Raw genomic sequence first — 57671 nt, forward strand, 5'->3', positions numbered from 1 at the left:
ACACCCTGCTTATTTGCCCAAGAGATCAGGAGCAAAGCGTTAAACAGGTTGTAGCCGATGTGAAGAGTAAGTTTGGAGCAAAATACATCTAATTGGTGAGTGGTTGATTAGGTGAGTAGTTATTTTCGGAAAGAAACTACTCACCTAATCAAACCCAATCAACCATTCACCGCATTACGTTGTCTTATCGCCTCATACAAAATCACACCTGTTGATACAGATACGTTAAGTGATTCAATCTCGCCAAACATCGGGATTTTAGCAAGGTGATCTGAAATTCGGATAATCTCGTTACGGATTCCATCCTCTTCAGAGCCCATAATGATAGCTGTGGGAGCGGTATAGTCCGGTACATAAATATCGTCCTTTGTTTTTTCGGTACAGCAAACCAGCTGCAACCCCGATTCCTGTAGAAATTTAACAGTTTGCATGAAATTATCATGGCGGCAAACGGGTATCTTATACAATGCACCTGCTGATGTCTTTATGGCGTCTGGATTTATTTGTGCAGATCCTTTTGCCGGTATCACAATAGCGTGTACACCGGCACATTCCGCTGTACGGGCTATGGCTCCCATATTACGCACATCGGTTATAGAATCCAAAACTAATATCAATGGTACCTCACCCTTTTCAAATACCTCAGGGATAATATTCTCTATCTTTTGATAAATAATAGGCGAAATAAAAGCAACTGCGCCCTGGTGATTTTTAGCGGTTAAGCGATTAAGTTTTTCAACGGGTACTTGTTGGGCAGTTATATTATATTCGGTTAACAAAGCCTTTAGTTCAAACGATAAACCACCTGCCACACCACGTTGTATATATAAAGCCTCAATTTCTTTTCCGGAAGTAATGGCTTCCATAATGGCCCTGATACCAAAAACCATTTGGTTACTCTCTCTTTGAGGTCTTGAATTAAATGTCATTTTTACTGTTGAATTATTTTGCAAAAGTAGCTATATTAATTGATTTTGCCGTTATTGAACTCAATTCCCATTTTGGTTCAATTGTAATAGTTAACAAATTGAAACGTTATCAACATGGCTTTAACGCATTGATAACCAAATGATGTTAGTTCTTATCAACACTTTACTAACAATTCGGTGTCAATTTCCCGCCTTAAATTATCAAGCTGAGAATGATTGATTTAAAACTTCGATACACTATGTTAGTTGAATAGTTTCCCGTCTGAATTTTTTTTGTATATTTTTGTTGCCTTATGAGTTTTGAGAACGAGAATCAGTATAACAAGCCTAATACAAACGAACGACGTAGCCGGATAACTAACCCAACTCCATATAGTGGAATGGGTAAACTTCCACCGCAGGCAACGGATCTTGAGGAGGCAGTATTAGGGGCATTGATGCTGGAAAAAGATGCCCTTTCATCAGTGATTGACGTTTTAAAGCCCGAAGTTTTTTACCGCGACAACCATCAAAAAATATTTACGGCCATAAAAGTACTTTTTGAAAAGTCTCAACCGGTCGATATCCTTACCGTAACCGCAGAGTTACGGAAACTTGGCGAACTGGAGATGATTGGCGGGGCTTATTATATAACTGAGCTTACAAGCCGTGTTGCATCGGCAGCCAATATTGAGTTTCACTCCCGTATCATCATCCAAAAATATATTCAGCGCGAACTGATCAGGATCTCGACCGAAACAATCAATAGCGCTTATGAAGATACCAGTGATGTACTGGACCTGTTAGACAAAGCAGAAAAAAACCTTTTTGAAATAGCTCAAAGCAACTTACGCCGTGACGCCCGCAAAATGGACGACCTGGTACAGGAAGCGTTGAAAGATATTGAATCTTTAAAAGATAAAAAAGACGGATTAACAGGTGTGCCATCAGGTTTTACCGGTTTAGATCGTATGACCTCTGGTTGGCAAAAATCCGATTTGGTGATTATAGCTGCCCGTCCCGCGATGGGTAAAACGGCTTTCGTATTAAGTTGTGCACGTAACGCCGCGGTTGATTTTGATAAGCCTACCGTAGTATTTTCGCTGGAGATGTCGTCGGTACAGTTGGTGAATCGTCTGATTGCCGGCGAGGCCGAAATTGAGCAGGAAAAGATCCGTAAGGGAACGCTGGAGGAATGGGAATGGCAACAGATCCACTCCAAAATTGGCCGGCTTGAAAAATCTGTCTTCATTATTGACGATACTCCGGCCCTTAACATATTTGAATTTAGGGCTAAATGCCGCCGTTTAAAAGCACAGCACGATATACAGCTAATCATCATCGATTACTTGCAGTTGATGCATGGTAAGGCTGCAGATGGTAAAGGCGGCGGTAACCGTGAACAGGAAATTGGTAGTATTTCACGTGCCTTAAAATCGGTTGCAAAAGAATTGAATGTGCCAGTGATTGCGCTGTCGCAGTTAAGTCGTGCGGTGGAGCAAAGGCCGGGTAACTCCAAAAGGCCGATGCTGTCGGATTTGCGTGAATCTGGATCGATCGAGCAAGATGCGGATATGGTATTATTCCTTTACCGCCCTGAATATTACGGTTTAACCGAAGATGAAGACGGTAACCCTACCCAAGGCGTTGGTGAGGTGATTATAGCCAAGCATCGTAACGGTGAAACTGGTACAGTGAGGCTTAAATTCGTTGGTAAATATGTGAAGTTCGCCAACCTTGAAGAAGGCATGGATGGCTTCCCTCCTGCTGCCGGAAGTGCTTTCGCCGGCCTGGCGCCGTCACAGGATTTTGAAAAACAAAGCAACTTCATTATCCGTCCTTCAAGAATGGACGATATTGATGACGAGCCGCCATTTTAATATGTAAATCATAGATTTCTGATGTGCCGATGTTGGCACACCATTGCGATATAACAACAAACCCCGATTTCGAAAAGAAACCGGGGTTTGTTGTTATATATAATTGTTGTAACTCCGCATTCGGGCTATTAGATTGTGGTTAACACTCCTGCTACACTCTTAACATTGTACTTCCTTGCAGGTACACCAAACTTAACTCCCGGAAGGTATTTATAACCTGAAATAAAATAAATCAAATAATAAATCCCAACACTACACCAATTAAGATTATCACTGGTGTTTTTATCCTGGTAAAATGAAGCAACAAAAATGTAACAAGCATTAAGACATAGGCCAGCCAGTTACCGCCAAACGGGCGTACTAATAATATTAACGCTGTAGCCATAAAACCTACTGCAACAGCATTGATACCATTTAAAGAGTTTTTGATACGGGTTATCTTCTTTAAGTCTTCCCAAAATGGCACAATAAACAAAATAAGGATCAGGCCTGGAGTATTAACACCTATAACGGCTACAATACTACCAATGATTTGACCACCAATACCATAGCCTTTGTTACCTAAAGTGATACCACCCAAAAAGGAAGTGAATGAAAATGTGGGCCCAGGCAAAGCCTGCTGCAAAGCATAACCTGAAAGAAACTCCGAACTGCTGAGGTAATGCTTCACCTCCACAAATTCAGTATACATCAGTGGCACCATTACCTGCCCACCACCAAATATTAATATCCCGTTACGGTAAAAATTCTCAAACAAACGAATAGGCAAACTGAAAGGAGATGTTTGATTAATTATGGCGCCCAAAGCAGCAAAAAAAAGTAGGATCCCTATAAAGTATGCCACTTTGTTTGGGTTTACATTTGAATATAATTTTACCCTCAGTTCATTTTCCTGTGGCTGAGTCTCCATAGCCGATGATATAATTCCTCCCAGTAAAATCAATAAAGGGAATGCATATGCGTTTTGCAAAATAAGTGTCGCAATGAGTGACCCTATAGCCAACATCATGCTAACCCTTGTTTTTAAAAACTTGTGAGCAAAACTATAAGTAGCGTAAGCAACAATACCCACAGCCATGGGTTGTACCAAGCTTATCACATGATTAAACTTACCCTGATTGGCAAACATTTTATAACTTATGGCTGCCATTGCCATAATAGCGGCCGATGGCAAAATCCATATCAGGAAAGTAATTAACGCCAACTGCAGCCCTCCTACCTTCCAGGCAATGCCAACCAGTGTTTGCGTTGATGAAGGCCCCGGCAATACCTGCGAGAGGGCATTCAGCTCCATTAATTCTTCTTCGGTAATATAGCGCCGCTTATGAACAAACTCACGCAGCAATACCGCAATATGAGCCTGCGGCCCTCCAAAAGCGGTAAAAGTGTATATTAAAACATCCCTGAGGAATAGCAAATGACGTTTTTTCAAAATCAAAAAGCTTAATAGTCGTCGTCATCTTCTTCAATGCCCATAGCTGATCTGTAAACAGCCTGCAATTCCGAAAAAGCATGATTATCACGCTTCGCTTTGGTTACTTTCATGCCGTTTTCATAGGTTGTAATGGCATCCTGTTTACGATTAAGTGCTTCGTAAAGCTTCCCTAAATGGTAGTAAGTACCCACATACCCGGGGTGATTATTAATAAGGTCTTCGTAATAACTCAATGCCTTATCTACCTGATTAAGACGCAGATATTCGGTAGCAAGTGCGTATTTTAAAAACTCGTCGTTGGGTTCATTCTTTATAAATTCCAGTAGCTTATCCAATCTGCTCAACTCCATTTTAAACTCTATCTTTTTTAACTAAATTTGCAAAAACCTATTGATATGAAAATCCTGGTATGTGTAAGTAATGTTCCTGATACCACCACAAAAATAACCTTTACTGATAACAACACCCAATTTAATACAAATGGTGTTCAATTTATATTAAATCCTTACGATGAGATAGCACTTTCGCGCGCTATTGAGTTAACCGATGGCGGTAAAGTTACAGTAACTGTTATTAATGTTGGTGAAGTGAGCACAGAGGCCACTATCCGCAAGGCTTTGGCAATTGGGGCTACCGATGCTGTACGTATAAATGCCAAACCTCACGATGCCTGGTATGTAGCTTATCAAATAGCTCAATATGTAAAAGCTAATCCTTTTGATTTAATCCTGACCGGTCGTGAATCAATAGACTATAACGGATCAAAGGTTGCAGGTATGTTGGGCGAGTTATTAGATCTGCCATCAGTATCTATTATTAAAAAGCTGGATGTAAGCGAAAGCAGCGCTACTGTTGAACGTGAGATTGAGGGCGGTAAAGAGATCCTTACTATTCCTTTCCCCTTTGTAGCGGGCGCGGCTGAAGGTGTGGCAGAACCTAAGATCCCTAATATGCGTGGTATTATGTCGGCGCGTACCAAACCATTAATCGTTGTTGAGCCTTTAGAGGTAAAAACATTTTCAGAGATCGTTAGTTATGAAACACTGTCTATTCGTGGGCAGGTAAAACTGGTTGCTGCCGATGACACAGCCAAACTTGTTGAACTATTACATACCGAAGCGCGCGTTATTTAATTTTACCCAAATCGACCTTTACAAAACACATGATCATATGTCAGTTTTAATATATGCGGAAAACGCCGGCGGAAAGTTCAAAAAATCAATTTTTGAAGCAGTGAGTTACGCCCGTGCAATTGCCGATCAAAATAATACCAGCCTTGTGGCAATTTCCATTGGAGATGTAAGCACAGGTGAATTAGCTTTATTAGGTAAATACGGTGCCGAAAAAGTATTAAATGTTACTGGTGAAAAACTTAAGAATTTTGTAAACCAGGCCTACGCCTCTGTGATAGCCGATGCTGCCAAACAGCAGAATGCTGATATAGTGGTGTTATCTAACACCTTCTCCGGCCGTGGTTTGGCTCCTCGTTTAGGTGTAAAGCTGGAGGCAGGACTTGCCGATGGCGCCGTAGCCTTACCCGAGCAAAAAAACGGTAAATTTACCGTAAAAAAGACTGCTTTTTCGGGCAAAGCATTTGCCATAGTTGAATTAACCTCTGCAAATAAGGTTATTGCGTTGGTACCTAATTCCTATAAAGTTGTTGAAACAGGTGGATCTGCGCAGGTGGAAGACTTTAGTGTTGAAACAAAAGAATCTGATTTTAAAGCGTTGATCAAAGAGATCGTACGTTCAATTGATAAGGTTTCACTGCCTGATGCTGAGATAGTTGTTTCGGCAGGCCGTGGGCTTAAAGGGCCCGAAAACTGGGGCATGATTGAAGAGCTGGCCAACCTGTTAGGAGCCGCTACAGCATGCTCAAAACCGGTATCAGACGCTGGCTGGAGACCCCATAGTGAACATGTTGGACAAACAGGCATAGCTGTCAGTCCAAATTTGTATATTGCGATAGGAATTTCAGGGGCTATTCAGCACCTGGCAGGCATCAGTTCTTCAAAGGTTATAGTGGTTATCAATAAGGATCCCGAAGCTCCCTTTTTTAAGGTGGCAGATTACGGTATAGTTGGTGATGCATTTGAAGTAGTGCCCCAATTAATAGCGGCGGTTAAAGAATATAAGGCTTCAGCATAAAATAACAGGTGCGATGGGTAACAACATGAAAAAAATTAAGCTGGATATAGTAGGATTATCATACAGCCAAACTCAATCCGGCGCTTATGCTTTAGTTTTAGGTGAGGTGAGTGGCAGGCGCAGACTACCTATTATTATTGGCAGTTTTGAGGCTCAGGCTATTGCTATAGAAATAGAAAAAATGACCCCGAGCCGCCCACTAACGCACGACCTTTTTAAAAGTTTTGCGCAAGCCTACCAGATAGAGGTGCAGGAAATTATTATTTATAACCTGGTTGACGGTATCTTTTATTCCAAGCTCATCTGTAGTGATGGTAAACGTTCGGTTGAGATTGATGCCCGTACATCAGATGCCATAGCAGTAGCTGTAAGGTTTGATTGCCCAATTTTTACTTATGAATTTATACTATCAACAGCAGGTATTGTGATTGAGGGCAACGATTTCGTTTACCTTGAAAATATCAATGAGAGCCAGGACGATAAATCAGCGGGTACATCTGTAGGCAGCGGCTTTGCATCCCTAAGCATTGATGAACTAAAAACAAAACTACAGGAGGCTCTTGCAGAAGAGTCGTACGAAAAAGCAGCTAAAATCCGCGACGAGCTAAATAAGCGTAAAGCATCCTGATTTCGGCTTTGAGAATTTTGGCGGGGGATTATCAAATACATGTTCCGAAGTCGAAATTCTCAAATCGTATATATTGAAAATCTAATAATAAAACACCTCAATTGTAAACTCATCAGCAAGGCGTAACATTTAGGCTCAATTCGCTAAATACTGTCCCCCTTAGCTTTCTGATTTACATTTATTTCACTACTTTTCGCTTTTAATTTAACACAGAAAAAATTATTTAAACCCTGTACTGTATGAATATTAAGTTCCGCTTAATACTGATGAATTTTATGCAATTTTTTGTGTGGGGGGCATGGTTGCTTACTGTAGGCGCTTATTGGTTTCAAAACAAAGGATGGTCTGGTGCGCAGTTCGGGGCAATTTTTTCAACCATGGGCATTTCATCCATATTTATGCCTGCACTTGCGGGTATCATATCAGATAAATGGATCAATGCCGAAAAGCTGTATGGTACGTTACATATTTTAGGGGCTATAGTTCTGTTTTGTGTGCCAATGGTAACAAGCCCCACGGTATTTTTTTGGGTTATATTGCTCAATATGATATTCTATATGCCAACCTTATCTTTATCTATAACGGTTGCTTATTCGGCTTTAAAAGGCGAAGGTAAAGATGTGGTTAAAGTTTACCCTCCTATTCGCGTATGGGGAACAGTTGGATTTATTGCAGCGTTGTTGGTGGTAGATGTTACCAAAAGCGAGACCAGTGCCAATCAATTTTACATTGCATCCGGCGTGGCATTGGCATTAGGTATATTTTCGTTCTCGCTGCCTAAATGCCCTCCACTATTAGGTAAAGCAGGTAAGAAAACATTGAGGGATGCGCTTGGTTTAAATGCGTTCGAATTATTCAAAACACCAAAGTTTGCCATCTTTTTTGGGTTCTCGTTACTTTTAGGTGCGGCCTTGCAGCTGACCAACGCTTACGGCACTACATATATTTTAGACTTTGCAAAAACACCTGCCTATAAAGGTTTATTTGCCGTAGAACATTCCAGCGCGATCATTTCCATTTCGCAGGTATCCGAAACGCTTTTCATTTTAGCTATACCTTTCTTTTTACGCAAGTTTGGTATCAAAAATGTAATGCTGTTCAGTATGCTGGCCTGGGTTTTACGTTTTGGTTTATTTGCGTTTGGCAATCCGGCCAGCGGTTTATGGATGATCATCCTATCCTGCATTGTTTACGGTATGGCCTTTGATTTCTTTAATATTTCAGGATCGTTATTTGTAGAAACACAAACCACTCCCGAAATACGCGGCAGTGCGCAGGGCTTGTTTATGATGATGGTAAACGGTTTCGGTGCTTTTTTTGGAAGTATTGCCAGCGGCTTTATTATTGATAAGTTTTTTATTCATGCCGATGGAAGTAAAGACTGGCATGGCATCTGGCTAACTTTTGCTGCTTATGCCTTGGTGATCGCGATTATATTCCCTTTCGTTTTCAGGTATAAACATAATATAGCATTGGAGCGTGCGATACAACATGCTTAAATCAATTGGCCAATAAGTCAATCTTATTCACTAACGCATAGCATTACCCATTTACGAATGAAAAAACATTACCGCGAGGAAAATGATTGCCTAAACTGCGGAACAACCTTAGAGGGTAAGTTCTGCTATAATTGCGGACAGGAAAACCTACAGATAAAAGAGAGTTTTGGGCACATGATGACCCACGCTATAAGCGATTATTTTCACTTTGATCATCAGTTTTTTCATACGTTAAAACCACTGCTTTTTAACCCGGGTAAACTTACCACCGAGTATATGGCCGGGCATAGGGTACAATACCTGCACCCCGTAAAAATGTACATTTTTATAAGCCTGGTATATTTTGTACTGCTATTTAAAAGCAACACGCCGGAGATTGTTAAAATAACTGATAGTGAAGCTAATACAGAGCAGTCGACCGATAGCCTAAAAACTACCCTCAAAAATGGCATCAACAATAGCGTGATACTTAGCCCTGCCCAAAAGAAAGTTATCAATAACAAAGTTGACTTTAAAGCGGACAGTATTAAAAATGCTAATGCTGTCGGCCATAAAAAAGACACCATTAAAACTTATCAGCAGTATCTTGCGGTTCAGCAAAAGCTGCCGGCTAATAAGCGGGATAATTTTATAGAACAATATTTAGAGAAGAAACAATTTCAATGGGCGCACGATGGCAAATCGGCTAATGAAATAATAAACGAAGGAATGAAACATAATTTACCCAAGATGATGTTTTTATTTTTGCCTTTATTTGCACTGATATTAAAGATCGCCTTTATTAAAAATAAAAAATTTTACGTAGAATACCTGATATATTCATTTCACTTTCATTGCTTCCTGTTTCTTTTTATTACCATATTAATGGTGATTCAATTGCTTATTCCGCACCGCTTTATTAATGTTATCGTGATAATGGATATAGCTGCCCTATTAACGATACTATGGTACATGTATCGATCACTAAGGGTTGTTTATGGCCGGAGTCCTTTAAGAACAGTGACAAAAATGATAGGGATCTCGTTTAGTTATTTTGTGGTTTTTGCTATTTGCCTTACCTTATTGGCAGGGGTTACTGCGCTAACATCATTATAACATCAGCATGTTCAGAATTTAATAATTAACAAGTTATTAAATTCTGAACATGCAAAAATGTTGATTCAGGGACCTATTTCTTCCCTATCGCATATTGAATGCCGCCCAATAAATGTTTCAGGTATAACGGATCAGCGTATGATTCATCTGTATGGCCTAACTCTGTATAAAAAGCCCTGCCGCCATCAAAACTATGGTACCAGCTCATGGGGTGATTGTCGCCATTCTCACCACCTGTATAGCTTTTTTCATCAATTTTGATCAGTACATGCAGGTCATCACCTATCCATTTGTAGTTGTACCACTCATCCCAGCGTTTCCAATCCTGCGGTAAATGTTTGGTAGCAATAAAATTATGATCAACTACATGCAAAACGGCTTCCTGCTGTTTGGGGTGACTTTTAAAATAAGCGCCAACCAATTTTCCATACCAGGGCCAATCATATTCGGTATCAGTTGCAGCATGTACACCTACAAAACCTCCACCTGCTTTAATATATTGCTCAAACGCAACTTGTTGCGTATCATTTAATACATCGCCCGTAGTGCTTAAAAATATTACAGCTGCATACTGTTTTAAATTTTCGGTTGTGAACTTTTCTGCATTAGTAGTGCTATCCACGTCAAAACCATTCTCGGCCCCTAATTTCATAATGGCAGGTACCCCTACTGCTATTGAATTATGGTGAAAGCCGGCAGTTTTGCAGAAGATTAATACCTTGGTTTTAGCAGCTACATTAATAATAGAAGCGCCTATTAGGAGGCAAACAATAGTTAGTTTTTTCATATTTATAGTTAGGTTATTTTTAACATGTTGATCGCCCAAATAAGTTGTTATTACTTAGAGTTTTTTATTTTCCACTCATCTAATGAATCAACTACAAATTCCCCTTCTTTAATTCATCAGCTGCAAAGTTTGCTGCACGCGCGGTTAATGCCATATAGGTTAAAGATGGATTTTGACATGCAGAGGAAGTCATCGCTGCACCATCGGTAACAAAAACATTTTTAGCATCCCAAACCTGGTTATGTTCGTTTAAAACCGAAGTTTTAGGGTCGCGGCCCATGCGCGCTGTACCCATTTCATGAATGCCATCGCCTATGTTATGTCCCCTGTCATGTGTTTGAACGTTTTTAACCCCGGCACTTTCAAGCATTGCTTTGGCTTCTTTAACAATGTCGATGCGCATCTTCATCTCATTCTCCCTTATCACCGCATCCATAGCTAAAATAGGCAAGCCCCATTTGTCTTTACGGGTTTTATCCAACGTGATCTTGTTATCGTGGTAAGGCAGTAGTTCGCCAAAGCCACCGATGCCTATTTGCCAGTCACCCGGTTCTGTTATAGCATCTTTATATTGCGCGCCAATATTCATCTCAGCAATTTCACGGCTCCAGCCTGTTCTGCTCGCTGCACCCTGGTAACCAAAGCCACGAAGGTAATCGCGCTTATCGCCAAATAAGTTGGCAAAACGTACCACATAAATACCATTGGCCCGCCTGCCGTAGTAATATTTGTCTTCGAAACCCTCTACCGAGCCGGAAGCACCCAGGTTGTAGTGGTGATCCATAATATTATGCCCTAATTCGCCACTGCTGCTACCTAAACCATCCGGCCAAATATCGGTAGCAGAGTTCATGAGCACCCATGCGCTGTTTAACGCCGAAGCATTGACGAATACAATTTTAGCATGAAACTCATATGTTTGATTGGTCTCGGCATCAAGCACCTCTACACCCGTAGCCTTTTGGGTATCCTTATCATAAATAATTTTAGTAACTATTGAATAAGGCCTCACTGTTAAATTTCCCGTAGCCAAAGCAGCCGGTAAGGTTGATGATTGAGTACTGAAATAGCCCCCAAACGGGCATCCCTCCCAGCACCTGTTCCTAAATTCGCATTTGGTACGGCCTGGTATAGCTGCCGTAAGGTTGGCCACCCTGCCAATAATCATATGCCTTTTACCCCCATAGTTCTTTTTAATGCGCTCGGCAACATCTTTTTCTACCCAGTTCAGGTCCATGGGCGGTAAGTAGTGTCCATCGGGTAATTGTGGTATGCCCTCCAATGATCCGCTGATACCAGCAAATTTCTCCACATGATCATACCATGGTGCCAGATCTTTGTATCTGATAGGCCAGTCTATTGCCCAGCCATCCTTTGCATTTGCTTCAAAGTCAAAATCACTCCAGCGGTAGCTTTGCCTACCCCATAAAATAGAGCGACCGCCCATCTGGTATGATCGCCACCAGTTAAAAGGTTTAACCTCGTGATATGGTGCCTCCTGCTCATTTACCCAATAATCCATTATAGCTTCCTGCGCGCCCCAGTTACGTGAAATTACAGGCCTTGCTTTACGCTGCTCCTGTGTTACAGTTCCACGGTGTTCAAAATCCCAGGGATCTTTTGCAGCGGTTTTATAATCTTTAATGTGTTCAAAATTTCTTCCGCGCTCAAGCATTATGGTTTTTAGCCCTCTTCCGGTTAATTCCTTAGCCGCCCAGCCACCGCTGATTCCAGAGCCGATAACAATAGCATCATAGGTATTATCGGCTTTAGCTTTGCCGCTTACATTGTTTAATGGCATAATTTCACTAATTGGTTATAAGTAAATTAAGAAATGGTTTTGCAATTGGATAAAACAATATTATCAATTAAAATTAACTAAAGCAATCATTTGAAAATAAAACTACAATCGATTGTTGCGCAGAGTTTAAACAATTATGGGTTGATTATTACTTTTACAATGCCTGCAAGCAATCTGTTTCCATTTTTCTTACTTTTGCTTTGATCACCATTTTGCCACCATGCTCAAAGTAAGTCAACTATTCATCTACCCAATTAAATCCTTAGGCGGTATTCCGGTTAATAGCGCCGAGGTTACCTCGCGCGGCTTTAAGTATGACAGGCGCTGGATGCTGGTTGATGAACAAAACCGCTTTATTACGCAACGTGAGCATACACAGATGGCATTGATAAAGGTGCAGATAGAGGACGATGGTTTATTGGTTAGTCACCATTTAAATGGATCTGTTAAAATACCTTTTCAATACCAGGAGCAAACTAAACACAATGTTGTCATCTGGGATGATACCTGCACAGGGGTATATGTTGGGCTTGAGTTTGATGAATGGTTTACCAGGGTTTTAGGGTTAAAATGCAGGCTGGTTTTTATGCCCGATGATGCAGAACGCGAGGTTGACCAGCGCTATGCCCTGCCAGGCATGATTACTTCTTTTGCTGATGCCTACCCTTTTTTGCTCATAGGTCAGGCTTCGTTGGACGAACTGAATTCACGCCTTCATGAGGCTTTGCCTATGAACAGGTTTCGTCCAAACATCGTTTTTATTGGCGGAGAGGCTTTTGAAGAAGATCAAATGAACCAAATGGACATTGCCGGTATTAGTTTTTATGGCGCCAAATTGTGTGCCCGCTGCATCATGACCACCATAGACCAGCAAACCGGTATAAAAGCTAAAGAGCCGTTAAAAACATTGGCCAAATATAGGTTTAAGAATAATAAAATACTTTTCGGCCAAAATTTGATCCATAAAGGTACGGGCACGGTAACTGTAGGTGACGCCATCACTGTTGTAAGTACGCACAATGAGGAGCGGTTTATAGTTGAGAATAAATCATCACTAAAATGAAACCAACCATCATAATTGAATATTGCCCAAAATGTAACTGGATGATGCGAGCTGCCTATATGGCTCAGGAACTACTCACTACTTTTACTGATGATGTTTATGGTATTACGCTTGTACCCAGCGAAGTAAGCGGCAGATATACCATTAGTATAGACGATGTTGTTTTGTTTGACAGGAAAAGAGAAGGCCGTTTCCCGGAAATAAAGGAATTAAAACAATTGGTGAGAGATAAGGTTAATCCGGAAAAAAGCCTCGGCCATTCAGATAAAAAGTAGTGTTATGTTAACCTGCCGGCCATTTTCATTAGAAAAATTCATTTTACTATAATTTTAAAACAAACTAAACTTAAGCGCCTCCGTTTTTAATGCGAAAGAACAATGATGCTATTGGCTTTCAAAATTTGTTAATTTTAAATCATTAAAAAGGTAAATAATATAGTATAGTGGTACTCTATAGTATTACTCGATATTTTTATTTAATATTGTTTAACTTTGTAAGTTTTATTTTAGAAAATGCTTTCCAAAAAAACTAAGTACGCTATTAAAGCATTGGTAATCCTGGGCAAAAACATGGATCAGCCACCAATGCAAATTTCACGAATCGCCGAGGCTGAACGTATCCCTAAAAAGTTCCTTGAGCAAATACTACTCGATCTTCGCAACGCGGGTTTCCTGTATAGTAAAAAAGGTGCTGGTGGTGGCTACAGTCTTAATCGCGACCCTAAAGAAATATTTTTGGTAAGTATTATGCGTATAACCGACGGGCCCATTGCTATGGTGCCTTGCGCCAGCTTAAATTTTTACCATAAATGTGATGAATGCCACCAGGAAACAACCTGTGGTATCAGGGATGTTTTTGTTGATGTAAGAGACGCAACCCTGAAGATATTAAGCGAAACCAGCATAGCTGATATCATATCGCGCGAGCAAACGCTCATCAACGTTTAATCTCATAAAACTGTCAAATCGATTCTTTTTTCAATTAAATTCTACCATTTCCCTATACTATGTATATATTTGGTAAATGAATAACATGTGCCCAATTCATACAAGTTATAAAATGCCCATGCGTTGCTATTTGGCAGTTGGCAAGGCACGGCTATAATTTGTATTAACCACACATGCCTCTTTAGCCAAAGCCAAAGAGGCTTTTTTATATAATTGATTAAAATAATTAAGATATGCAGAGCTTCAGAACAGAACTGGAGAACCCGATAGTTGAACAGGACATTATAGATCTGGAAAAAAAGATAAGGGCTTTTCGGGAAGGTAAAATTCATGACGAAAAATTCAGGAGCCTCCGTTTAGCACGTGGCGTTTATGGCCAACGTCAGCCAGGTGTACAGATGGTACGTATAAAACTGCCATTTGGTAAAGTAACGTTTAAGCAGTTACTAAAGATTGCCGATATATCTGACGAATACGGAAGCCGTAACCTGCACCTTACCACCCGCCAGGATATTCAGATTCATTACGTAAGTCTTGATCGTACTCCGGAACTTTGGGCCAGGCTGGAGCAGGATGATATTACCCTGCGCGAAGCATGCGGAAATACGGTAAGAAACGTGACCGCCTCTCCTACTGCGGGTATTGATCCGCTGGAACCGTTTGATGTTTCGCCTTACGCTCACGCTACTTTTGATTATTTTTTGCGAAATCCAATTTGCCAGGAGATGGGTCGTAAGTTCAAGATCTCTTTTTCTTCAAGTGATGCGGATACTGCATTTTCATATGTTCACGATATTGGCGCAATACCTAAAGTAAACGCCAATGGCGAGCGCGGGTTCAAAATATTATTGGGTGGTGGCTTAGGAGCACAGCCCATATTGGCCAGTATAGTTGAGGAGTTTTTACCCGAGGATCAGCTGATCCCTTATATAGAAGCCATCATCCGTGTATTTGATCGCTATGGCGAACGTAATAACCGGAATAAAGCCCGCATGAAATATCTTATTCAAAAATTAGGATTGGATGAGGTTTTACGCCTGGCTAAAATTGAAAGAACTGCCATTAAAGTAAAAAGCTACCCTATTAACCGTGATGCTGTTGCTTTACCCCTCCTTCCTGCAGAAACAAACTATGAGCAGGTTGAGGTAAGCAATCCATTCCGTTACGAGCAATGGTTAGCTACAAACGTGTTTGAACAAAAGCAACAAGGTTTTTACGGTGTATATATTAAAGTTCCTGTTGGCGATATCTCTTCAGATACCGCCCGTGAGTTGGTTAAAGTTTTGGAACCATTGGTGGCCAACGAAATTCGCATCACCCAAAACCAGGGCTTGTTATTAAAATTTGTACGTAAAGAGGCACTGCCTGTTTTATATGAAGGTTTGGCCAAGCTGAATCTTGCCACACCTGGTTTTGATACCGTGGCCGATGTAACTACCTGCCCCGGTACAGATACATGTAACCTTGGTATCAGCAATAGTATGACCATGGCCCGCGTGCTGGAAGACCTGATCTATAATGAATATGAAGACTTTATTTATAACCGCGACATTAAGATAAAAATAAGCGGATGTATGAATTCATGCGGACAGCATGGTTTGGCACATATTGGTTTCCATGGTAGTTCACTTAAGGCCGGCACAAGGGTATTACCTTCTGTACAGGTGATGTTAGGTGGTGGTACTGTTGGCGATGGCGTTGGCCGGGCTGCCGAAAGGGTAATCAAGGTGCCATCAAAAAGAGCTACAGATGTTTTAAGAATGGTGCTGAATGATTATAAAGAGTTTTCTCCCGAAGGTGAAACTTTCCATGCCTATTATGACAGGCAGGGTAAAGATTATTTTTACCGGATGTTAAAACCTCTCGCCGATTTAACCACCCTTACCGATGATGAATTTGTGGATTGGGGACACCAGGAAACGTATGTTAGCGCAATTGGTGTTGGTGAGTGTGCCGGTGTGGTGATAGATTTAGTTGCTACCCTTTTGTTTGAATCTGAAGAAAAAATGGGTTGGGCTAATGGCTCATTTAAAGAAGGCGCATGGTCTGATGCTATTTATCATTCTTACAATGTATTCATCAGTTCGGCAAAAGCGTTGTTGCTTGATAAAGGCATAAACAGCAGCACACAGATTGGCATTATCAGAGAGTTTGATGCACAGTATGTTGCAACGGGCGAGTTTGCTATGCAGGGAAGTTTTAATGATGTGGTATTGCAGATTAACCAGAATGAACCATCGGCCGAATTCGCAGCTGCATATTTAGCACAGGCTACTGAATTTTTAGGAAAAAGTAAAGCTCAAAGAGAGGCATTGGTACAATAATGACTGGTAAAATAAAAGAACCCAAAATAACTTTAGTGGGTGCGGGTCCTGGTGATGCCGATCTGATTACAGTTAAAGCTATAAAGGCGTTAAAAACGGCCGATGTTGTTTTGTATGACGCATTAGTGAATGAAGAGTTACTTGACTACGCCCCAGAGACAGCTACACGGGTATATGTTGGTAAACGTTCCGGCGATCACACTTACTCACAGGAAGTTGTAAATAAACTGATGGTTGATTATGCCATTAATTACGGTCATGTTGTAAGGCTTAAAGGCGGCGATCCATTTGTATTTGGTCGTGGTTTTGAGGAACTGGATTTCGCTGCATCGTTTAATATTCCGGCATCTGTTATTCCGGGCATATCAAGCTCTATAGCGGTTGCTGAATTACAGAATATCCCTGTTACACACCGCGGTTTAAGCGAAAGTTTCTGGGTAGTTACTGGCACCATATCAAATGGTAAAATATCACCTGATATGTATGATGCGGCCCGCAACAAAGCAACTGTTGTTGTACTGATGGGAATTAACAAATTGGCCGAAATTGCCGAGATATTTAAGAATGAAGGTAAAAGCAAATTACCTGTGGCAGTTATACAAAGCGGCACCACAGTTGATGAAAAAGTTGCTATAGCTACAGTGGATACCATTGTTGATGCTGTTAAGGAAAATAAGATTGGTTCGCCGGCCATAATTGTGTTGGGCGAGGTAGTTTCGTTGCACCCAAAATTTCAGTTGATCAAAGAGATTTATGACGTTGTTGCCCAAGGATAAAAGTTTAACCAAGATTGAGCACGAAGATATCGGCGGCAACCAATTGTTCCCCGTATTTTTGAAGCTGAATAACCTGCATACAGTATTGGTAGGCGGAGGCAACGTGGGCCTTGAAAAGCTAACTGCTATTTTAAACAATAGTAATTACGCCAAGGTAACCATAATCTCCAGGGAGTTTTTGCCAGAGATACATAGCCTTGCATCAATTTATGAAGGCTTAAACATTATCCAGAAATCATTTACTGATGACGATCTGAATACCGCGGAGGTAGTTATCGCTGCTACTAATGATAGCGACCTGAATAATTACATCCGCCAATCGGCTCATGACCGCAAATTGCTCATCAATGTAGCCGACAAGCCCGAACTTTGTGATTTCTATTTAGGATCGATAGTGCAAAAGGGTGATCTTAAACTGGCCATATCTACCAACGGAAAATCGCCAACCGTAGCCAAGCGTTTAAAAGAAGTACTGAACGAGAGCCTGCCCGATGAGTTGGATGCCACCCTGCAACAAATGAGCGCTTTAAGAAATACGCTCAGCGGCGATTTTGCCGACAAAGTTAAAAAGCTTAACAGCGTAACGTCGGTACTGGTTGAACCCAAATCGGCGGTAATTAAGAATTTTATCTGGCTGATATGGTCAACTATTATTCTTTCCATAGCCATAGTTATAACCGCCCTGTATTTCAGAGAACCTGCATTTAAAACATTTGTAGAGGGTGTAAACCCGCAATTCTACTATTTTTTAGGGGCCGGCTTTTTATTTGCCATGATTGATGGGGCCATAGGCATGTCATATGGTGTTACTTCTACTACCTTCTCCCTGTCAATGGGCATCCCTCCCGCTTCGGCCAGTATGGGTGTTCACCTTTCAGAGATCATGAGCTGCGGTATTGCCGGTTGGATGCACTACCGCATGGGTAATATCAACTGGAAACTATTTAAGTTACTGGTGATACCAGGCATTATTGGAGCCGTTACAGGTGCTTATTTGTTATCGTCGCTGGAGCATTACAGCATGTACACCAAACCCGTGGTTTCCGTATATACTTTAATATTGGGTTGTGTAATATTATCAAAAGCGTTTAAAGTTAAGCGCAAAAAGTCGGTAGATAAAGTAAAGCGTATTTCGCTCTTAGGTTTAGGCGGCGGTTTTATTGATGCTGTTGGTGGCGGCGGCTGGGGATCTATCGTATTATCAACACTGATAGCGGGTGGTCGCAGTCCCATATTTTCATTAGGTACGGTAAAACTATCAAGGTTTTTTATAGCGATGATGGGTTCTATTACCTTCATCGCCATGGTAAGCAGCGATCATTGGCAGGCTGTTGCCGGTTTGATATTAGGCAGTGCCCTCGCATCGCCTATAGCAGCAAAAATTTCTAACAAGATATCCACCAAAACTATCATGGTATCAGTAGGTATCATTGTGATATTGGTGAGCATTAAATCAATTGTTTCCTTTATTTTAAAGGTGATATAATATGAACGAGGTAGTTAAACACATACAAGCATCTACAGCAGGTTTAGATCCTGTTGAGGCCCTTACCAGGCTGGCTGAACTTTTCCCTGGCGAAATTGTGTTTTCGACAAGCTTTGGCTGGGAAGATCAGGCGATTAGCCACATGATCTTCGCCAACAAATTGCCTATCAAGGTTTTTACTTTAGAAACCGGCAGGCTTTTCCGCGAAACTTATTCTGTTTGGAGCAGTACTATGGACAGGTATAAACAACCTATTCATGCCTACTACCCTAACCAGGAGCTGTTGGAGCAAATGGTTAGCACAAAGGGGCCAAACAGCTTTTACGAATCAGTAGAGAATCGTAAAGAATGCTGTGGTATCCGGAAGATAGAACCGCTGAAACGGGCATTAAAAGGCAATAAACTATGGATTACCGGTATTCGTGCCGATCAATCTGTAAATCGCCATGATATGGAAGATGTGGAATGGGATGAGCAAAACCAATTAGCCAAGTATCATCCTATTTTTCATTGGACTTTAGATGATGTGAAGGCATACATCAAAAAACACAACATTCCTTATAATTCTTTGCATGACAAAGGTTTCCCGAGTATTGGCTGTATGCCATGTACCCGCGCCATAGCCGAGGGCGAAGATTTCCGGGCCGGCCGCTGGTGGTGGGAAGATCAATCCAAAAAAGAATGTGGATTGCATGAAGTAACGGCGAAGTAAATAAAGACACTTTTTAATTATAAATTTATGCCAACCTGTCTGATGATCGGTTGGCTTTTTGTTATGACTCGATTTTAGGATTAGGCGGGACTTCTTATTTGTTTTTTTTGCTGAAGAAACTTTTTATTATCCTGAACGATTTGAAGCATCTTTTATTCGCTATACTTTTCGCCTTATACAGTTTGGGTTAGATCCTTCATTGCTACCTATGACGTTGTTGCAAAAATAACTTTTTGTCATCCTGAACGCAGTGAAGGATCTATTATTCGCCATGCTTATTCGCCCTGTACAGTCTGTGAATAGATCCTTCGTTCCTCAGGATGACAAACTTTTTAAAAGGTCATTTCCCCTTCATAGTTTTACGAAATTTCATTATTCAGGATTGACAAATTTTCTTAACGTCAATTTCCCTTCAAAGTCCCGGAGTTTTTATCTTCATATTGACGTGTCTTGTAAAATAAAAAGCGGATAAGGTTTCCCTCATCCGCTTCTAAAAAAACTATATAAAACGTATTAAAAGCTGCTATTTATTACCTGCAAGCAATCCATCCAGAGTAACTGATATATAATACAAGCCGCCAATAGTTGGGCCACCTGCATACTGGTAATAACGTTTGTTAAATATATCGCTTGCTCCTGCTTTAAATGTAGCATAGTATTGCGGCACGCGGTAGGTAACCTGGGCATCAAATGTACCTATTGAAGGAACACTACCGGTTACCAGCGGGCTTTCCCATAGGAATGAATTTTGCCATTTGTAAACAATGTTGAAGCCTACATTTTTCGCTACTTCTCGGTTTCCAAATGATACGTTACCAGACCATTCCGGTGTGTTAAAGCCAGTAACAAATATATCAGATTTGGATTGTGCTTTCAGTTTATTAAAGCTCACGTTACCAGATACAGTATATCTTTTATAGAAATTGTAGCTGATGCCAGCCGAAGAGCCATAGTTATTATAAATATTTTTAGCATTGGTATAAACGCGGTACCTGCTCTGGCCCTGACTTGCAGCGTTATTTGCTGTAGCAGTAGTTGGGTCGCGGTTGATATCAAGCATGGATAATACGCCTGCATCAGTGCCTACTTGTGTACCATTTGGCACAAATACCTGTACTTGTCCAAGAAAGCCATTGTAACGGTTTGTATAAGCATCAATATCAATAAATACTTTATTATCTAACACAATACCTTTGTAGCCTACTTCATATGAAGTGATCTGCTCTGGTCTTGATGGCGGCAGGTCGGCTACTTTCAACAGGTTCCTGTTGGCTAACGCAACCTGATCGCTGCCTCCAGCAGCATTCACAGCGGCATTAAAAGCAACTACAGATGATTGTGTATAGCTGTTACCCAAATAGCCTAATCCTTCATTAATAAAAGGTAAGCTACCCACACGTTTAACACGACCATTGTTTACATAAGACAATGCCTCGAACAATGATGGGAACCGGTAACCGTTCTGGAACGTAAACCTGAAATTATGGTTCTCATTCACACTATAAACTGCAGCTAAACGAGGTGTAAATTTAGGTTTAAAATAAGGATTGTAGTCCCACCTTACCGAGCCGAATAATTTCAATTTTTCATCGAAAAAAGTTTTAGTTACCTGGGTAAAGGCGCCATATTTTTTGTAGATCACATCTTTACCAAAGCTACCATCAGCCAGTGGCGTGTTTCTATCAGCTATTGCACGACTAAAGTCAACAAAGTTGTTACCATCAGGGGTAATTGAATATACACGCACATCGCCGCCAACCAACAGGTCAACAACTTTCACCTGACTTGTTAAATCCCATTGCGCCTCTGCGTTATACATATGGCTTTTTTGTACCAATGCGGCACCACCGGTAAGTGGAGCATTTGGCAATAGCTTTGCATTATATATGTCCCAATTATTAATACCAATAATTGTTTTTCTTAAAGCATCAAATTCAGGTGTACCGGGCTCTACCCTGCCTTTATCGGCAGCTGCACGTGCAGCTTGTTCTGCGGCAGCAAGGTTTGCTGATGTTAAAACGCCGCCATTGTAAGCTTTAAGGGCATTTCCATAAGTTGTACCCCAGGCGGAGTTACTTGCATGATTCAGGTCGAGGTTATCTGCTAAAGGTTTTACGTTAAATGAATTACCTGTATTCTCAATTGATTCATAAGCACGTACTAAAAATTCCTTTCCTTTTAACTCAACTTTATGGTTTTGCACGGTGGCTCCCTGTAACGAAATTTTGTTACCGCGCTGAAACACACCATCCATCTTGCCATAGCGATAAGTGTATGACAATATGGTGCTGGGTGTTAATTTATAAGCCAATGTACCATCCAATTTTAAGTTGGATACTTTAGGGTTAACCAGGTCAACTTCATTATATCCTGTACGGGCAACGGTAAGGCCTGGTCTTGCTACGCCATCTACGGTAATGCCTTTTACAACAACAGTATTACTGCCTGCAAGCGCATCATCACCATATTTGTTCCACCCATCGTAAGCTGCATTGTTTGTTCCGGTTAATTCAGGATAAGCCGGATTTGCCGATTTTAAATTGGTTGGATTCTGATCCTTGCGGGTATCTGACTGCCAATCCTGGCCTTGCAGATAACTGGCGTTCAGTTTAAAAGCAAACTTATCGTTAAAAGCTTTGGCAAAGCGTATAGCTGTTTCGTTAAGCGCACTTGCCCCTAAACGATCGTTGCCAACATGATTTAAACCCTCGCGGTGATAAACGCTTAATCCCTGGTATTTGAAAGGATCTTTGGTTAATAAATTGGATAAACCATTTATAGCGTTAGTGCCATAAAGGGCAGCGGCGGCACCCGGCGTAATTTCAATGCTGGCGATATCCAGCTCGGTTGGGCCAATGGCATTACCAAGCGGTACGCCTAAGGTTGCCGATTGCATATCAACACCATCAACCAGCTGCATGAATCTAAAGTTGTTCGGGCTATTAAAACCACGTGTATTAGGCACCTTCAGCGTGATACTGGTGGTGGTCATTTGTACTCCCTTCACGTTCTCCAATGCATCATAAAAACTTGGGCCGGGAGATTGTTTCAGGGCATTAATACTCAATTTTTCGATAGCCACCGGCGAGCGTAGTAATTTTTCTTCCTTACGGGAGGCTGTAACCACCACCTCGTTGATCAATAACGATTGGCTGACCAACTGGATATTTACGGAACTGTTAGCATTTTTAATATAGAACTCCTGCGGCTGAAAACCTATTGCGGTAAAAATTAAAGTATAGGGTAATTTAGCACTGGTAGTTAAAGAAAATTTACCGGTACTATCAGAAAAAGTTTTGTTAGTAGTTCCTTTTATGCTTACAGTTGTACCTACTAATGGCTCGCCATGATCATCTTTTACAATACCACTTATTATATAGGAGCCGTTAAGTTGTGCGTGGCCGACGGCCGGGACAAGAACCAGGAAAAGTACAATGAACTTTAATGAATTAATAAATATTTTCATGAAAAGGGAATAGCGAAAATTTAAAATATGTGTTGATTAATTTGATGTTAAATAGATGTAGGATGATACTATCAACAACAACACATAGTGGAGAGCTGCATTTTAAACAAATTGGAGGTATTAATCAAGTAAATATGATACATAGTCTATGGAATTAGTCGACAAAAATATAAATTATTTCTTTTGTACCAAGACTTTTATTCTTTTTTTCGTCATTTAACACCGAATTTGATTATCAATTCTATTAAATCTACCATTTTAGTGGATATATTTTAAAATAATCCGGCCCTGTTTCACCTCAATTTTGTAATATTGGCGGTTCAACCTGTAGTACTGCAATGTCTTTTAATTACCAACGCATCATTATAAAAATCGGCTCCAATGTTTTTACCCAGGAAAATGGCCTGCCAGACCTGAAACGCATAGAGCATTTGGTTGGTCAGATAGCCGCGATAAAAAAACAAGGTAAAGAAGTGATCCTGGTTTCATCTGGAGCCGTTGCATCAGGCAGAAGCCTGATCACCATCTCCGAAAAATATGATGCTATTGCCGCAAGGCAGCTTTTAGCTTCTATAGGCCAGGTAAAGCTCATCAATACTTATTCTCAGCTTTTTGAGCGTTTTGGAATCCTTTGTTCACAAGTATTGGTTACCAAGGAGGATTTTAGGGACAGGATGCATTACCTTAACATGAAAAACTGCCTCGATCTGTTGTTGCAACACCAGGTGATTCCCGTTGTTAACGAAAATGATGTGGTATCAGTAACTGAGCTGATGTTTACCGATAATGATGAACTGGCCGGACTAATTGCTTCCATGTTGAACGCACAGGCGCTAATTGTTTTAACCAATGTGGATGGCATTTATAATGGCGATCCAAAAGCGCCCGGATCTGCAGTGATTGAGGAGGTTGAAGGTTCTGTGGTTAACTTTGCCGAATTTGTTTCTTCCGGTAAATCGCAATTTGGTCGTGGGGGGATGATTACCAAGTCAACCATGTCGCAAAAAACGGCTCAGTTGGGTATAGCTGTGCACATAGCCAACGGTAAAAGGGACAATATTCTTACCGATGTGCTGGAGAACAAAGTGATTCATACGCGCTTTATTCCCAACAAAACGGCCTCCGGAAAAAAGAAATGGATTGCCCATTCAGAAAAATCGGCCACAGGTGTGGTACTGGTAAATGAAGGTGCTAAAAAGGCCCTTTTATCAAATAAGGCCACCAGCTTGTTGCCTATCGGAATTACTGATGTAATAACCGACTTTAAAAAAGGTGATATTATTAAACTGGTTGATGAAAACCATAAATTGATTGGTCTTGGCATTGCAGAGTACGGCGCGGACAAAACACGCGAGCAAATCGGCCAAAAAAATCAGAAGCCTTTGGTGCATTATGATTATCTTTATTTACAGGGTTAACACATGAATTATAATCAATATTTCGAAAACGCGCTAATAGCAGGCAGGAAAGCTACCCTTGCTCCTGCCCTCATCAACCAGGTTTTACATGATGTGGCTGCTGAAGCCATCGCTCAAACTCATCTGATATTAGCCGAAAATCAAAAAGACCTTGATCTGATGGATCCGGAAGATCCAAAATACGACAGGTTAAAACTTACAGCAGCCCGTATTGAGGCTATTGCCGGTGATATGATCAATGTGGCCAACCTGGATAGTCCTTTAGGAAAGCAGCTTTCTGAAACACACATGCCCAATGGTTTGTCCATTACTAAAATTCGGGTACCGCTGGGTGTGGTAGGCGTAATTTATGAAGCAAGGCCTAATGTTACATTCGATGTGTTCGCGCTGTGCTCTAAAACCGGCAACATCAGTATTTTAAAGGGCGGCAGTGATGCCGACCATTCAAACAGGGCAATAGTTACCGTTATTCATAAAGTACTTGCTAAACACCATATAGATCCTAACGTAGTTACCTTGCTGCCGGCAGAGCGTGAAGCAACCGCCGCATTATTAAACGCTATTGGTTTTGTGGATGTGTTGATACCCCGCGGCAGCCAGTCGCTGATAAATTTTGTGAGGGATAATAGTAAAGTACCAGTTATTGAAACAGGTGCGGGCATTGTGCACACCTATTTTGATGAGTCTGGCGACCTGGTTAAAGGTGCAGAGATCATTGCCAATGCTAAAACACGCCGGGTTAGCGTATGTAATGCATTAGATTGCTTAATTATTCATGCGGATAGATTAAATGATTTACCGCAGTTAAGCCACATCCTTAAAGAGAAGGAAGTTGAGCTTTTTGCCGATGAACGCGCTTACGAGGCGTTAAGAAAAGATTATCCGGAAACGCTGCTTCATAAAGCCAGGCCAGAACATTTTGGCACCGAATTTCTATCGATGAAGATGGCGGTTAAAACGGTTGATAATTTTAAGCAAGCATTAGAATACATTGCAATAAACAGCTCCAAACATAGCGAGGCTATAATATCTGAGGATGCTGAAAACATCGCAACCTTTTTAAATGATGTTGATGCCGCTGCAGTTTACGCCAATGTATCTACCGCGTTCACAGACGGAGCTCAGTTTGGCTTGGGTGCCGAAATCGGCATCAGCACGCAAAAGCTTCATGCACGCGGCCCTATGGGCCTGGAAGAGCTTACCAGCTATAAATGGATTGTTAAAGGCGATGGGCAAATAAGAAATTCTTAATACTAAAACAATGCGTTGCTTATATACATTTATAATGAGTTATTTAGGTGGTATCTATATTTCACAAGTAGAAGGGGGAGATACTAACCAGGCAATGGATCTGTGGATAGAGAATTTAGATACAAACCAAATAAAGGGCTTTTCAAAATCAGACAAAAAGAAGCTAATCGAAGTTGGATTTTCAGATGATGATAAAGACGTACCGATTACCGGAGTACGAAATGTATCATGTTTTTGTGTTAGAACAAAAAAAGGGTTTGCAATTATCAACATTATAAAAACAGCAGAAAACTAATATATTCTGTACCCGTCAAAGCCCCAACCGAAAGTTTATTGCATAAAAAAAGGTGCTTCCAAAAAAGCACCTTATTTGTTTCCTGATGAGCTTAGTTACTTAATTAAGTAATTCGCTACAGCAATAAAGCAAATAATCATCAAGATCACTCCTTGCAATTTCTGTTCTAATGTTAACTGGCTTATCATTCTATTAAATTAATTAGGGTAAAGCAAATTTATATTGTAATCTCAATGTTACAATAGGCAACATCATTTTTACGTTTATTTTAATAAATAGTAATAAAAGTTTTAGAATAGTCAGTCCTACATTTATTCATTAAAAAATTAGCAAAAAATATGTTTTAACATTGAAATAGTGTTACCGTAACACCACGTTAAAACAAGTATTTTAAGCTATAAAAAATCCATTAAACGCGTTTTTCTTATTCATTGATTAAAAAGCTTTTTTTAATTGAAATTTTACTTTCCCTGAATAAGAAAATATTATCGCCCTATGAATAAAAAATATACCAGGATTTGACTTTTATTCCAAACACGTCAGATATATATTTTCCAAAACATTTGGAATTATTGTATCACCGCTGTTACATTAGTGAATATTATAAACCAATTAAAAATGCCAAACCACATTCTGACCGTATACCTGTTAGTCGCCTTTATGGTGGCGGGCATACTTATCAACTCTCGCATTAAGCAATGGCTAAATAAAAAAAGTTAGTCATTTGCATTAAAGATTCTAATTCGTATAGATTTCTTAACGCATCCAGTTTATAAAAGTATAGCCCGTTGTACAACAGGCTATACTTTTATAAACAAAAAAGTCAATGTGCTAATATTATAATTTACTTCAATTAAAACTTCATATTGTCGTCATAAAGCATTGATATATAGTTATAATTAACCATAAATTAACTGCATTTATAACCGGTTTGCAAATTTGATAATGATGAAATAACCGTTCACGTCATCAAATCTTTAGGCTTACAAACCTCTTTAATAAATTCTTACCCTCTCCTGACCCAAGCCATTATCAATATAAATCACAATACCGTATCTTTGCACCCATTATGAGTAAGCATGGCAGAATCCTGGTGGCAATGAGTGGTGGTGTGGATAGTTCCGTAGCGGCAGTAATGCTGCATGAACAGGGCTATGAAGTAATTGGCCTTACTATGAAAACCTGGGACTATGCTTCATCGGGTGGCAGCTCTAAAGAAACCGGATGCTGCAGCTTGGATAGTATCAACGATGCACGTGCCCTGGCCGTAGGTTATGGCTTCCCGCATTATATACTGGATATTCGTAGTGAGTTTGGTGATTTTGTCATCGATAACTTTGTTGATGAATATTTGGCGGGCCGTACTCCTAACCCATGCGTATTATGTAATACCCATATAAAATGGGAGGCGTTGTTAAAACGTGCCGATAAGCTCGATTGTGAATTTATTGCCACAGGTCATTACGCCAACATTCGCCTGCAGGACAGCGGCCGTTATGTAATATCAAAAGGTAAAGACGAAAACAAAGATCAGTCATATGTGCTTTGGGGAGTATCTCAGAAAAACCTGGCGCGTACAAAATTTCCGTTGGGTAGTTTTTCTAAACCCGAGATCAGGCAAATGGCTATGGATATGGGACAAATAGAATTGGCGGGCAAAAGCGAAAGCTATGAGATATGTTTTGTACCCGATAACGACTATAGATCGTTCCTGAGGCACAAAGTTGAAGATCTGGAAGAACGTGTTGCCGGTGGTAACTTTGTACTCACTAATGGCACCGTAGTAGGCAAGCACCAGGGCTACCCCTTCTATACCATAGGGCAGCGCAAAGGTTTGGGCATTGCTTTAGGGCACCCCATGTTTGTTACCAGCATTGATCCTCAAACAAACACAGTTGTTTTAGGTACTGCAGATGAGCTTGAACGCAAACAAGCCTGGGTTAAAAACCTTAACCTGGTTAAATATGCCAGTATTACCGAGCCTATTGAAGCCATCACCAAAATCAGGTATAAAGATGCCGGTACCCAAAGCAGCATTGTGCAAATGGGCGAGCATATGAAGGTTGATTTTCACCATAACGTTTCTGGCATAGCTCCCGGTCAGTCTGCCGTTTTTTATGAAGGTAATGATTTATTGGGCGGTGGTTTTTTAATGTAATCCTTTATTTGTTGGAATGTTTTAAGGTTGGAGTGCTGCAACGTTATCGATTGCGGCATCCGGTGTTTAACCTTCCGATTTTATTACAGTATATGCTCGCCAAAGCAACATTTCAACCTTAAAACATTCCAACTTTCCAACATTTTTAGCAAAAACAAATTGGCGTTTCGCTTTCTTTATGTTTTATTTGCAAAAAATAACTGCTTAAATGGCCAAAAATTTACTAATAGTTGAGTCTCCGGCGAAAGCCAAAACCATCGAGGGATACCTTGGTAAAGACTTTGTAGTGAAGTCGAGCTACGGGCATATCCGCGATTTGGTAAAGTCTGAAGATGCGATAGATATAGGTAATAACTTCGCTCAAAAATACGAGGTACCTGCTGATAAAAAACAGGTAGTTAGCGAGTTGAAGAAATTGGCTAAAGAAGCAGAGATGGTTTGGCTTGCATCGGATGAGGACCGCGAGGGAGAAGCCATATCATGGCATTTATTTGAAACCTTAGGGTTAAAAGATGAATCAACCAAGCGTATTGTTTTTCATGAGATCACCAAACCTGCAATATTAAAAGCAATTGACACCCCGCGTAAAATTGACTACAACCTGGTGAATGCCCAACAGGCGCGCCGTGTTTTAGATAGGCTGGTGGGTTTCGAACTCTCTCCTGTTCTGTGGAAAAAGGTTAAGCCATCACTTTCTGCAGGCCGTGTGCAATCGGTAGCTGTAAGGTTAATTGTTGACCGCGAGCGTGAGGTAAATAAATTTACATCAGAAGCTGCTTTTAAAATAGTGGCCATATTTGGCAAGGGTAAAGAAGCTTTTAAAGCAGAACTTGCCGAGCGTTTTTCTAAACAGGAGGATGCTGAAAATTTTTTACAGGATTGTATAGCTGCTGATTTTGATGTGCGCTCGCTGGAAACCAAACCAGCAAAACGTTCACCGGCTGCGCCGTTTACTACATCAACCCTGCAACAGGAAGCAAGCAGGAAACTGGGCTATTCTGTAGCACGTACCATGCAGGTTGCACAAAGGTTATATGAATCTGGTTATATTACCTATATGCGTACAGATTCGGTAAACTTATCCGAAACCGCATTAGATGCAGCTCAACAGGAAATAGTATCAGCTTATGGCCAAAAATACCATCAGCTAAGAAAATATAAAACCAAGAACGCAAGCGCCCAGGAGGCTCACGAAGCTATAAGGCCCACCTATTTTAATAACCATACCATTGCCGGCGAATCTAATGAAAAACGCCTATATGAACTGATCTGGAAACGTGCCATCGCTTCTCAAATGAGTGAAGCGCAATTTGAGAAAACTGTTGCAAAAATCAGTATATCAACACGTAAAGATGAGTTGACGGCCAATGGTGAGGTAATGAAGTTTGATGGATTCCTGAAGGTTTACCTCGAATCTCAGGATGATGAGGATGAGTCACAGCAAGACGGAGAAAATGCAATGCTTCCGCCTTTAACCATAGGGCAGCGCTTAGCCTTACAGGAAATGTCGGCTACTGAACGTTTCTCCCGTCCGCCGGCACGATATACTGAGGCAAGTTTGGTTAAGAAACTGGAGGAGCTTGGTATCGGTCGCCCGTCTACCTACGCCCCTACTATCTCTACCATACAAAACCGTGGTTATGTTGTAAAGGAAGAGCGCGAAGGCAAATTACGCAACTTCAGAGTGATGACATTAAAAGGTGATCTGATCACGAAAGAGCAAAAATCTGAGAACACCGGAGCCGAGCGTGGCAAATTGTTCCCTACCGATATTGGCGCTGTTGTAAATGATTTCCTGGTACAATATTTTAAAGAAATAGTCGACTTTAATTTTACTGCAAGTGTTGAAAAGCAATTTGATGAAATTGCACAGGGACTAAAAGAGTGGACAGATATGATCCGCAAGTTTTATGATCCTTTTCACAAAGGCGTTCAAAGCACAATTGAAACCGCCGATAAAGCCACCGGCGAGCGCGAATTAGGTGTTCACCCCGAGAGCGGTAAAAAAATATCTGTACGTATTGGCCGTTACGGCCCGTTTGTACAGGTTGGTGAAAGTGCTACTGAAGAGAACAAAGAAGAAAAACCACTTTATGCCAGTTTAAGAGCAGGTCAAAGTATAGAAACCATTAGCATTGAGGAAGCTTTAGAACTGTTTAAACTACCTAAGGTTGTTGGTGAATATGAAGGCAAAATAATGAAGGTTGCTATCGGTCGCTTCGGACCGTACATTAGCCACAACAGTGCGTTTGTATCTTTACCAAAAGAAATTGATCCGCATGATGTAACAGAAGAGCAAGCGATAGAGCTGATTAATGCAAAGCGAAAAAAAGACGCCGAAAAATTAATAAAGGCTTTTGACGAAGATGAGGACGTAAAGATACTAAACGGTCGTTGGGGGCCGTATATAGAGTTTGGCAAACTTAATGTTAAGATTCCTAAGGATAAAGATCCATTGACCTTAACCTACGAAGAATGCAAAGCCCTGGCAGATGCCATGCCTAAGGATGCAAAAAAAGGAAGGTTTGGTAAAGCTGCGGCTGCAAAACCCGCTGCTAAAAAAGCTCCTGCCAAGAAAAAAGTAGCAGCTAAGAAAAAGTAATTATCTGAAATAAAAAATGATAAAAGACCTCCCCGATAACAGCGTTAAAGACATTGCCATTGCAGTAGCCCTGGAGCGTGAAAGCGTGGAGAGTAAAATCTGGTACGTATACCTCATCAACTTAAAAAATGAGCCTATCGAGAATGTACTTATCACTTCAAAAGGTTACGGGGAAAAAAATGGAGAGCAAATAAAAACCTCTACTTTAAGGCACATGATCCCAGTTGTTGATAGCAAAGGCTATAAGCTTATTGAACCTATTGATGAGCAAACCTTCGGACTGAATAATGAGTATTGGCTGAGTTATTATATCGGAACCAATATTTTCGATAAAAAATTCATTTTTCTGCCCGAGAGTATTGTCGAAATGAATTTCATCAAACTACCTGTGCTCAATAAACCTGGTGTGATGATATTGTAACAACAAATTAATAGATAAAACTACAAAAAGAGCCGGGAAATTTCATTTTCCGGCTCTTTTTGTGTGTAAAAACCGTCCGGGAATGACAGGCTATACCTTACTCCTGAATCGCACGTCCTCAATCTATCTTACGTCTGGATTTGTATTAAATATATTTTTCAATTAATTATTTGTTGCTATAAATTTTATACATTCATGCAATAAATAAACCTATTTCATGGATAACGGGTACACCAGGTTCCGCAAGCGTAAAAGCTTGATCACAATTGGTACTGCGCTCGCAGTACTATTAATTATAGCCTATCTTATTGCAAATGGCCGCAAAAAAACTATAGTCGACCCTGCCTTTAGCAGGTACATCGAATCTTATACAACCGGTGTTATCTCCAGGGAAAGCACTGTAAGAATCCGGCTTGCAAGCACAGTTCAGATAACCCATCAGCAAAATGAAGTGGCAGATAATGACCTCTTTGATTTTTCTCCATCAGTAAAAGGAAAGGCTTATTGGATTGATGCCCGCACTATTGAATTTCGTCCTGATAAAAAGCTCGATCCTGATAAAAGCTATAGTGCCGAATTTAAATTGGGTAAACTTATTGATGTACCCTCTAAATTTAACAGGTTTAAGTTTGGCTTCCAGGTGGTTAAGCCCGATTTTAATGTAGCATTTAGCGGATTGCAAACCGCTACCAGTACTTCTATTGATGAAATGAAGCTGGAAGGCAATATTCAGACTGCAGATACAGAGGATCCCGCATTGGTTGAAAAAATCATCACAGTGAATTATTTGTGGCCTGTTAAAATCAGCTGGACTCATAATGCTACTACAAGAAACCACGCATTTAAGATAACGGGGCTAAAACGCCAGTCGGGTGCGGTTACGCCTGTTACCATTAACTGGGATGGTAATGCCCTAAACGTTGATAAAAAAGGCAATCAGCATTTTGATGTACCCGCAATCGGCGATTTTAAGGTATTGAATATTCGGGCTGTACAGGATAACGACCAATATGTACTGGTACAATTTTCAGATGCTATCATGGTTGGGCAGGAATTAAATGGCCTTATTGGTATTACTAATGTAAACGACGCAGCTTATACTATTGACGGCAGTAAAGTTAAGGTATATGCACCCGAACGCTTGCAGGGCGATTATGGTGTATTTGTAAATGAAGGGGTAGAAAACATCTCACACAAAAAAATCACCAAAACTTACAGCGCCAATGTATTTTTCGAGAATCGTCTCCCCAACGTGACTATCCCGGGTAAAGGTGTTATTCTGCCCGATTCCGGTAAATTGATGATGCCATTTGAGGCGGTGAATTTAAAAGCTGTTGATGTAAGTATCATTAAAATATACGAAAGCAACGTACCCCAGTACTTTCAGAATAACGATTTTAACGGTGGCCAGGAGTTGCGGCAGGTGGGTAAACCTATTATTCAAAAAACCATTCGCCTGGATACAGATAAAGGACTAAACCTGAATAAAAAGAACCGTTTTATGTTGGATCTCGACCAAATGATCCGAACTGAACCGGGGGCTATTTACAGGGTGATCATCGGTTTCAGGCAGGATTATTCACTGTATAACTGCAGTTTAGGCGGTACAGTTAAAAAAGGCAGCGGTGACGAAGAATACGAAGGAGGAGAAGATTACAGTAATAATGCCAATAAGGTAAGTGACGAGGATGATGATTTTTGGTCGAGATATGACAATTTTTATCCCGACGGCTACAGCTGGCGGGATAGGGATAATGCGTGCACCCCATCCTACTACACTAAAACACGTTGGGCTACCCGCAATATAATTGCTTCAAATATTGGGCTAATTGCAAAGCGCGGTAATGATAACAACATGTTAATTGCTGTTACTGATATAATGAGCGCCAAACCGATGGATGGTGTAGAATTACAAATGCTCGACTATCAAAAGCAGGTGATCTTAAAAACAACTTCGGGCGCTGACGGATTGGCCAGCTTTGATCTGAAACGAAAACCTTATTTACTGGTTGCAAAAAAAGGCAGGCAGCGGGGTTATTTGAAGCTTGATGATGGCAACTCGCTGCCCCTCTCCCGTTTTAATGTGAGCGGAGAGCAGATTCAAAGCGGGTTGAAAGGTTTTATTTATGGCGAACGCGGTGTTTGGCGTCCCGGCGATAGCATATTCATGACTTTTATGCTGGAAGATAAGCTGAAAACCCTGCCAGCAGATCATCCTGTTGAGTTTGAACTGACAGATCCCAACGGAAAACTATACAGGCGCATTACGCAAACAAGATCACTGGATAATTTTTATAGTTTCCATACCGCAACCGAAACTTCATCGCCCACGGGCAACTGGACAGCTAAAGTAAAAGTCGGTGGTGCGTCGTTTGAGAAAAAGATCAAGGTAGAAACCATTATGCCAAACCGACTCAAGCTCAGCCTTACATTTGGCGGTGCAAATGAACTCACCAAAGGCAATAATGCAAATGGCAAATTAAGTGCGCAATGGCTGTTTGGCGGTGCCGCCCAAAACCTTAAAGCCAAAGTAGATGCTTTTTTAACACCGCAGACAACCAGCTTTAAAAACTATAAAGATTATGTTTTTGATGATCCCACCCTGGCTTTCAATACCCAAACTCAAACCGTTTTTGATGGTAAACTAAGTGCCGATGGTAACGCTAATATTGATGCCAATGTAAATGTTGAAAAGCAGGCGCCAGGACAATTAAGGGCTAATTTTTTAGTAAAGGTATTTGAGCCCGGCGGTAATTTCAGCATACAGCAGGTTACCATGCCTTATAATGTTTACAAAGGCTATGTGGGCATAAAAACACCATCAGGAAGCGAACTTTCGGGTATGTTGGTTACAGATAAAGATCATCAGATTGATATCGCCGATGTTGATGTAAATGGTAATAGTTTTAGCGGCAGCCGCGACGTAGAATTGGAATTGTACAAAGTACAATGGCGCTGGTGGTGGGATCAAACCGGGAATGAGATGAGTAATTTTACCCAGGATAAGTATAACAAGCTTATCAAAACCCAAAGCGTTCAACTGGTAAACGGGCGTGGCAAATGGACATTGCGTATTCCTAAAGCTGATTGGGGACGTTATCTTATCAAAGTAAAAGACCAGCAAACAGGCCACTCAACCGGCAAGATCATTTATGTAGATTGGCCAAACTGGTCAGAAAGGTTGCAGCAAAGTAACCCAACCGAGGCTGCAATGTTGTCATTTACTTCGGATAAAACAGCCTATAAGGTTGGTGAACAGGCTACTTTAACCATACCTACTGCTGCAGATGGGCGTGCTTTAATCAGTTTTGAAAATGGCAGCAAAGTTTTAAAAACAACCTGGATAGATACAAAAAAAGGGCAAACTCAATATAGCTTTACGGTCGCCCCGGAAATGGCACCTAATGTTTTTGTTAACGTAACCTTATTGCAAAGGCATTCACAAACAATAAATGACCTCCCTATCCGCATGTACGGCGCAATACCGCTTACGGTGAATAATCCCGAAACGATCCTGAAACCGGTAATCAGTATGCCGGATAAGATCAGGCCTGAAACACAATCAGACATAACGGTATCCGAAGCTTCGGGCAAAGAAATGACCTATACAATTGCCATTGTAGATGAAGGTTTGCTTGATATTACCAACTACAAACTCCCAGATCCGCATGATACCTTCTATGCCCGTGAAGCTTTGGGCGTAAAAACCTGGGATCTGTTTGATTATGTAATAGGAGCTTGGGGCAGTGGCCTGGAACGGATATTAAGCATCGGTGGCGACGGCAATCTCGGCACCAACAAGAATGTATCTGTAAACCGATTTAAGCCTGTTGTTAAATTCCTGGGACCGTTTCACCTTGGAGCAGGCGAAAAGCAAACCACGCCCTTTAAACTGCCGCAATACGTAGGCTCTGTAAAGGCTATGATTGTAGCAGGGCACAATGGCAGCTATGGGGTGGCCGAAAAAGTTGTGGCAGTTAAAAAGCCATTGATGATATTGGCCACATTGCCACGGGTACTTGGCCCATCAGAGAAAGTGCAATTACCTGTTACTGTCTTCGCTATGGAACAAAATATAAAAACGGTTACCGTATCTGTACAAAGTAAAGCGTTTAGCAACCTTGCCGGTAATAACGCCCAAACACTCACATTTACTAAAACCGGCGATCAGCTGGCTACTTTTGACCTCGTGGTTAAAGATTTTGTTGGTGTAGGCAAAGTAAAGATCATCGCCAAAAGTGGATCAGAAACAGCTGCTTACGATGTAGAACTGAATGTACGTAACCCTAACCCACCAATAACCCGCATTATAGAGAAAGAACTTAAACCGGGTGAGGCATGGAGCACAGCTTACCAGGCAATAGGCATAAGCGGCACCAACAAAAACACCATGGAGGTGGCCTCCATCCCACCGCTAAACTTAGATAAACGGTTGGACTACTTGATTGATTACCCACATGGTTGTGTAGAGCAAACTACTTCCGCGGCATTCCCGCAATTATATTTGGGGCAGTTACTTGATCTTTCTCCAGGGCAAAAAGCAGAATCAGAAAGAAATATCAAAGCAACGATTGCCCGGCTGAACGGCTTCCAGGTGGCAAGCGGCGGTTTAAGCTACTGGCCGGATGGTGGCGATGCCGATGAATGGGGAACAAATTATGCCGGCCACTTTATGCTGGCAGCACAGGCAAAGGGTTACAGCATGCCTTTAGGGTTTATAGAGCAATGGAAAAAATATCAAAAGCAAAAAGCTTTAACATGGGCACCAGATAGTAAGCGTTTTTATGGCGATGACCTGAACCAGGCTTACCGCCTGTATTTGTTGGCATTGGCCCGTTCACCGGAGTTAGGCGCAATGAACCGGCTACGCGAGTTTAGATACCTCAGCATAGAAGCCAAATGGCGGTTAGCTGCGGCCTATAAGCTGGCCGGGCAACCAGAGATGGGCATCGGGATGATAGCGGGTTTACCAACCACAATAAAACCTTATAATACCATGTTTGGCACCTATGGTTCCGACCTTAGGGACGAGGCTATGATTTTAGAGACCCTTACCCTGCTCGGCCAGCAGGCAAAGGCTGCCAGCCAGCTCAGAACTGTTGCGGCAAAGCTTTCACAGGATGATTGGTATAGTACCCAAACAACGGCTTATTCGCTGATAGCTATTGCCCAATATTGCGGGCAGAATAAGGCAGCAAGTAAGTTGACATTTAATTTCCAGTCGGACGCTGCCAGGTCTGATATTAATTCACAATCATACATTTGGCAAAGTCCCTTAGCTACAAATGGAGGTAAAGTAAACATCAGGAACACGGGTACAAACCGACTGTATGTAAGGCTGATACAAAAAGGACAGCCATCATCGGGGCTTGATGTTAAAACGTTTATTGATCCCCAGGTGCTGCAGATGCGTGTAGGTTACTTTACACTTGGCGGTAAACCAATAGATCCATCCTCATTAAAACAGGGAACCGATTTTGTAGCACAGGTTAACATTAAAAATCCCGGCAGGCGAGGCCGATATGATAATTTGGCCCTGAGCCAGATCTTCCCATCGGGATGGGAAATATTGAACAGCCGGATGTTGAATAGTGATGAGGCATTTAAATCATCGCCTTCAGATTATCGTGATATCAGGGACGATAGGGTAAACACTTATTTCAGTTTGCCCGAAGGCCGTGAGGTTACCTACTATGTAATGCTCAACGCGGCCTATGCCGGCAGGTACTATTTACCGGCCGTGTATTGCGAGGCGATGTATAATAATTCGATCAATAGTTTAATTAAAGGGCAATGGGTTGATGTGCTGAAATAGAGGAAAATTTCATCCTACGACAAGTTGTGGAATCCAGATTTACGAAGTTTTAGAAACTTCGTAAATCTTTGGCCCCTTTGTAAGCATCCCAATTGATTGAATAAACAGCAGTAAAGAATTAATTCGCAAACGCATCAAGCGCAGCGGTTGGTTTACCCGAATTATCAAAAGCGCCTAAACCATAGCCCTGCCAGTTATTATATGACTCTGGTTCCCAATAAAAAACACCTTTGCCGCCATTGTTATTTACTGATTTTACTTTGCTGATGATATCGGCAAGGAAAGCCTTGCCCTCTGTTGGTGCATCGGCCTCCATCCCTACCTCAACCACCATAACAGGGGTCGAATACCGGGAAACCATATCATTCATATTGGTAAGGCACTGCGCATTTAATGTTTGCCAGTTGGTTTTTGATGGATAAAGCGACATGCCTATGATATCCCATTTGGCGCCATTGGCTTTCAACCCATCGAACATCCAACGGAAAAGATTATTATCATAACCATTGGAGAGGTGCACAATTACCTGAGTTGTTGGGCTAACTTCTTTTACAGCCGCGTAACCACTTTTGATAAGCGTGGCAAAATTGGCCATATTTTTAGATGCACGTCCGTCTTCCCATAGCATACCATCGTTAGTTTCGTTGCCAACCTGTACCCATACCGGGGTTATGCCATTGTCTTTTAGCGTGTTCATTACACTTTTGGTATATTCATGCAAAGTGGCAGTCAGTGTTGCAAAATCAAGGGTGGTCCAGGCGGCGGGTTTGGTTTGCTTACCAGGATCGGCCCACCAATCGCTGTAATGAAAATCGATCATGATTTGAAAACCCTGAGCTTTGGCACGAATTGCCTTCGCCACTAAGTCGGCCGTATTGCAATAGCCATCTGTTGGGTTAACCCAGGCGCGCAGTCTAATCGAGTTAAAACCTAAACTTTTTAATAGCAAAAAAAGATCCTGTTGCTTACCGCTCTTATCGTAAAACTTTACCCCTTTAGCTTCCATTTCGGTTACCCAGCTGATATCTGCTCCTTTTGCTTTGGTTTCTGGTGGTTCAATTATAACAACAGGAATATTTGACTTGCTTTTTGAGCAGGAAAAACTCAGACAAAACAGGATCAGAAAGCAAGAACACGAAATTTTCTTCATAATAGCCACGAATTTCATAGGCACGAATCTCACGAATTGGTTCCAATTTCACGAATTAGATTTTGGCACAAATTATAATGCAAAATGTGTAAAATAATTAGCGCCGTTAGACACTGTCTAAAAATAAATGAACAAATAAACAATACCGTCACGAGAAACGAAGCAATGACTAAACTGAACAGAGGCTCTACAAGGCCGATCTGCCTATGTAGAGATTGCTTCGTACCTTGCAATGACGTGGTTGTTTTTGTGTTCTAAAACCACAGCGTCTTAGGTATATTTATTTAGTTGATCCGGATTTAATTGGTACACTTAATTCATGTTGCAGGGCTTCTATTGCATTTGCGAGGTAGGCCATTGGGGCATTCCAGTTAATGGTGACCTCATTGGCTGCATAAGCCCTGGTGTCGTCAATATAAGCTTCATCCGGCACCTTTGATGGTACTTTTATGCCATCCTGCATGCCCGGATTAGGGCCGCCTACCAATAAACCGGGTACAGGATCAATTATCCCATCGCTTGCCGAAGGGCGATGATGTGGATTCATTGGTGTTTTACTACCGTAACCGGTTACATAAGAATAACCGGTAGCATTCCGGCCTAAAATGTAATCAAGGTCCGCCAAAGCATTATTAAGGTATTTTTTATCATGCGATAATTTGTAGGCCTGCAACAGTAACACTCCTTCATTTGCCGCATCAGAATTACTGCCCCAGCCAAAATGTTTTGGAGATAGTGTCATCGATGTTTGATAGGCATTATCATCAACTCCATTAATTAAATCATCCGCAGTATTTAGCAACCTTTTTTTTATTTCGGGTAGATCGTTAATGGTTTTACCGTTTGCATTTTTTACAAGGGCATAATACCCCAATAATTTTACCTGCGCCCATGAAGGTACAGGCATCTTATCGTCAGGAAGCAGGTTTATATTTTTCAGATATGCAACATCATCTGTGGTAACAAACAACTCGGCTGCCGCCCAGATAAACTCATCAGTAAAATTATTATCACCATAGCCGCCTGTAGTTATAGCCGGGGTATACTTCTTATTTATTTCATCTTGCCGGTAAGCTATATTGGGATTGTTCTGAGCCCATAACCAGGCACTTTTGGCTGCTATAAGGCATGAATCGGCCAGGCCGGGCACCTGTTTAGGGAAACGGCTCATTATCCGGGAAGCCAGGGCCATAACCGCGGCAAAATCCAATGTTGCTGCCGTACCTTTTTGCACCACATAACGAGCTTCGGTACCTTTATCGGGCATTTCAAACTTATCGAAAGCGGCATTCGTTAATTTATGGTAAACACCTCCATCGTTGGGGTCTTGCATGGTGAGCATCCATCGTAAGTTCCATAAAACCTCGTTCAGTACATCGGGCAATCCGTTGCCACTTTCGGGAATATTAAGCTTTACCGAATTCATATGAACAGGAAAATCTTCATACAAAGAAAGCAAGGTACTTGTTGAGATGCCGCTGTTAACAATGTATTTATTATAATCACCGGCATCATACCAACCTCGGGGCGATGAGATAATTGTACCTGCGGGTCTTTTTTCGCTTGCTGCAGAAGGATGGATCAACACCTTATTATCCGGGTGACCTTCGGCCCTGTTCCATTTGCCCGCAAATTTCTCAGTCAATGGAGTTGAGGCCCGCATAAAGTAATAAGCCTTGATAACAGCATTGGCTACTTTTGCATGAACATCATTTTTTATCCAAAAAGAATAAGAAACAACACCATCAATATAGAGGCGGTATGCTCCAGGCTTTTTAAAATTACTAAAATCGGCTATGTAGGTTGTTTTTCCGGCAAATGAAGGTGATGCAGATGCCTTAAGCGTACCGCTGAACACGATGTGCTTATTTAAATTTACGATAGAAAAGTTCCCGACTCCAACCCTATTTAAAACAATCGCCTTTTTAATAGCATTAGGATAAAAACCAAGTTGATTTAATCTTATAGGATTGGATACCGTATCTTTTGTTTGAGCCAAAGCCATTTGGAAAACGAATATTGCCAAAACAAACAAGAGCCATTTTCCCGGCACAATTTTCTTATTATTTAAATTTATAGGCATGGTATTAAACACATTTATAGGTTTTTCAAGCATTATAATGGCTGCATAAATATAGGTGTACGTTTTACAATAAGTATAATACTATTATGGCTAATTAGCTTAAAAACATAATACAAAAAAAACATATTGCCATGTAAAAAAAAACGATTTAAACCTATATAAAACTTTAAAATCAAGACTCAGAAAAAACGGGCAAAAAAAATGACCTACCGATACCGGCAGGTCATTTCTTATATTGTATTGGGGATTAACGCGGAATTTATAACGAAAATATTTTGTAAGCCAAGGAAAGGCTGAAAACACTTACACGTGTGTGCGAGTACTCAGGTGATCCGTAACCGATTTTATTTAACCCTCCTTCGTATCTCAAATCGACAGAAAAGTCTTTAATATCTACACCTGCACCTACTTGAATACCGTAGTTTGCATCTTTATAATTTAATTTTACGGCATTTCCAGCAGCAGCGCTATAATTCTGGTCTTTATTTACAGCAAAAGACAAAACAGGTCCTCCATAGAAACGGCCTCCAAAACCAAAAGCTCCAATCTTGGTACCTACTAACAATGGAAGATCTACACTGGTAAATTTAGCTTTGTTAACATTCCCCAAATCATCTTTAACGTCGATATTTTTTGATGTGAGATATAACTCGGGCTGGAAATTTAAACCAAGTCCCCCCACCCTTGCCCATACCCCTGCAAGATAGCCGGCTTTGTTACTATTATCATATCTTCCATTTGATGGAAAGCTTGAGAAGTTTAATCCCCCTTTTGCACCAAAAGAGAAGCTTGGTATTACTTGTGCCGACGCCATGCCTATAGTTACTAGGCAAATAGTTAATGTAAGTAAGATTTTTTTTTTCATTTTCAAAGGATTATGTTTATTAAGGTAAAATATATTAAAACGGGTTAGATGATGCTAAAGATGAACAATTTAGATACCTGATAAATTAGGAATATCCGGTTTATAAGGCTTGCTTTTAAATACAAGGCTTTATAAACCGGATATCATGAAATTAATCTGCGTTAAAAGTAGAACTTTTTTGTAAATACTACAGCTTAACAGTTCTTTTTTAAAGTGTTAATTTACCCTGGTAATAATCCAATATTTTATTGTAGATGTAGCAATCATAACGGGCGTTGATGAGGTTAATTTTTGACCTATCGAGGTTATTTTTGGCAAGTACAAAATCATATGATGTTAAAACACCTGCGTTAAAGCGAATCTCGGCTATCCTGAATGATTCGCCGTAAGCTTTTACCTGGTCGGTAAGTACGCTATATCTCTCATAAGCCGAAGTCATGTTTAAATACGCCTGTTCAACATTTTGCTTTAAAACAATTTTGGTATTGTTTTCTACATACCTGGCTTCCTGCAGGTTTATCTTAGCTAACGCAACTTTATTGCGGTTTTGAAAGTAATTTAAAATTGGGATATGTAAACTTAAACTAACCTGTGTATTATAATTGTTTTTAAACTGATCATAATAGCCTATGTTTTGGTTGTTATAATTTGCCTGCCTGCTGTATACAGGTAGTTTAGAACCACCCGCACCATTTACAAACGCGCCGGTATTTACAGTAGTTGAATCAATAAAGGTTGCTTTTTGGGCCGCGCTTGAGTAGTTGGTGAAAATACCACCACCCAAAGTAAGCGTAGGCAACAAGGCTCCCAGGGCAACCTTAACACTTTTTTCGGCACTTTTGCTCCTTAACTCTGCGGCCTTAATGTATGCCAGTTGTTGTAAGGCGGCATCATACACCATGTCTGATGATGCATCAGTTTTACTTGATACATCCTGAACGGTCAGTGGCTCTAATTTAAGGTTTTTGTTATAAGGGATATTAAGCATTTGCATCAGGTTAAGCTTGGAAACTTCCAACGCGTTTTTTGCTGATACAAGGTTTAGTTGATTATCGCCGTATGTACCTTTAAGGTCATACAAATCTGATGGTAACTTGTTAGCTCCTTCTTTTTCCAATATATTCAGGCGTTCAACCTGTTTTTTTGATACATCCAGCTGGTTAGATACCTGGTTCAATAATTCTGCATTGTCCAGTACCAACAGGTAAGCGGTGATTACGTTGATGGTTACCTGGTCTTTAGCCTGCTGAAAATCCATCTTGCCCGCCTGGAAGGAAAGCGATGTTTGTTTAATGTTATTTAAATTTTGGAAACCGCTAAATAAAGTAAGGTTACCATTTAAACTGTAGTTACCATAAGTAAGTGATTGAGTAACATAGCTGTATGTATACGGGTTAAGGTTACGCCCGTTATTAATGCCATGATTAACATCGCCACTAATTGAGGGAAGCAAATACTCTTTGGCTTGTTTATAACCAATATTAAGCCGTTCCATTTGCAGCTCGCTTTTCTTTACATCAAGATTGTTTTTTATGGCGATGTCAACACATTGCCTGATGGAAAGAACAGAATCTGTTTGTGCCTGTGCATTTATTGCCTGCAGGGCTACCAAACTAAAAAATATAAATTTAAAATATCGCATTACTATATGATGATCAGAGTTGTTTTGAGGATTCTATTTTCCCGTCGAGCAGGTTAATGATGCGGGTACCGTATTCGGCATTTTTTTCAGAGTGTGTTACCTGGATAATTGTTACTTTATCCTCCTTGTTCAGCTTCCGAAACAACTCCATAATGTCTTCGCCTTGTTTAGAGTTAAGGTTACCGGTTGGCTCATCGGCCAGTAAAAGTTTTGGTTTGGTAATTAATGCACGCGCTATACCCACCAGCTGTTGTTGCCCGCCCGATAATTGCGCCGGGAAAAGATCTTTTTTACCTACGATGTTGAAACGATCAAGTATATCAGCAACCATGGCTTTACGTTCGGCACTTTTATAGTCCTGGTAAATTAGCGGTGTTTCGATGTTTTCATAAACAGTAAGTTCATCAATTAAATGGTAGGCCTGAAAAACAAAGCCGATATACTGCTTGTACAAAGCCGAGCGTTGTTTCTCCTTAAGCTGATGCACTGCATGGCCGGCAAAGTAATGAAAACCATCTGAAGGCTCATCAAGCATACCGATAACATTAAGTAAGGATGATTTACCCGAACCTGAAGGGCCCATTATCGAAATAAATTCGCCTTCATCAACCTCGAGGCTCAAGTCATTAAGCACATAATTTTTAAGTCCGCTTACCTGGTAGTATTTTGAAATATGCTGAAGTGATAACATGTTTAGTTAGTGAATTAGTAGATTGGTGAATTAGTGATTTGCATTTTAGTTAAAGCAATAATAGTGATCATTTTAATATTAAAGTATCAATAATATACCAAACTTTCAATACGTTGATTATTAACATATTATACAAAAACAGATAAGTAAAGACTGTTCGCTTACGTAACAGGGTGCGTACGTTTATGATACACCGCAGAGTAGAATCAAGAAGTTAGAATCAAGATACAAGATAAGTAAGTTCTGTAAAACAACACAGAAGTCGGGAACATAATGCAGCCCGACTTCTATCTTGATTCTTGACTCTTATTTCTTAACTCTTTCCCCTATTCGCTTCTCAAACTCTTAACCGGGTTACTCGTAGCTGCCCTGATGGCCTGGAAACTGATAGTGCCCAATGCTATCACGAGCGCCAGGATGCCGGCAATGGCAAATATCCACCAACTTTCGTCAATGCGATAGGCAAAACCTTTGAGCCAATAATAGTTCATGAAAATGCCAGCTAAGGGCGATGCTACCAGGAAGGATATGGCGACGAGTATAAGAAAGTCCTTAGATAGCAGGTTAACAATACCCGGCACTGTAGCCCCTAATACCTTACGGATCCCAATTTCTCGGGTGCGCTGTAGCGTACTGTATGATGCCAGGCCCAATAACCCAAGGCATGATATAAATATGGCCAGTACAGCAAAGTTTAAAAACAATTTGCCAAATCGCTGCTCGGCACGGTATTGCCTGTCAAAAAATTCATCTAAAAAGTAATAGCTGAACGGCCTGTTGGGGATAAAGGTTTTCCATTTACTTTCTATAGCCGCCAGCGTTGCAGGAGTGTTTTGCGAAGATATTTTTACCGAAATAAGACCCAGGTTTTTCAGTTCGATACGCATACTTAAAGGTTTTATAACCTCCTGTAACGAGCGGAAGTGGAAATCCTTCATCACCCCTACTATCTTACCTTCGCGTCCCCATTGTTTAAAGCGCCTGCCAACCGCCTGCTGCGGCGAACTATAACCAAATAGCTTAACGGCCGCCTCATTCAATAACATCGCCTGGGCGGTATCAGTTCCAAATCCTCTTGAAAATGCCCTGCCGGCTACCATTTTAATTTTAAACTGGTTCACATAATCCCAATCAACAAAGTATAGGTCGAGGTTGGCTATCTGGAGATCACCTTTTTTATTTTCAATTTCAGAATATGCACCCGGATTGCCGCCACCCGGTACACTTGATGAATTTGCTGTTGATTTTACGCTGGGTATTGTTGCAATAGCCTCTTTTAAGGCATTACCCGCAGGGTCGCCATTGGTATCCAGGATCAGCATCTGATCTTTGGTAAAACCAAGGTCGCGGTTTTGCATGAAACTCATTTGTGTATACACAATGATAGTGCCTATAATGAGCGCGATTGAAATGGTAAACTGGGCAATAACCAGCGTTTTGCGTAAGGCATTACCTTTAGTGCCACTGCTAAACCTGCCCTTTAATACGGAAACCGGTAAAAAAGCCGATAATACCAAGGCCGGATACAAACCTGCAATTAAGCCAATACCAACCGATGTGATAAATAATAGCGTTACATAATACCAATTTGAAAAAATACCAGCACTTATAGTTTTGCCAGCCAATTGGTTAAATAAAGGCAGAAATAATACCGACAACACAATGGTAAGTAAAAAAGCGATGAGACATAACACTACAGATTCACCGATGAACTGGCTGGCCAGCTGCGACCGTTCTGCACCTACTACTTTGCGGATACCTACTTCCTTTGCACGCTCAACAGAACGTGCTGTAGTAAGGTTTACAAAGTTAACACAGGCTATAAGCAATATAAAAATGGCCACAATACCAAATACATATACATTGGTTATACTGCCCGACTCCTGGCCATTTCGTTTGGAATACAGATACACCGTTTTCAATGGTTCTAACAGTAATTTAAAAAACATCTGCTGTTTCTTTTCTTCCGCACCATTCCTGCGCTCCAGGAAAGCCGGTAATTGGGCTTCAAGCGTTTTTGGATTTGTTCCCGGTTTTAAAAGCAGGTAGCTTGATGCGCCGAAATTGCCCCATTGATTATCGAGGCCCTTATTAAATTTTTGTGTGAGCGATACCATCGAGATCAGCATATCAGCTTTGATCTGCGAGTTTTCGGGTATATCCTTCATGATGCCGGTTACTTTGGCAGGGATCGCATCGCCTGTGATCAATACGGTTTGTCCCATAGGATCCGTATTACCAAAATATTTTTTTGCGGCCGACTCTGAAAACACGATGGTAGCTACCTCAGATAGTGCTGTTTTAGGATCGCCTTTTACCAGCTTAAAATCAAAAACCTTAAAAAAAGTGGAATCGGCAAAAGCAGAGCGCTCTTCCTGGAATTTAACATTCCCTTTTCGCACTAAAAAGCTACCTCCGCTTATGCGTACAAACGATTCGACCGCCGGAAAATCATTCTTGATATTTGGCGCAAAAGGCCAGGCTGTAACACCTGTATTGATGGTTTCTGTAGGCGTTTTAATATCGGTTACTAACCGGTATATTCTATCGGCCTTGCTATGCATATTATCATAACTTAACTCAAAACCTACATACATAAAAATAAAAAAACAGGCCGTTATCCCTATGGATAAGCCTGTTATATTAATAATAGAAAACGCCTTGTGTTTCCACAGGTTGCGCAAAGCGATCTTGAAATAGTTTTTTATCATGATATTAGTTCATTGGTTTGGTTGTTACACTGTAATTAGTCATTGCTACCTGCTAACTGAAAACTGCCAGCCGGCAACTCGCTATTCGCTCCTCAGGCTTTTCACCGGATTGGCAATCGCTGCCTTAATAGATTGAAAACTCACTGTTGCAAAAGCGATTATAACAGAGACGCCTCCGGCAAGGGCAAATACCCACCAATCGATATTGATGCGGTAAGCAAAATCCTGGAGCCATTTATTCATTGCAAAAAAAGCTATCGGCCAGGCTATTATATTGGCTATAAAAACCAGCTTAATAAAATGGCTGGAAAGCAATAACACAATGTTTTGAACAGATGCTCCTAATACTTTACGCACACCAATCTCTTTAATTCGTTTTTCGGCCGAGTAAGATGCCAGGCCAATTAAGCCCAGACATGATATTATAATAATGAGGCCAGCCAGGATACTTACCACGTTACTAACCTGGTTATCTACCCGGTAAACTTCGGCAAAATGATCATCTAAAAATTGGTATTCGAATGGGATATCTGGAAACGTACTTGTCCATGTGGATTTAATAAAGGCAAGCGCTTCCTGGGTTCTGCCACCATTTATTTTGACAGACATGGTACTAAAACCCCACTCCTGCTGACTAAACATAAACATTGTTTCAATTTTATAATGAAGCGAATTGAAATTAAAGTCTTTGGCTATACCCGTTATTCTACCTAAAGAATCGTACCCAAAACGTTGACCAATCAACGAGCTAACCGGCATGTTTTTATGATCCTTTAACAACTCCTTTGCTAAGGCCTCATTAATAATATATTCCCTACCGTTAGTTGTCTTTTCTTTAGAGAAGTTACTGCCCGCTACCATTTTCATCTTGTAGAAATTGACATAGTCATGGTCTACAATTAATTGAGTTGAGGTAAGGTCCCGTACCGGCGAGTCGTTCATCTTAAATCTTATCCCCGACTGATCTAAATGGCTACCCAATTGATCCTGTGACCCGGTAACGCCCTGTATCAACGAATTATTTAATAACTCATCTTTAATAAGCGCGTATTTTGCGGGCGTAACCATATTAAGCGGAACATTAACTACCTGGTCGCGGCTAAAACCTGGGTCCTTTTTTTGCATAAAGCGTAATTGCTTAATAACAAATATGGTAGCTATCATTAATACAATGGCGCTGGTAAACTGCCCCACTACGAGGATATTGCGAAGCGACCCCTTGTTTTTGCCAGTTTCCACACTGCCTTTTAATACTTTAACCGGTTGAAAAGAAGAAAGAAATAATGCAGGATAAATACCAGAAATTAAACCAATAAAAACAGTAGCAATGAAAACAGACGCTATAAGCCCCCAATTATTTGTCAACGGTAAACTGATGTCGCGCTGACTTAAGGTGTTTATATAAGGCAATACCAAAGAAACAAACACAGTAGCAAATACAAGTGCTATTAATGAAAGCAGCACGGTTTCGCCCAAAAACTGAATAGCCAATTGAAAACGCTGGGCTCCAATTGATTTTCGCACCCCTACTTCTTTAGCACGTTCTGCCGACCGTGCCGTAGATAAATTGATAAAATTTACACAAGCGATAGTCAGCACAATTAGTGCTATCATAGCAAAAAGATTAGTAAGCTTTTGATCAAACTTTTGGTAGTTTATATAATCCAGCCCTATATCAGCTGAGTTCGCATGAACATCTTTGAGTGATAGTAAAAACAGGTCATAAAACTTCCAGTTATCTTTATTCATGTACTTTTTTTGATAGGCCGGAAATTTCTTTTCGAGCGCTTTTACATTAGTGCCTGGCGCAAGTTCAAAATAAGTATTTAGCCAATTGCCCCCCCATGCATTAAACATCCATGGTTTCATGATGGTATTAAAAGAAAACAATGCATCAAACTGTAGCTGGGAATTTTTGGGGATGTTGGCCAATATCCCCGTTACAGCATAGCTTGTAGTATCATCGCCATAATGGGTAATGGTTTTGCCCATGGGGTCTTCCTTACCAAATATTTTTTGCGCGGCTTCCTGTGTCAGCAAAACGCTATGTGGTTTCAATAAAGCTGTTTTCCTATCTCCTTTTATCAGCTTAAATTCAAACATATCCATGAAGGTAGAATCAACAAAAAACACCTGCGGCGAAAACATCTTCTTTTGACCGTAAGTGATCTGAAACTTTTGCTGCCAGCGTACACGTGTGAAATTCTTTATTTCAGGAAATTCATTTTTAATCGACGGCCCCATCGGGAACATAGATAACGCGACTTTCTGAGAAGCGGTCATTCCCGGAAATTTCTGCACCTCGTTTAATCGGTAAATGTTTTTAGTATGTAGGCTGTCGAAGCTTTTTTCATAAAGAACAAAAAGCATAATAACTATGCAGGCGGCCATCCCTATGGAGAGGCCGATGATATTAATAGCCGAGAAAACCTTGTTCTTCCAGATATTTCTCCATGCTATTTTGAAATAGTTCTTTATCATTTTATTTTTTATTAATCAATTCGATATGCTGTCATAGCCATTTGTTCGTATCTATCATCAAGTACTTGCAGCCAGATTGAAAACTATTCACTCCTTAAACTTTTCACCGGATTTGCTATAGCCGCTTTAATAGCCTGAAAACTTATGGTTATTAATGTAATCACAATTGCTACTATAGCTGATATTATAAACACACCAGGGCCAACACTTATCCTGTATTCATACTTTTGCAGCCAGCCCTGCAAAAAGTATAAAGCAACGGGCGAGGCTATTACACAGCTGATGATCACCAGTAATACAAAGTCTTTCGATAGTAAAAACCAGAGCTGACTAACAGTAGCGCCCAATACCTTGCGCACGCCAATCTCTTTGGTACGTTGCTCTGCAATGTAAGCCGCTAACCCGAAAAGGCCGAGGCATGATATGAATATAGCCAGCAAGGCGAAAATACCCGATAGCTTACCAACTAACACTTCCTGCCCGAATTTTCGATTATAGTCGTCATCAACAAACCTGTAGGTATAGGGGTAAGCCGGATTATATTTAGCAAAAATCTTGTTAAGCTGGTCAATTGCCTGGTGAGGATTGATGTTTGACGATAAGCGATAAATAAGGTTATCCTGCGGAACGGGGCTATATAAAAACATGGTTGGATCGGCTTTGGCAAATGGCGAGAGCATGAGCGCGTCTTTTACAACACCAATGATCCTTAACTGCCTTCCACCATACTTTATCACTTTACTAATAGGATCTTTTAAGCGCAGGCGTTTTATGGCTGCCTGGTTAAATACCACGTTTTGAGTATCAGAAGCTACATTACCATAATTTCTTCCCGATTGCATTTGCATGCCCAAGGTTTTAAAATAGTCGTCGGATACCGTTATGGTACCCATTTCAACAGTTTTACCTCCCAATTTACCTGGCCAGTAGTCGATATTATTATGCAGCCAAATATCAGTTGCGGGGCTTGATGATTGTGTGATACTTTGCACTACGCCACTTTGAAGCAGGTCATTTTTAAGGGCATTGTAATTTTTCCCAAGGTCGGCGTTTGAATAAGTAGTAAGCAAACGACTTATATTGTAACCCGCTTCCCTGTTTTTGGCAAATTGAATCTGCCTGTAAATTACTACCGTACTGATAATTAAAGCGATAGAACAACTAAACTGCATTACCACCAAAATCTTCCGGGAATAGGTTGCCGAGCGACCGACCTTTATGGTTCCCTTCAACACCTTAACCGGGTTAAATGATGAAAGGTAAAATGCCGGTCTGCTGCCTGCCAGGAGTGCAGTAAGCAAAATAAATCCCATCATGATCAGCCAAAACGAGGTGCTTTTAAAAGGAATCCCGATGGTAGTACCTGTTAAGGCGTTAAACGGAGCTAATGCCAATTGTACAAACAGCAATGAGCATAAAAATGCTATAAATGTAATTAAAGCCGACTCGGTAAGAAACTGAAATATCAAGTTACTACGCTGAGAGCCGATGGCCTTGCGGATACCTACTTCACGCGCACGTTTTTCTGAGCGGGCTGTAGTAAGGTTGATAAAGTTTACGCAGGCTATCAGCAATACCAAAATGCCTATAATGCTGAAAATTCGCACGTATTCAATAAAGCCGCCACTCGCTATCCCATTTTTGTAATCGCCATATAAATGCCAGTCTTTCATTGGCTGCGTAATCACCTCGGAGTTTTTGGCATTGATGTTATCTTCGCCCTTCTCCATGTTTTTAATTTTAGGAGCGAGTTGGGCGTAAGTGATCCCGGGCTTTAGCTTTACAAATATGTTAAATCCATTATTCCCAAAGCTATCATGGGCACCTTTCATATACGGATTAGTTTGTTCAAGCAAGCTAAAAGGAATAAGGTACTTAAATTGCAATGATGAGTTTAACGGAACATCATCAACCACACCTGTTACTTTTAAGTTAAAAGCATTGTCAACTTTTACTACCCTGTTTATTACGTTGATATCCCCAAATAAAGCAATTGCTGTAGCCTTTGTAAGCACAATGGAATAAGCATCCTTTAATGCCGAACCCGCATTTCCCTGTAGCATACGATAAGGAAAAACCTTTAAAAAATCGCTGCCAACCCGAGGGCCATCCAAGAAAAGTTTTTTATCACCTACCAATAACCCATGCGAGCCAATGCCATCTGTTGGTACAACATATTCAACCTCGGGATAGTTGGTTTTTAATGCGTCGGCCAATTTAAGTGAGGTTGAACTGAACGTTAAAGTTTCGCCATTGCTGTTAAAATTGCGGCGCACCTGATAGGCCTGCTCGTAACCGGGCAAAAACTTATCGTATGAGTATTCATTATTAACCCATAACGCAATCAGCAATGCCACAGCCATCCCGGCTGCCAACCCCAATATATTTATTGCGCTGTAAACCTTGCTGTTAACGATGTTTCGCCAGGCGATTTTTAGATAATTCTTTATCATCTCATTTAATCATTTCGTTTCACTTCATTAATGCGTTGAGCTTTCTACCCTACCTTTCGCCTTTAACCTTCTTACTACTCGCTCCTCAAACTCTTAACCGGGTTAGCCAGCGATGCCATTACAGACCGGTAACCAACCGTTATGCTAGCGATAATAAATGTTAACAATATAGATTCCAGGAAAATAACCGGGCCAATGGTTATGCGGTATTGAAAATCTTTCAAATAATTATGCATGGCCCACCAGGCCAGCGGCGCAGCTATAACGAAAGCGATCAATAACAAAAAGGTAAACTCCTTTCCAAACAACCAAAGGATATTCTTTATTTCGGCACCAAGCACTTTGCGTACACCAATCTCTTTTGTTTTGCGCACGGCCATAAATGATACTAATCCATATAAACCCAAACAGCCTATAACAATGGCAATACCTGCAAAAGCTTCAATCAGTGTAAGTAAGATATTATCCATTTCATAAAACTTCTTAATGCTATCATCCAAAAACTGGTATGAGTAAAAATCTTCGGGGAAGGTTTGGTTCCAGATCTTTTCGAACGATGCCAGCGAGGTTTTGGCATTACGCATATTTATTTTGATAGCCACAGTTGAGTAGTTATTAAAATTGGGCATAATGCATATCGGCGAAATTTCGGTATGGAATGAATAATTATAAAAATCTTTAACCACTCCTACAATAGGTGCCTTGGTAGATTTACCGTTTATGGCCAGTACCTTACCAATAACATCTTGTGGTTTTAAATTTAGTTTTTTAACAAAGGTTTCATTTACCACAAACTCCCGTGTTGTATCTGCAGGGAAGAAATTACGACCTGCAACCAATTTTAAACCGAATGTCGACAGGTAATTTTCATCAGCTGTTTTGATATTTATGCCCCAGTGTTCATCTTCTGCACGATGATCATAGTTAACACCTGTGGTATTATTTGATTGTGATGCCGGCGGACGAAAGCAATAAGAAACCTTTTCTACACCCTGAACTTCGTTCAGCCTGTTTTTCATGGTGCTTAATTTCACTTTATCGTTTGATGGAACAGGTAATAAAACAATTCCGTCTTTCTTGAAACCAAGATCGGCAGTTTGCGAATAGTGAAGTTGCGATACAATAATGATGGTACCAATAATTAAGACCTGCGAAATAGCAAACTGTGTTACTACCAAAACGCGGCGTAATGAAAAGCCCCCAATATGTTCTTGTGATAGCTTGCTTTTAAGCGCCATAATGGGTTGAAACCTGGCCAATACCAAACCCGGGTATGAACCGGAAAGGAAAACCACTGCGATACCTATTAAAATGATAAAAACAGATAGATCAGCGAGATTAAACTGCATCTCTGACTGGAACAGATGATTTATTGCGGGTAAAGCGACATAGGATATTCCTACTGCTAAAACTACAGCTACAACTGTTATTAAAGCAGTTTCGGCAATAAATTGCCAAAAAAGCTGGTAAGGTAAGCTCCCCATTACCTTGCGGATGCCAACTTCTTTTGAGCGGTTAAGCGCTTGTGCTGTTGCCAGGTTTACAAAGTTTACGCACGCAGTAATTATCAGGAATATACCTATAAAAAACAGCGCCCATAAATACTTTTTATCGGCATAGCCGTCAAGCTCGGCATTAAAGTGTATATCGTTAAGGGGCTGAAGTTTAAAGAACCACACTTTCAAGTCGCGGCCTGTGTAATGTTTTTTTACAATTTCCGCCAAAGCTTTCTCAGCCTGCGCTTTGGATACGCCCTTTTTTAGTTTTGTAAATGCCTCGCTGCCGCTGTATACCCCACCCCAATTTTCTTCCCGGCGCTTATCGGTGTACTCATTCATGTTACCATATGATAGATAGATCTGCTGCCTGCGGTCGGTATTGTTGGGCAGGTCCTTTAAAATGCCTGTAATGGTAAAGTTTACTTTATTATCCAGGCGGATCACCTTACCTATAGCATTATCACTCCCAAAGTATTTATGTGCTATTTTTTCGGTAACTATCGCTTCGCCGGGGGCTACCAATACCGTTTTTTTGTCGCCTTTTAATAAAGGAAAATTCAATATATCAAAGTACGGGGTTTCGGCAAAAGCCACGCCGTCCTCTTCCTGGAACTTTTTAACCTCGTTGCCTTTGGTTATGGTAATTAAAGGGTTATGAAAATTTATTACCCTTGCTGTTTTTTCGCCCAGCGTAAAATCACTCCTGAAAGTTTTCCCTAAGGGTTGCGGTACTCCGTTTGATTTGCCGACACCATCATCATGCCACTCGGTATACAAGCGAAAAACCCTGTCCTGATCTTTATGGAAAGTATCAAAGCTGAGGTGATAGGTTATCAGCGTAAAAATTAAAATACCGCAGGCAATACCCAGTGCCAGGCCAATAACACTGATGGCCGCGTAAGCTTTGTTACGCTTTAAATTTCTCCAGGCAATTTTTATATAGTTCTTTATCATGTTTTTCGTTCAATTAGTAATTAGTTTATTGGTGTTTTACTTTGCTCCTGTTATTATTCTTGATTCTTGACTCTTATTTCTTGACTTTCCTCCTTATTCACTCCTCAAACTCTTAACCGGGTTAGTCAACGCCGCTTTTATAGCCTGGAAACTTATTGTTATAAGGGTGATCATAATAGCCACCAATCCCGAAAGCATAAATACACCAGGACCGATGGTAATGCGATATTCATATTTCTGCAACCAGCTTTGTAAAAAATATAGCGCTACCGGCGATGCTATTACACAACTGATGATGACAAGCAGGATAAAATCTTTTGATAATAGCAGCCAAACCTGGGATATAGAAGCACCCAATACCTTGCGGATACCGATCTCCTTGGTGCGCTGCTCGGCTACATAGGCAGCCAAACCAAAAAGCCCCAGGCACGATATAAATATAGCTAAGCCGGCAAACACACCCGCCAGTTTACCTACCAATACTTCAAGGTTAAATTTGTGGTTGTATTCATCATCAACAAATTGGTAAATAAATGGATAGGCCGGATTATAAGTATCAAATATTTTATTGATCTTTTTTATGGCGTCCTGGGTGTTTACATTTGGCGATAACCTGTACATGATGTTATTGCCGCCCCTCCCATGATTAAAAATTGCAGGCGCAACCGGTGTAAACGGCGATTCCATAAGGGCGTCTTTTACTACACCGATGATGCGTACAGGGCCTTTACTGCCATTCCACATCACAAGCTGGTTTATTGGATTTTTAAGGCCAATTCGTTTTACGGCAGCCTCGTTAAGAATAACGCTGGTTGTATCATCGCTCCATTTGGCAGAAAAATCATGACCTTCTTTTAAGGTCATACCCAAGGTTTTAAAATAGTTATCAGATACAGAAATGGCCCCCACATTAACAGCTTCTTCATCGGCGGCCTTACCGGGCCATTTATCAAGCGACATGTGGCTGTAAATATTAGTAACAGGGCTTGATGCTGACGCTACACTTTCAACCACGCCGCTACTCATTAATTCGTTTTTAAGGGCTCCATAATTGGTCTCGAGGTCGCCGCTCATATCAGTCATCATCAGGCGTTCAGCGCTATATCCGGTTGGCCGGTTTTTGGCGTACTGAATTTGCTGATACACAATTACAGTGCTGATTATTAAAGCTATTGAGCAGCTAAACTGAAGTACAACCAGTACCTTACGTGGTAATGATGCCGCTTTACCTATTTTGACACTGCCCTTTAAAACCTGTACAGGATTAAATGACGACAGATAAAACGCCGGCCTGCTACCCGCTAATAAACCGGTTAACAGTACATATAATAACATACCGATCCAGAATAAAGGATTTGCAAAAGGTATGGCTATTGAGCTACCTATTACGGTATTAAATGAAGGCAAAGCCAGTTGCACAAAAACTATCGAAAATAAAAATGCGATAAAGGTGATCAGAATAGATTCGGCCAGGAACTGGATAATAAGATCTTTACGTTGTGAGCCGATAGCCTTACGTACACCTACCTCGCGCGCCCGTTTTTCTGACCGTGCTGTAGAAAGGTTCATGAAATTAATACAGGCAATCAGCAATACCAATATGCCAATAATGCAGAACATGCGTACATAATCAATAAAACCACCAACCGGTTTACCCATCTTAAAGTCGGAATATAGATGCCAGTCTTTCATTGCATGCAATATCACCTCCGGTTTTGCGGGCCGCATTTGCACACTGTGTTGGTAAACTATATTTTTTATTTTAGGAGCTATTTGTTCGGCGGTTACACCAGGCTGTAACTCTACGTACATGTTGAACGAGTTATTTGTCCAGGTAGTTCGGGCGTTCTTCATCCAGCCCTCTGTTTGCTCCTTAAAACTAAAAGGTGTCAAAAAACTAAATTGCCGGGTAGCATTTTTAGGAATATCTTTTATAACGCCGGTAACTTTCAGGTTTTGCTTATTATCCAAACGAATAAATTTATTGATGGGGTCGGCATTACCAAACAACGCTTTGGCGGTTGCTTCATCCAGGATAATAGAATAAGGATCTTTAAAAGCATCCTTAGCACTTCCCTTTACAAATGGATACTGAAATATCTTTAAAAAATCAGGATGTGCTGCCCCTCCACCAAGGTACAGTTTTTTGGTGCCCACCAGCAGATCATGATATTGCCAGCCAACCCAATCCGTTTCGGCAACATATTTAATGCCTAACACTTCCTTACGCAGCACATCAGCAAGTGGAATAGCTAAAGCCGCTTGGGTGTGCTCTTCGCGCTGAGTAGTAAAATGTAGCTGCACCTGGTATAACTGCTTATAATTGGGCAAAAACTTATCGTACGAAAACTCGTTGATCACCCATAGGCCTATAATAAGGGCCACAGCCATACCAGCTGCCAAACCCAGAATATTGATAGCGCTATAAACCTTATTGTTTAAAATATTACGCCAGGCTATTTTCAAATAATTCTTTATCATCTCATTTCACCGTTATTAGAGCTTTTGTTTTATTCTTCTCTCTTTATGCTTTCTGCCAACTGAAAACTGCCAACTGTCTACTCGCTTCTCAAACTTTTTACCGGGTTGCTTAACGCTGCTTTTATGGCCTGGAAACTTACTGTTGCCAGCGCTATCAGCATGGCCAATACTCCTGCAATTGCAAATACCCACCAATGCATAGTTATGCGGTACTGGTAATTTTGCAGCCATTTGGCAATAGCCCACCAGGCTACCGGAAACGCTATCAGGCATGAAATACCTACCAGCTTTAAAAAGTCTTTTGATAACAAAGCCGTTAAACCAACTACAGATGCACCCAGCACCTTGCGAATCCCTATTTCCTTTATCCTGCGCTCAGCGGTATAAGCGGCAAGACCAAATAAACCTAAACAGGAAATAACTATGGCAAGCGATGCAAAAACACCCGCCAGTTTACCGGTTAGTGTTTCGGTTATAAACAGCTGGTTAAAATCCTCATCAACAAACTTGTATTCAAAGGGATAGCCGGGATTGTTTTCTTTTAAAATATTTCCTGTTTTGGTTAACGCATCTTTAAGGTTTGCACCTGCCTTTAACCTGATACTTAAAACCCTTGTACCTTCAGGGTGATTATACAACAACAGCGGGGCGCCAGATACATACATATCGTTGTACAAAAAATCTTTAATGATGCCGGTTATCGTAAGTGTTTTGTTACTTCCTTCCCTTATTATCCCTCCTACATGACCCTCTTTTCCCATTTGCCTGGCAAATGCTTCATTGATGATCACATTATTACTATCAAGTTTTGGATCGGTATAAAAATCCCTGCCTGATGTAAGCTTCATATTCATGGTTTTCACAAACTGTGCGCTAACATTTTCCCAGGTAATCAATGGATTTTTTGACGCATCCTTACCTTTCCATGAATAGTTATCCGTATTATTCCATATCTGCACTACAGGGTATTCACTTAGGGACGCTTCCTCAACTAATCCGGATTGTTTTAAATCATTGTATATCCCGGCAAAATGCTCCGTTAATTTCCCCTGTGCATTAATATAGATCAGGTTACTTTTATTATAGCCCAGCGCCCTGTTTTTTACGTGCTGAATTTGCTGGTAAATCATTACCGTTCCTATAATGAGTATAATAGAAGCAGAAAACTGCGTAATAACCAGGCCCTGCCTGATGAAACCGGCACCAGCACCAGATTTTAGTTGGATGCCCTTTAAAACAGTTATCGGATTAAATGATGATAGATAAAACGCGGGATAACTGCCGGCCAGCAGACCGGTAACAGCCCCTATTGTAACGAGGTAAATTAAATGTGATGACTCAAAAATATGGATAGCAAGCTCTTTTTGTACCAGGTAATTAAATAATGGTAACGTAACATAGATAAAGCCAACCGCTACAATCACGGCTATGAATGCCATGATAACTGCCTCGCCTATAAACCGGCCTATCAACTTACCTTTACCCGCCCCCATTACTTTACGCACACCTACCTCTTTAGCACGTTTCTCCGACTGAGCGGTAGACAGGTTCATGAAGTTGATGCAAGCGATAATTAAAATGATAAAAGCTATGGCTGCAAAAAGACGCACATATTCAATACGACCGCCATCCATTTTACCATTGGTGAAATTGTCATACAGATTCCAATCATTCATGGCAAAAAGAAACGAAGGCGTTTTATTTTCCTTTTTTTTGGTGCCGAGATAAGTAGATAGCTTTTTGTTA

37 protein-coding genes (1 of these 37 running past the window's edge) are annotated in these 57671 nt (G+C 40.8%); 20 read left to right on the forward strand and 17 right to left on the reverse strand.

Annotation, left to right across the window (positions count from 1 at the left end):
- Window positions 1-158: 158 nt before the first annotated feature.
- On the reverse strand, window positions 159-929 hold the full coding sequence (gene rlmB, locus Q0R88_RS05025) for a 23S rRNA (guanosine(2251)-2'-O)-methyltransferase RlmB (RefSeq protein ID WP_295713141.1): 771 nt from the start codon (window positions 927-929) through the stop codon (window positions 159-161).
- Window positions 930-1222: 293 nt separating this feature from the next.
- On the opposite strand from rlmB, the gene dnaB reads away from it, so the two are divergent.
- Window positions 1223-2788, forward strand: a complete 1566-nt coding sequence (dnaB, locus tag Q0R88_RS05030; RefSeq protein WP_295713142.1) for a replicative DNA helicase — start codon at window positions 1223-1225, stop codon at window positions 2786-2788.
- Between the two features lie 232 nt (window positions 2789-3020).
- On the opposite strand, the gene chrA is transcribed toward dnaB, so the two are convergent.
- Complete coding sequence (chrA, locus tag Q0R88_RS05035) at window positions 3021-4220, reverse strand: chromate efflux transporter (protein WP_295713143.1); 1200 nt, start codon at window positions 4218-4220, stop codon at window positions 3021-3023.
- 11 nt (window positions 4221-4231) lie between these two features.
- Complete coding sequence (locus Q0R88_RS05040) at window positions 4232-4573, reverse strand: tetratricopeptide repeat protein (protein ID WP_295713145.1); 342 nt, start codon at window positions 4571-4573, stop codon at window positions 4232-4234.
- A 45-nt stretch (window positions 4574-4618) separates the two neighbouring features.
- On the opposite strand from Q0R88_RS05040, the gene Q0R88_RS05045 reads away from it, so the two are divergent.
- The 5 genes from Q0R88_RS05045 to Q0R88_RS05065 all read left to right on the forward strand — a co-directional run bounded on the left by Q0R88_RS05045 (window position 4619) and on the right by Q0R88_RS05065 (window position 9593).
- Window positions 4619-5356: an electron transfer flavoprotein subunit beta/FixA family protein gene (locus Q0R88_RS05045; RefSeq protein ID WP_295713147.1), complete on the forward strand. Its 738-nt coding sequence runs from the start codon at window positions 4619-4621 to the stop codon at window positions 5354-5356.
- A gap of 37 nt (window positions 5357-5393) precedes the next feature.
- Window positions 5394-6371, forward strand: coding sequence for an electron transfer flavoprotein subunit alpha/FixB family protein (locus Q0R88_RS05050; RefSeq protein ID WP_295713150.1), 978 nt, complete (start codon window positions 5394-5396; stop codon window positions 6369-6371).
- A 25-nt stretch (window positions 6372-6396) separates the two neighbouring features.
- The gene (locus Q0R88_RS05055) at window positions 6397-6999 is read left to right on the forward strand and encodes a bifunctional nuclease family protein (protein WP_295713152.1); all 603 of its coding nucleotides are present in this window, start codon (window positions 6397-6399) and stop codon (window positions 6997-6999) included.
- Window positions 7000-7238: 239 nt separating this feature from the next.
- The gene (locus Q0R88_RS05060) at window positions 7239-8498 is read left to right on the forward strand and encodes a nucleoside permease (protein ID WP_295713154.1); all 1260 of its coding nucleotides are present in this window, start codon (window positions 7239-7241) and stop codon (window positions 8496-8498) included.
- A gap of 57 nt (window positions 8499-8555) precedes the next feature.
- Window positions 8556-9593: a DUF3667 domain-containing protein gene (locus Q0R88_RS05065; protein ID WP_295713156.1), complete on the forward strand. Its 1038-nt coding sequence runs from the start codon at window positions 8556-8558 to the stop codon at window positions 9591-9593.
- Window positions 9594-9666: 73 nt separating this feature from the next.
- On the opposite strand, the gene Q0R88_RS05070 is transcribed toward Q0R88_RS05065, so the two are convergent.
- Entirely contained in the window at window positions 9667-10380 is a 714-nt protein-coding gene (locus tag Q0R88_RS05070; protein ID WP_295713158.1) for a ThuA domain-containing protein, read from the reverse strand.
- A gap of 91 nt (window positions 10381-10471) precedes the next feature.
- Window positions 10472-12181, reverse strand: coding sequence for a GMC family oxidoreductase (locus Q0R88_RS05075; protein WP_295713160.1), 1710 nt, complete (start codon window positions 12179-12181; stop codon window positions 10472-10474).
- A 220-nt stretch (window positions 12182-12401) separates the two neighbouring features.
- On the opposite strand from Q0R88_RS05075, the gene Q0R88_RS05080 reads away from it, so the two are divergent.
- From Q0R88_RS05080 to Q0R88_RS05110, 7 genes are all read left to right on the forward strand, one after another.
- Window positions 12402-13244 (forward strand): MOSC N-terminal beta barrel domain-containing protein, encoded by an 843-nt coding sequence (locus tag Q0R88_RS05080; RefSeq protein WP_295713162.1) that lies wholly within the window; start codon window positions 12402-12404, stop codon window positions 13242-13244.
- The gene (locus Q0R88_RS05085; RefSeq protein ID WP_295713164.1) at window positions 13241-13519 is read left to right on the forward strand and encodes a SelT/SelW/SelH family protein; all 279 of its coding nucleotides are present in this window, start codon (window positions 13241-13243) and stop codon (window positions 13517-13519) included. The genes Q0R88_RS05080 and Q0R88_RS05085 overlap by 4 nt, the downstream gene beginning before the upstream one ends.
- A 237-nt stretch (window positions 13520-13756) precedes the next feature.
- Window positions 13757-14191: an Rrf2 family transcriptional regulator gene (locus Q0R88_RS05090; RefSeq protein WP_295713166.1), complete on the forward strand. Its 435-nt coding sequence runs from the start codon at window positions 13757-13759 to the stop codon at window positions 14189-14191.
- Between the two features lie 233 nt (window positions 14192-14424).
- Window positions 14425-16515, forward strand: a complete 2091-nt coding sequence (locus Q0R88_RS05095) for a nitrite reductase (RefSeq protein WP_295713168.1) — start codon at window positions 14425-14427, stop codon at window positions 16513-16515.
- Window positions 16515-17291, forward strand: coding sequence for a uroporphyrinogen-III C-methyltransferase (cobA, locus tag Q0R88_RS05100; RefSeq protein ID WP_295713170.1), 777 nt, complete (start codon window positions 16515-16517; stop codon window positions 17289-17291). Before Q0R88_RS05095 ends, cobA begins: the two co-directional genes overlap by 1 nt.
- Window positions 17269-18777: a TSUP family transporter gene (locus tag Q0R88_RS05105; RefSeq protein WP_295713172.1), complete on the forward strand. Its 1509-nt coding sequence runs from the start codon at window positions 17269-17271 to the stop codon at window positions 18775-18777. Before cobA ends, Q0R88_RS05105 begins: the two co-directional genes overlap by 23 nt.
- Window position 18778: 1 nt before the next feature.
- A complete protein-coding gene (locus Q0R88_RS05110; protein ID WP_295713174.1) occupies window positions 18779-19489 on the forward strand; it encodes a phosphoadenylyl-sulfate reductase in 711 nt (236 codons plus the stop codon).
- Window positions 19490-20012: 523 nt separating this feature from the next.
- Here the strand turns inward: Q0R88_RS05110 and Q0R88_RS05115 are convergent.
- Complete coding sequence (locus tag Q0R88_RS05115; RefSeq protein WP_295713176.1) at window positions 20013-22955, reverse strand: TonB-dependent receptor; 2943 nt, start codon at window positions 22953-22955, stop codon at window positions 20013-20015.
- Between the two features lie 338 nt (window positions 22956-23293).
- Here Q0R88_RS05115 and proB point away from each other — a divergent pair, with 338 nt between their 5' ends.
- From proB to Q0R88_RS05150, 7 genes are all read left to right on the forward strand, one after another.
- Window positions 23294-24373, forward strand: a complete 1080-nt coding sequence (gene proB / locus Q0R88_RS05120) for a glutamate 5-kinase (RefSeq protein ID WP_295713178.1) — start codon at window positions 23294-23296, stop codon at window positions 24371-24373.
- 3 nt (window positions 24374-24376) lie between these two features.
- Window positions 24377-25624 carry a glutamate-5-semialdehyde dehydrogenase gene (locus Q0R88_RS05125; protein WP_295713180.1) on the forward strand — a complete coding sequence of 416 codons (1248 nt, stop codon included), beginning with the start codon at window positions 24377-24379 and terminating at the stop codon, window positions 25622-25624.
- A gap of 34 nt (window positions 25625-25658) precedes the next feature.
- Window positions 25659-25919, forward strand: coding sequence for a hypothetical protein (locus Q0R88_RS05130; RefSeq protein ID WP_295713182.1), 261 nt, complete (start codon window positions 25659-25661; stop codon window positions 25917-25919).
- 1069 nt (window positions 25920-26988) lie between these two features.
- The gene (mnmA, locus tag Q0R88_RS05135; protein ID WP_295713184.1) at window positions 26989-28077 is read left to right on the forward strand and encodes a tRNA 2-thiouridine(34) synthase MnmA; all 1089 of its coding nucleotides are present in this window, start codon (window positions 26989-26991) and stop codon (window positions 28075-28077) included.
- Window positions 28078-28285: 208 nt separating this feature from the next.
- Window positions 28286-30679: a type I DNA topoisomerase gene (gene topA, locus Q0R88_RS05140; protein WP_295713186.1), complete on the forward strand. Its 2394-nt coding sequence runs from the start codon at window positions 28286-28288 to the stop codon at window positions 30677-30679.
- Between the two features lie 16 nt (window positions 30680-30695).
- Window positions 30696-31100 (forward strand): hypothetical protein, encoded by a 405-nt coding sequence (locus Q0R88_RS05145; protein ID WP_295713190.1) that lies wholly within the window; start codon window positions 30696-30698, stop codon window positions 31098-31100.
- Window positions 31101-31317: 217 nt separating this feature from the next.
- Window positions 31318-36915 (forward strand): MG2 domain-containing protein, encoded by a 5598-nt coding sequence (locus Q0R88_RS05150; protein ID WP_295713192.1) that lies wholly within the window; start codon window positions 31318-31320, stop codon window positions 36913-36915.
- 118 nt (window positions 36916-37033) lie between these two features.
- Here the strand turns inward: Q0R88_RS05150 and Q0R88_RS05155 are convergent, their stop codons facing one another.
- From Q0R88_RS05155 to Q0R88_RS05205, 11 genes are all read right to left on the reverse strand, one after another.
- Entirely contained in the window at window positions 37034-38065 is a 1032-nt protein-coding gene (locus tag Q0R88_RS05155) for a glycosyl hydrolase 53 family protein (RefSeq protein WP_295713195.1), read from the reverse strand.
- Window positions 38066-38345: 280 nt separating this feature from the next.
- Window positions 38346-40148, reverse strand: a complete 1803-nt coding sequence (locus tag Q0R88_RS05160; protein ID WP_295713197.1) for a glycoside hydrolase family 9 protein — start codon at window positions 40146-40148, stop codon at window positions 38346-38348.
- Between the two features lie 259 nt (window positions 40149-40407).
- Window positions 40408-41013: a porin family protein gene (locus Q0R88_RS05165; protein ID WP_295713199.1), complete on the reverse strand. Its 606-nt coding sequence runs from the start codon at window positions 41011-41013 to the stop codon at window positions 40408-40410.
- Window positions 41014-41221: 208 nt separating this feature from the next.
- Window positions 41222-42655, reverse strand: coding sequence for a TolC family protein (locus Q0R88_RS05170; protein ID WP_295713201.1), 1434 nt, complete (start codon window positions 42653-42655; stop codon window positions 41222-41224).
- A gap of 13 nt (window positions 42656-42668) precedes the next feature.
- The gene (locus Q0R88_RS05175) at window positions 42669-43346 is read right to left on the reverse strand and encodes an ABC transporter ATP-binding protein (protein ID WP_295713207.1); all 678 of its coding nucleotides are present in this window, start codon (window positions 43344-43346) and stop codon (window positions 42669-42671) included.
- A 326-nt stretch (window positions 43347-43672) separates the two neighbouring features.
- Complete coding sequence (locus Q0R88_RS05180; protein ID WP_295713216.1) at window positions 43673-46057, reverse strand: ABC transporter permease; 2385 nt, start codon at window positions 46055-46057, stop codon at window positions 43673-43675.
- A gap of 81 nt (window positions 46058-46138) precedes the next feature.
- Window positions 46139-48538 (reverse strand): ABC transporter permease, encoded by a 2400-nt coding sequence (locus tag Q0R88_RS05185; RefSeq protein WP_295713219.1) that lies wholly within the window; start codon window positions 48536-48538, stop codon window positions 46139-46141.
- 83 nt (window positions 48539-48621) lie between these two features.
- Window positions 48622-50991, reverse strand: a complete 2370-nt coding sequence (locus Q0R88_RS05190) for an ABC transporter permease (protein ID WP_295713220.1) — start codon at window positions 50989-50991, stop codon at window positions 48622-48624.
- A 74-nt stretch (window positions 50992-51065) separates the two neighbouring features.
- Window positions 51066-53444 (reverse strand): ABC transporter permease, encoded by a 2379-nt coding sequence (locus Q0R88_RS05195; RefSeq protein ID WP_295713222.1) that lies wholly within the window; start codon window positions 53442-53444, stop codon window positions 51066-51068.
- A 93-nt stretch (window positions 53445-53537) separates the two neighbouring features.
- Window positions 53538-55925, reverse strand: coding sequence for an ABC transporter permease (locus Q0R88_RS05200; protein WP_295713224.1), 2388 nt, complete (start codon window positions 55923-55925; stop codon window positions 53538-53540).
- 77 nt (window positions 55926-56002) lie between these two features.
- Window positions 56003-57671, reverse strand: partial view of an ABC transporter permease gene (locus Q0R88_RS05205; protein ID WP_295713226.1) — the 3' portion only. It continues 692 nt past the right edge of the window; only the last 1669 of its 2361 coding nucleotides appear in the window; the start codon falls outside the window, past its right edge — the gene reads right to left on this strand; its stop codon occupies window positions 56003-56005.

It is taken from the genome of Mucilaginibacter sp., from assembly GCF_025362475.1.
In the GTDB taxonomy this organism is placed as follows: Bacteria; Bacteroidota; Bacteroidia; order Sphingobacteriales; family Sphingobacteriaceae; genus Mucilaginibacter.

Excerpts from the sequence above, each read along its gene's own strand:
- Q0R88_RS05125 (WP_295713180.1), top strand. The coding sequence starts at position 24,377 with ATGAATTATAATCAATATTTCGAAAACGCGCTAATAGCAGGCAGGAAA.
- Q0R88_RS05115 (WP_295713176.1), bottom strand. The coding sequence starts at position 22,955 with ATGAAAATATTTATTAATTCATTAAAGTTCATTGTACTTTTCCTGGTT.
- Q0R88_RS05200 (WP_295713224.1), bottom strand. The coding sequence starts at position 55,925 with ATGATAAAGAATTATTTGAAAATAGCCTGGCGTAATATTTTAAACAAT.
- Q0R88_RS05070 (WP_295713158.1), bottom strand. The coding sequence starts at position 10,380 with ATGAAAAAACTAACTATTGTTTGCCTCCTAATAGGCGCTTCTATTATT.
- Q0R88_RS05045 (WP_295713147.1), top strand. The coding sequence starts at position 4,619 with ATGAAAATCCTGGTATGTGTAAGTAATGTTCCTGATACCACCACAAAA.
- cobA (WP_295713170.1), top strand. The coding sequence starts at position 16,515 with ATGACTGGTAAAATAAAAGAACCCAAAATAACTTTAGTGGGTGCGGGT.
- Q0R88_RS05185 (WP_295713219.1), bottom strand. The coding sequence starts at position 48,538 with ATGATAAAGAACTATTTCAAAATAGCATGGAGAAATATCTGGAAGAAC.
- Q0R88_RS05090 (WP_295713166.1), top strand. The coding sequence starts at position 13,757 with ATGCTTTCCAAAAAAACTAAGTACGCTATTAAAGCATTGGTAATCCTG.
- Q0R88_RS05060 (WP_295713154.1), top strand. The coding sequence starts at position 7,239 with ATGAATATTAAGTTCCGCTTAATACTGATGAATTTTATGCAATTTTTT.
- proB (WP_295713178.1), top strand. The coding sequence starts at position 23,294 with ATGTCTTTTAATTACCAACGCATCATTATAAAAATCGGCTCCAATGTT.
- Q0R88_RS05110 (WP_295713174.1), top strand. The coding sequence starts at position 18,779 with ATGAACGAGGTAGTTAAACACATACAAGCATCTACAGCAGGTTTAGAT.
- Q0R88_RS05175 (WP_295713207.1), bottom strand. The coding sequence starts at position 43,346 with ATGTTATCACTTCAGCATATTTCAAAATACTACCAGGTAAGCGGACTT.
- Q0R88_RS05150 (WP_295713192.1), top strand. The coding sequence starts at position 31,318 with ATGGATAACGGGTACACCAGGTTCCGCAAGCGTAAAAGCTTGATCACA.
- Q0R88_RS05095 (WP_295713168.1), top strand. The coding sequence starts at position 14,425 with ATGCAGAGCTTCAGAACAGAACTGGAGAACCCGATAGTTGAACAGGAC.
- Q0R88_RS05160 (WP_295713197.1), bottom strand. The coding sequence starts at position 40,148 with ATGCCTATAAATTTAAATAATAAGAAAATTGTGCCGGGAAAATGGCTC.
- Q0R88_RS05195 (WP_295713222.1), bottom strand. The coding sequence starts at position 53,444 with ATGATAAAGAACTATATAAAAATTGCCTGGAGAAATTTAAAGCGTAAC.
- Q0R88_RS05085 (WP_295713164.1), top strand. The coding sequence starts at position 13,241 with ATGAAACCAACCATCATAATTGAATATTGCCCAAAATGTAACTGGATG.
- Q0R88_RS05145 (WP_295713190.1), top strand. The coding sequence starts at position 30,696 with ATGATAAAAGACCTCCCCGATAACAGCGTTAAAGACATTGCCATTGCA.
- Q0R88_RS05065 (WP_295713156.1), top strand. The coding sequence starts at position 8,556 with ATGAAAAAACATTACCGCGAGGAAAATGATTGCCTAAACTGCGGAACA.
- topA (WP_295713186.1), top strand. The coding sequence starts at position 28,286 with ATGGCCAAAAATTTACTAATAGTTGAGTCTCCGGCGAAAGCCAAAACC.
- Q0R88_RS05055 (WP_295713152.1), top strand. The coding sequence starts at position 6,397 with ATGAAAAAAATTAAGCTGGATATAGTAGGATTATCATACAGCCAAACT.
- Q0R88_RS05170 (WP_295713201.1), bottom strand. The coding sequence starts at position 42,655 with ATGCGATATTTTAAATTTATATTTTTTAGTTTGGTAGCCCTGCAGGCA.
- Q0R88_RS05075 (WP_295713160.1), bottom strand. The coding sequence starts at position 12,181 with ATGCCATTAAACAATGTAAGCGGCAAAGCTAAAGCCGATAATACCTAT.
- Q0R88_RS05050 (WP_295713150.1), top strand. The coding sequence starts at position 5,394 with ATGTCAGTTTTAATATATGCGGAAAACGCCGGCGGAAAGTTCAAAAAA.
- Q0R88_RS05155 (WP_295713195.1), bottom strand. The coding sequence starts at position 38,065 with ATGAAGAAAATTTCGTGTTCTTGCTTTCTGATCCTGTTTTGTCTGAGT.
- Q0R88_RS05165 (WP_295713199.1), bottom strand. The coding sequence starts at position 41,013 with ATGAAAAAAAAAATCTTACTTACATTAACTATTTGCCTAGTAACTATA.
- Q0R88_RS05105 (WP_295713172.1), top strand. The coding sequence starts at position 17,269 with ATGACGTTGTTGCCCAAGGATAAAAGTTTAACCAAGATTGAGCACGAA.
- Q0R88_RS05190 (WP_295713220.1), bottom strand. The coding sequence starts at position 50,991 with ATGATAAAGAATTATCTAAAAATCGCCTGGCGAAACATCGTTAACAGC.
- Q0R88_RS05080 (WP_295713162.1), top strand. The coding sequence starts at position 12,402 with ATGCTCAAAGTAAGTCAACTATTCATCTACCCAATTAAATCCTTAGGC.
- Q0R88_RS05130 (WP_295713182.1), top strand. The coding sequence starts at position 25,659 with ATGAGTTATTTAGGTGGTATCTATATTTCACAAGTAGAAGGGGGAGAT.
- rlmB (WP_295713141.1), bottom strand. The coding sequence starts at position 929 with ATGACATTTAATTCAAGACCTCAAAGAGAGAGTAACCAAATGGTTTTT.
- mnmA (WP_295713184.1), top strand. The coding sequence starts at position 26,989 with ATGAGTAAGCATGGCAGAATCCTGGTGGCAATGAGTGGTGGTGTGGAT.
- Q0R88_RS05180 (WP_295713216.1), bottom strand. The coding sequence starts at position 46,057 with ATGATAAAAAACTATTTCAAGATCGCTTTGCGCAACCTGTGGAAACAC.
- Q0R88_RS05040 (WP_295713145.1), bottom strand. The coding sequence starts at position 4,573 with ATGGAGTTGAGCAGATTGGATAAGCTACTGGAATTTATAAAGAATGAA.
- dnaB (WP_295713142.1), top strand. The coding sequence starts at position 1,223 with ATGAGTTTTGAGAACGAGAATCAGTATAACAAGCCTAATACAAACGAA.